This window comes from Janthinobacterium sp. Ant5-2-1, from assembly GCF_001445815.1.
GTDB lineage: Bacteria > Pseudomonadota > Gammaproteobacteria > Burkholderiales > Burkholderiaceae_D > Janthinobacterium > Janthinobacterium lividum_E.
Genome location: NZ_LNCE01000047.1, coordinates 57,407 through 115,077, shown reverse-complemented (window position 1 = coordinate 115,077; position 57,671 = coordinate 57,407). Strand labels below are relative to the sequence as shown.

The 57,671-nt window shown below is 64.1% G+C and carries 50 protein-coding genes (2 of these 50 running past the window's edge); 32 read left to right on the top strand and 18 right to left on the bottom strand.

From position 1 onward, the window contains the following. Together ASN89_RS15765 and hepB are read left to right on the top strand one after the other, a co-directional pair. Positions 1-2,251, top strand: the 3' portion of a protein-coding gene (locus tag ASN89_RS15765) for an OPT family oligopeptide transporter (RefSeq protein ID WP_058049920.1). It extends 17 nt beyond the left edge of the window; only the last 2,251 of its 2,268 coding nucleotides appear in the window; the start codon falls outside the window, past its left edge; the stop codon is at positions 2,249-2,251. A 165-nt stretch (positions 2,252-2,416) separates the two neighbouring features. Further along, positions 2,417-5,230 carry a heparin/heparin-sulfate lyase HepB gene (hepB, locus tag ASN89_RS15760; RefSeq protein ID WP_058049919.1) on the top strand — a complete coding sequence of 938 codons (2,814 nt, stop codon included), beginning with the start codon at positions 2,417-2,419 and terminating at the stop codon, positions 5,228-5,230. 11 nt (positions 5,231-5,241) lie between these two features. On the opposite strand, the gene ASN89_RS15755 is transcribed toward hepB, so the two are convergent. Next, the gene (locus tag ASN89_RS15755) at positions 5,242-6,168 is read right to left on the bottom strand and encodes an AAC(3) family N-acetyltransferase (protein WP_058049918.1); all 927 of its coding nucleotides are present in this window, start codon (positions 6,166-6,168) and stop codon (positions 5,242-5,244) included. Beyond that, entirely contained in the window at positions 6,161-7,342 is a 1,182-nt protein-coding gene (locus ASN89_RS28695) for a hypothetical protein (RefSeq protein ID WP_058049917.1), read from the bottom strand. The genes ASN89_RS15755 and ASN89_RS28695 overlap by 8 nt, the downstream gene beginning before the upstream one ends. A 146-nt stretch (positions 7,343-7,488) precedes the next feature. On the opposite strand from ASN89_RS28695, the gene ASN89_RS15745 reads away from it, so the two are divergent. After that, the gene (locus ASN89_RS15745) at positions 7,489-7,716 is read left to right on the top strand and encodes a hypothetical protein (protein ID WP_046683010.1); all 228 of its coding nucleotides are present in this window, start codon (positions 7,489-7,491) and stop codon (positions 7,714-7,716) included. A 9-nt stretch (positions 7,717-7,725) separates the two neighbouring features. Here ASN89_RS15745 and ASN89_RS15740 read toward each other — a convergent pair whose 3' ends face one another. The 4 genes from ASN89_RS15740 to ASN89_RS15725 form a co-directional block, all read right to left on the bottom strand. Next, positions 7,726-8,106 carry a hypothetical protein gene (locus ASN89_RS15740; protein WP_058049916.1) on the bottom strand — a complete coding sequence of 127 codons (381 nt, stop codon included), beginning with the start codon at positions 8,104-8,106 and terminating at the stop codon, positions 7,726-7,728. A 12-nt stretch (positions 8,107-8,118) separates the two neighbouring features. Then, positions 8,119-9,819, bottom strand: coding sequence for a hypothetical protein (locus ASN89_RS15735; RefSeq protein WP_058049915.1), 1,701 nt, complete (start codon positions 9,817-9,819; stop codon positions 8,119-8,121). Positions 9,820-9,831: 12 nt separating this feature from the next. Continuing rightward, a complete protein-coding gene (locus ASN89_RS15730) occupies positions 9,832-10,509 on the bottom strand; it encodes a UPF0149 family protein (RefSeq protein WP_058049914.1) in 678 nt (225 codons plus the stop codon). Positions 10,510-10,640: 131 nt separating this feature from the next. Then, positions 10,641-12,146: a peptide MFS transporter gene (locus ASN89_RS15725; protein WP_046683006.1), complete on the bottom strand. Its 1,506-nt coding sequence runs from the start codon at positions 12,144-12,146 to the stop codon at positions 10,641-10,643. A 311-nt stretch (positions 12,147-12,457) separates the two neighbouring features. Between ASN89_RS15725 and ppnN the strand changes: the two genes are divergently transcribed. The 12 genes from ppnN to ASN89_RS15665 all read left to right on the top strand — a co-directional run bounded on the left by ppnN (position 12,458) and on the right by ASN89_RS15665 (position 23,869). Continuing rightward, positions 12,458-13,828, top strand: a complete 1,371-nt coding sequence (gene ppnN / locus ASN89_RS15720; protein WP_046683005.1) for a nucleotide 5'-monophosphate nucleosidase PpnN — start codon at positions 12,458-12,460, stop codon at positions 13,826-13,828. A 195-nt stretch (positions 13,829-14,023) separates the two neighbouring features. Further along, positions 14,024-15,091, top strand: a complete 1,068-nt coding sequence (locus ASN89_RS15715; protein WP_058049913.1) for a LacI family DNA-binding transcriptional regulator — start codon at positions 14,024-14,026, stop codon at positions 15,089-15,091. A 222-nt stretch (positions 15,092-15,313) separates the two neighbouring features. Beyond that, on the top strand, positions 15,314-16,120 hold the full coding sequence (locus ASN89_RS15710) for a transporter substrate-binding domain-containing protein (RefSeq protein WP_046683003.1): 807 nt from the start codon (positions 15,314-15,316) through the stop codon (positions 16,118-16,120). A gap of 90 nt (positions 16,121-16,210) precedes the next feature. Then, positions 16,211-16,903 carry an amino acid ABC transporter permease gene (locus ASN89_RS15705; RefSeq protein WP_046683002.1) on the top strand — a complete coding sequence of 231 codons (693 nt, stop codon included), beginning with the start codon at positions 16,211-16,213 and terminating at the stop codon, positions 16,901-16,903. A gap of 1 nt (position 16,904) precedes the next feature. After that, positions 16,905-17,732 (top strand): amino acid ABC transporter permease, encoded by an 828-nt coding sequence (locus ASN89_RS15700; RefSeq protein ID WP_082654599.1) that lies wholly within the window; start codon positions 16,905-16,907, stop codon positions 17,730-17,732. Between the two features lies 1 nt (position 17,733). Continuing rightward, positions 17,734-18,384, top strand: coding sequence for an amino acid ABC transporter permease (locus ASN89_RS15695; protein WP_058049912.1), 651 nt, complete (start codon positions 17,734-17,736; stop codon positions 18,382-18,384). Then, positions 18,371-19,105: an amino acid ABC transporter ATP-binding protein gene (locus ASN89_RS15690; RefSeq protein WP_058049911.1), complete on the top strand. Its 735-nt coding sequence runs from the start codon at positions 18,371-18,373 to the stop codon at positions 19,103-19,105. Before ASN89_RS15695 ends, ASN89_RS15690 begins: the two co-directional genes overlap by 14 nt. Next, positions 19,102-19,848 (top strand): sugar phosphate isomerase/epimerase family protein, encoded by a 747-nt coding sequence (locus tag ASN89_RS15685; RefSeq protein WP_058049910.1) that lies wholly within the window; start codon positions 19,102-19,104, stop codon positions 19,846-19,848. Before ASN89_RS15690 ends, ASN89_RS15685 begins: the two co-directional genes overlap by 4 nt. Further along, positions 19,845-20,819, top strand: a complete 975-nt coding sequence (locus tag ASN89_RS15680; RefSeq protein WP_235501984.1) for a sugar kinase — start codon at positions 19,845-19,847, stop codon at positions 20,817-20,819. The genes ASN89_RS15685 and ASN89_RS15680 overlap by 4 nt, the downstream gene beginning before the upstream one ends. A gap of 20 nt (positions 20,820-20,839) precedes the next feature. Then, entirely contained in the window at positions 20,840-21,799 is a 960-nt protein-coding gene (locus ASN89_RS15675; RefSeq protein ID WP_058049909.1) for a 2-hydroxyacid dehydrogenase, read from the top strand. Between the two features lie 57 nt (positions 21,800-21,856). Further along, positions 21,857-22,855, top strand: a complete 999-nt coding sequence (locus ASN89_RS15670; protein WP_058049908.1) for a porin — start codon at positions 21,857-21,859, stop codon at positions 22,853-22,855. A gap of 12 nt (positions 22,856-22,867) precedes the next feature. Then, entirely contained in the window at positions 22,868-23,869 is a 1,002-nt protein-coding gene (locus ASN89_RS15665; RefSeq protein WP_058049907.1) for a Gfo/Idh/MocA family protein, read from the top strand. Positions 23,870-23,939: 70 nt separating this feature from the next. Here ASN89_RS15665 and lysS read toward each other — a convergent pair whose 3' ends face one another. The 4 genes from lysS to ASN89_RS29310 form a co-directional block, all read right to left on the bottom strand. Next, complete coding sequence (gene lysS, locus ASN89_RS15660; RefSeq protein WP_058049906.1) at positions 23,940-25,469, bottom strand: lysine--tRNA ligase; 1,530 nt, start codon at positions 25,467-25,469, stop codon at positions 23,940-23,942. 18 nt (positions 25,470-25,487) lie between these two features. Beyond that, positions 25,488-26,189, bottom strand: a complete 702-nt coding sequence (locus ASN89_RS15655; protein WP_046682995.1) for an HAD family hydrolase — start codon at positions 26,187-26,189, stop codon at positions 25,488-25,490. A 2-nt stretch (positions 26,190-26,191) separates the two neighbouring features. Beyond that, positions 26,192-27,296, bottom strand: a protein-coding gene (prfB, locus tag ASN89_RS15650) for a peptide chain release factor 2 (RefSeq protein WP_138829122.1) whose coding sequence is annotated in 2 segments (ribosomal slippage) — positions 26,192-27,214 and positions 27,216-27,296 — 1,104 coding nt in all. Because the reading frame shifts where the segments join, the coding sequence is not laid out codon by codon here. Further along, entirely contained in the window at positions 27,213-27,407 is a 195-nt protein-coding gene (locus tag ASN89_RS29310; RefSeq protein WP_058049905.1) for a hypothetical protein, read from the bottom strand. The genes prfB and ASN89_RS29310 overlap by 84 nt, the downstream gene beginning before the upstream one ends. 91 nt (positions 27,408-27,498) lie before the next feature. Here ASN89_RS29310 and ASN89_RS15640 point away from each other — a divergent pair, with 91 nt between their 5' ends. Together ASN89_RS15640 and ASN89_RS15635 are read left to right on the top strand one after the other, a co-directional pair. Beyond that, a complete protein-coding gene (locus ASN89_RS15640; protein ID WP_058049904.1) occupies positions 27,499-29,529 on the top strand; it encodes a bifunctional 2',3'-cyclic-nucleotide 2'-phosphodiesterase/3'-nucleotidase in 2,031 nt (676 codons plus the stop codon). After that, the gene (locus tag ASN89_RS15635; protein WP_058049903.1) at positions 29,526-30,014 is read left to right on the top strand and encodes a tetratricopeptide repeat protein; all 489 of its coding nucleotides are present in this window, start codon (positions 29,526-29,528) and stop codon (positions 30,012-30,014) included. Before ASN89_RS15640 ends, ASN89_RS15635 begins: the two co-directional genes overlap by 4 nt. A 12-nt stretch (positions 30,015-30,026) precedes the next feature. Here ASN89_RS15635 and ASN89_RS15630 read toward each other — a convergent pair whose 3' ends face one another. Continuing rightward, entirely contained in the window at positions 30,027-30,425 is a 399-nt protein-coding gene (locus tag ASN89_RS15630; protein WP_046682992.1) for a hypothetical protein, read from the bottom strand. Between the two features lie 9 nt (positions 30,426-30,434). Continuing rightward, positions 30,435-31,310: a hypothetical protein gene (locus tag ASN89_RS15625; RefSeq protein WP_152988585.1), complete on the bottom strand. Its 876-nt coding sequence runs from the start codon at positions 31,308-31,310 to the stop codon at positions 30,435-30,437. Positions 31,311-31,654: 344 nt separating this feature from the next. Here ASN89_RS15625 and ASN89_RS15620 point away from each other — a divergent pair, with 344 nt between their 5' ends. From ASN89_RS15620 to ASN89_RS15600, 5 genes are all read left to right on the top strand, one after another. Then, positions 31,655-32,812, top strand: coding sequence for an ABC transporter substrate-binding protein (locus tag ASN89_RS15620; protein ID WP_046682990.1), 1,158 nt, complete (start codon positions 31,655-31,657; stop codon positions 32,810-32,812). Positions 32,813-32,897: 85 nt separating this feature from the next. Further along, positions 32,898-33,788 (top strand): branched-chain amino acid ABC transporter permease, encoded by an 891-nt coding sequence (locus ASN89_RS15615; RefSeq protein ID WP_010398938.1) that lies wholly within the window; start codon positions 32,898-32,900, stop codon positions 33,786-33,788. A 7-nt stretch (positions 33,789-33,795) separates the two neighbouring features. After that, on the top strand, positions 33,796-35,739 hold the full coding sequence (locus ASN89_RS15610; protein WP_058049901.1) for an ABC transporter permease subunit: 1,944 nt from the start codon (positions 33,796-33,798) through the stop codon (positions 35,737-35,739). Positions 35,740-35,749: 10 nt separating this feature from the next. Continuing rightward, entirely contained in the window at positions 35,750-36,472 is a 723-nt protein-coding gene (locus tag ASN89_RS15605; protein WP_046682988.1) for an ABC transporter ATP-binding protein, read from the top strand. An 83-nt stretch (positions 36,473-36,555) separates the two neighbouring features. After that, positions 36,556-38,697, top strand: a complete 2,142-nt coding sequence (locus tag ASN89_RS15600; RefSeq protein WP_152988584.1) for a TonB-dependent receptor plug domain-containing protein — start codon at positions 36,556-36,558, stop codon at positions 38,695-38,697. A gap of 3 nt (positions 38,698-38,700) precedes the next feature. On the opposite strand, the gene ASN89_RS15595 is transcribed toward ASN89_RS15600, so the two are convergent. The 6 genes from ASN89_RS15595 to ASN89_RS15570 all read right to left on the bottom strand — a co-directional run bounded on the left by ASN89_RS15595 (position 38,701) and on the right by ASN89_RS15570 (position 43,511). Further along, positions 38,701-39,021, bottom strand: coding sequence for a DUF2288 domain-containing protein (locus ASN89_RS15595; RefSeq protein ID WP_058049900.1), 321 nt, complete (start codon positions 39,019-39,021; stop codon positions 38,701-38,703). A 42-nt stretch (positions 39,022-39,063) separates the two neighbouring features. Next, the gene (locus ASN89_RS15590; protein WP_046682985.1) at positions 39,064-39,771 is read right to left on the bottom strand and encodes an RES family NAD+ phosphorylase; all 708 of its coding nucleotides are present in this window, start codon (positions 39,769-39,771) and stop codon (positions 39,064-39,066) included. 2 nt (positions 39,772-39,773) lie between these two features. Further along, positions 39,774-40,211: an MbcA/ParS/Xre antitoxin family protein gene (locus ASN89_RS15585; RefSeq protein WP_046682984.1), complete on the bottom strand. Its 438-nt coding sequence runs from the start codon at positions 40,209-40,211 to the stop codon at positions 39,774-39,776. 79 nt (positions 40,212-40,290) lie between these two features. Further along, positions 40,291-40,707 (bottom strand): fosfomycin resistance glutathione transferase, encoded by a 417-nt coding sequence (fos, locus tag ASN89_RS15580; protein WP_046682983.1) that lies wholly within the window; start codon positions 40,705-40,707, stop codon positions 40,291-40,293. 48 nt (positions 40,708-40,755) lie between these two features. Continuing rightward, the gene (gene recJ / locus ASN89_RS15575) at positions 40,756-42,456 is read right to left on the bottom strand and encodes a single-stranded-DNA-specific exonuclease RecJ (protein ID WP_046682982.1); all 1,701 of its coding nucleotides are present in this window, start codon (positions 42,454-42,456) and stop codon (positions 40,756-40,758) included. Next, a complete protein-coding gene (locus tag ASN89_RS15570) occupies positions 42,453-43,511 on the bottom strand; it encodes a hypothetical protein (protein WP_046682981.1) in 1,059 nt (352 codons plus the stop codon). The genes recJ and ASN89_RS15570 overlap by 4 nt, the downstream gene beginning before the upstream one ends. 392 nt (positions 43,512-43,903) lie before the next feature. On the opposite strand from ASN89_RS15570, the gene ASN89_RS15565 reads away from it, so the two are divergent. The 10 genes from ASN89_RS15565 to ASN89_RS15520 form a co-directional block, all read left to right on the top strand. Further along, positions 43,904-47,416, top strand: coding sequence for an SdrD B-like domain-containing protein (locus ASN89_RS15565; protein ID WP_058049899.1), 3,513 nt, complete (start codon positions 43,904-43,906; stop codon positions 47,414-47,416). Positions 47,417-47,533: 117 nt separating this feature from the next. After that, positions 47,534-48,205: a PEP-CTERM sorting domain-containing protein gene (locus tag ASN89_RS15560; RefSeq protein WP_058049898.1), complete on the top strand. Its 672-nt coding sequence runs from the start codon at positions 47,534-47,536 to the stop codon at positions 48,203-48,205. 82 nt (positions 48,206-48,287) lie between these two features. After that, entirely contained in the window at positions 48,288-50,441 is a 2,154-nt protein-coding gene (locus tag ASN89_RS15555; RefSeq protein ID WP_058049897.1) for a type I secretion system permease/ATPase, read from the top strand. Next, positions 50,438-51,751, top strand: a complete 1,314-nt coding sequence (locus ASN89_RS15550) for an HlyD family type I secretion periplasmic adaptor subunit (protein ID WP_058049896.1) — start codon at positions 50,438-50,440, stop codon at positions 51,749-51,751. Before ASN89_RS15555 ends, ASN89_RS15550 begins: the two co-directional genes overlap by 4 nt. Further along, on the top strand, positions 51,751-53,052 hold the full coding sequence (locus ASN89_RS15545; RefSeq protein ID WP_235501982.1) for a TolC family protein: 1,302 nt from the start codon (positions 51,751-51,753) through the stop codon (positions 53,050-53,052). The genes ASN89_RS15550 and ASN89_RS15545 overlap by 1 nt, the downstream gene beginning before the upstream one ends. Positions 53,053-53,157: 105 nt before the next feature. Next, on the top strand, positions 53,158-54,435 hold the full coding sequence (locus ASN89_RS15540; protein WP_058049894.1) for a lipoprotein-releasing ABC transporter permease subunit: 1,278 nt from the start codon (positions 53,158-53,160) through the stop codon (positions 54,433-54,435). A gap of 65 nt (positions 54,436-54,500) precedes the next feature. Next, a complete protein-coding gene (locus tag ASN89_RS15535) occupies positions 54,501-55,766 on the top strand; it encodes a lipoprotein-releasing ABC transporter permease subunit (protein WP_046682975.1) in 1,266 nt (421 codons plus the stop codon). 16 nt (positions 55,767-55,782) lie between these two features. Beyond that, positions 55,783-56,508 (top strand): lipoprotein-releasing ABC transporter ATP-binding protein LolD, encoded by a 726-nt coding sequence (gene lolD / locus ASN89_RS15530; RefSeq protein ID WP_034788536.1) that lies wholly within the window; start codon positions 55,783-55,785, stop codon positions 56,506-56,508. Between the two features lie 22 nt (positions 56,509-56,530). Next, positions 56,531-57,328: a TatD family hydrolase gene (locus ASN89_RS15525; RefSeq protein WP_058049997.1), complete on the top strand. Its 798-nt coding sequence runs from the start codon at positions 56,531-56,533 to the stop codon at positions 57,326-57,328. A gap of 7 nt (positions 57,329-57,335) precedes the next feature. Then, a protein-coding gene (locus tag ASN89_RS15520; RefSeq protein WP_058049893.1) for a PQQ-dependent sugar dehydrogenase crosses the window boundary here: on the top strand, positions 57,336-57,671 show its 5' portion. It continues 894 nt past the right edge of the window; 336 of the gene's 1,230 nt are visible here — the first part of the coding sequence; the start codon lies at positions 57,336-57,338; its stop codon lies beyond the right edge, outside the window.

The window sequence follows — 57,671 nt, the reverse complement described above, 5'->3', positions numbered from 1 at the left end:
ACCGAGCGTCGTGAAGCCGTACATTCCGGCCGATGCGAAGCTGCCCGAGATGACCTTCCGCGCGCTATTCATGGGCGTCATCCTGGGGATGGTCTTTGGCGCCTCCTCGCTGTACCTGGTGCTGAAAGTGGGGCTGACCGTCAGCGCCTCGATTCCCGTCGCCGTGATCGCCATCACCCTGTTCGGCCTGGCCAAGAAGGTGGGCGGCAAGGATTCGTCGATCCTGGAAAACAGCATCACGCAAACGGCCGGTTCGGCCGGCGAATCGCTGGCCTTCGGCCTGGGCGTGACCATGCCCGCCATTTTGATCCTCGGCTTCGACCTGGAAATCTCGCGGGTCATGCTGGTCGGTATCCTCGGCGGCCTGCTGGGCATCCTGATGATGATCCCGATGCGCCGCACCATGATCGTCGACCAGCACAAGGAACTCAAATTCCCCGAAGGCACGGCGTGTGCCGAAGTGCTCAAGGCGGCCGCCACGGAAGAGTCGCGCATCGCCGCTGGTGAAAGCATCGAGAAGGATTCGGCTGCCGCGCTGGACGCCAAGCGCCGCGCGAAGATCATCTTCGGCGGTTTTGCCGTCGGCTTGCTGTACAAGGTATTCAATATCTCGTTCAAGGGCTGGAAAGACACGCCGGGCGTGGAATTTGCCGCACCGCTCAAGGGCGGCTCCATCGGCGCCGAGATTTCGCCTGAGTTGCTGGGCGTGGGCTACATCATCGGCCCGCGCATCGCCGCCACCATGGCGGCTGGCGGCGTGCTGTCGTACCTGCTTTTGATCCCGATGATCAAGTTCTTCGGCGACAGCCTGACCACCGTGCTGTCTCCTGGTACCAAGTTGATCAGCGAAATGGGCGCGGACGACGTGCGCAGCGCCTACGTGCTGTACATCGGCGCGGGCGCCGTGGCCGCCGGCGGCCTGATTTCCCTCGTGCGCGCCATGCCCATGATCTGGCGCAGCCTGTCGGCCGGCCTGAAAGGCATCGGCAAGGGCGTCAAGAGCAATTCCACCTTGCGCACGGACCAGGATATCCCCCTGAAATGGGTCGTCATTGGCTGCCTGTCCATCATCGCCGTGATCACCTTCGCCACGCCGCTGCACATGAATTTCCTCGGTGCGCTGCTGATCCTCGTCTTCGGCTTCCTGTTCGCCACCGTGTCGTCGCGCCTGACGGGCGAAATCGGCTCGTCGTCGAACCCGATCTCCGGCATGGCCGTGGCCACCTTGCTGTTTACCTGCCTGATCTTCCTGATCATGGGCTGGACGGGCGGGCGTTACTATGTGACGGCCCTGTCGGTGGGCGCCATCGTGTGTATCGCCGCCAGCAATGCGGGCACCACGTCGCAGGACTTGAAAACCGGCTACCTGGTGGGCGCCACGCCGCGCCTGCAGCAGTACGCGATTTTGGCGGGCGCGCTGTCGTCGGCCCTGATCCTCGGCCCGATTCTGCTGAAACTGAATGAAGCGAGCACCGTCTACGTGCCGGCCGCCCAAGTGGCGCCCGGCCTGACGGTCGACGCGTCGAAGCTGACGGTGACGGGCGAGCTGCATGGCCCGCAAGCCGATACCGACCATAATACGTATAAAGTCTGGCAAAAGACAGATACCGTGGGCGGCCCGGCCGGCAAGTATTTTGTGAAGGAAGACGGCCAGCTGGCCTACCTGGTCGACCCAGGCATCAATGGCCATTACAGCAAGCGTCCGGACGGTTCGGAAGTGAAAAAATACGATGCGCCGAAGGCCGTGCTGATGTCCTACATCATCAAGGGCATCCTCGACCAGCAGCTGCCGTGGACCCTGGTGCTGTTCGGCGTGATGATCGCCGTGGTGCTGGAAATGGCCGGCATCCCGTCGCTGGCGTTTTCCGTGGGCGTGTACCTGCCGCTGTCGTCGACCTTGCCGATCTTCGTCGGCGGCCTGGTGCGCTGGCTGGCGGACCGCCGCAACAACAAGCTGGAACACAACGCAAAGCTGAACGAGGAAGAGCGCCAGCTGGCGGGCGACCGCAGCTCGGGCGTGCTGCTGGCCTCCGGCTACATCGCCGGCGGCGCGCTGGCCGGCATCATCATCGCGATCACGGCCGGCGTGCTCACGCATTTCGACCAGATGATGGCCGACTGGGCCGAGCACGGCAACCCGTTCTACGCGGGCCTGCACTCGGATGCGCTGTCCCTGCTGCCGTATGCCGTCATCATCGTGCTGCTGTATATCGTCGCAAGAGAGAAGAAGGCGGATCGCCCGCAGGCTTGATGTTACAAAGCCCCATGAAAATCGCCCGGTGTCATGATGATCCGGGCGGTTTTTTTTGCCCGTCGCCGGCCGGCTCAGGTATTTTTGTTATAAAAATGAAATTAAATATCGTCAGGTGGTGTATTGTTCTTGCTGTTTAAAATACAACACACTGGAGTTTTCCTCATGTCCCCACTGCAACGCGGTTTTATCTCTTTTGCCTTGCTGGCAGCCAGTCCGGCCCTGCATGCCACGCCTTTCCCCGTCGAGGCCATGTTTGAGGCAGAAAGTACGGCGCCTGGCGCACCGTGGATGCTGGAAAGCCAGGGCAGCAACGTGGTGTCCGGCGGCGCTTACCTGAGTACGCCGGCCGACCTGGTGCGCGCCGAGCCGCCAGGCGCGGCGGCGCAATTGTCGTACAGCGTGGCCGTGCCCCGCGACGGCAACTATACGATCTGGCTGCGCGTGCTGGCGCCGGCGGCGAACGCCGCGTCCTTGTACCTGGCGGTCGACAATGGCGCCTACGCCAGCGCATCCGTGCCGTTCACCGTCGGCCAGCCGCCGAAGTGGACCTGGTTGCCCGTCACGCGCTGGCTCGCCGCGGGCGAGCGCGAACTGAAGCTCCAGTACCGCGAGGGCGGCCTGGGCATCGATTGTCTCTTGGTCACGGCGCTGGCCGACTTTGTCCCGCAAGGCTATGGCGTGTATCCGCTGCCCACCGTGCTGCCGCCCGCCGGCGAGCATCCGCGCGTGTTTGCCAGGGTGGGGGACCTGGCCGCGATACGCAGCCGTTTCGAGTCGAGCGCGCAGGAGATGGTGCAGCATCGCGCTGTCCTGAACGGGTTTGTCGCGGCACCGGCGATCGTGGCGTTGCCCGTGTTCGTGCCTGGCGGCCCGGCCAGGAGCAATCACCAGGTCGATGTCGTGAGCACGATCAAGGCGAAGGCGCTGTACTCCCTGCTGTACGAACGCGACGGTTCGGCGGCGCAGGCGCAGCGGGGCCGGGAAGCCGTGCAAATGCTGCTCGACTACCTGGCGGCCGTGCAGTTTGTGCCTGGCTACAATCACCCGAACGAAAAAGGCGACATCATCCTGGCCAGCGCCATGGTGTATGACTGGTGCTTCCAGCTGATGAATGCGCAGCAGCGCGCCTATGTCGTCACGCGTTTTACGCAGCTGGCGGCCACGATGGAAATCGGCTTTCCGCCATCGCGGCAAGGCCCCGTCGTCGGCCATGGCAGCGACAACCAGCTGCTGCGCGACCAGCTGTCGGCCGCCATCGCCTTTTATGACGAGGCGCCGCTCGTCTACAACATCGTTGCCGGGCGCTTCTTTGCCGACTATATCGCGCCGCGTAACTATGCCTATGCGGCGCAAGCCTATCACCAGGGTGCGTCGTACGGCACGGTGCGTTTCCTGGCGGATATGTACGCCGCATGGATATTCCGGCGCATGGGCGCCGCGCCCGTGTTTGATCCCGTGCAGCAGATGACGCCGTATCACTGGCTGTACACGCGCCGCCCCGACGGACAATGGATGCGTGATGGCGACGTCTATCACTCCTCCTACACCAACAGCAGGGAGTACTGGAGCGAACCGCTGGCCTTCATGCTGCCCGCCACCTACTACAACAATTCCACCTTGAAGCATGAGTATTTGAAGCAGTCGCTGCAGCCGTCGACCAGCTTTATCCACCCCAAGGACAGCATCTGGCCTGTCCTGCTGGGCAATACCGCCATGGGCAGCACGCCCAGCCCGGCGGCGTTGCCCTTGACCAAATATTTTCCGGATCCCGCCGGCCTGATGATCGCCCGCACGGGCTGGACCGACGGCATACATGTGGAGTCAGGCAATGTCGTGGCGACGATGAAGCTCGGCGGCGACTGGTTCGGCAATCACGAACATTATGACGCCGGGCATTTCCAGATTTACTACAAGGGCGGCCTGGCCATCGATTCGGGTATTTATAGCGGCAGGGATGTGACCGATCCCAGCATCCCCCTGGAATACGGCAGTGCGCACGACATGAATTATCACAAGCGCAGCATCGCGCACAACACCATGCTGGTGCATGACCCGGACGAGAATTTCGACGGCTATGCCAATGATGGCGGGCAGCGCTTCCCGGGCGACGAGCCGTCATCCCTGGCGGAACTGGCCAACGGCTACAAGGTGGCCACTGTCCTGCGCCAGCAGCAGGTCGGCGGCGCGGCAGGGGCGCCCGACTTCAGCTACATCAAGGGCGACCTCACGGCCGCGTACAGCAGCAAGGTGCGCCAGTTCCAGAGGTCATTCGTGTTCTTGAACCTCAAGGATGCGAACCACCCGGCGGCCCTGATCGTGTTCGACAAGGTCAGCGCCAGCGATGCGGGGTTCAAGAAGACCTGGCTGCTGCACAGCCAGTTTGAGCCGGAAATCAGCGGCGACACGGTGATCATCCAGCGCATGGAATGGGACTACAACAGCACCTTGCAGTACAACGGCAAGCTGATCAACCGCACCTTGCTGCCGGCGAGTGCCGTGCTGGCCAAAGTCGGCGGCAGCGGCAATGAATTCAGCGTCGGCGGGACGAATTATCCGATCCAGGCTGAAGCCGATTATTCGACCGAGGAAGCGGGCGCGTGGCGGCTGGAAGTGTCGCCGCCGAGCGGAAACGAAACGGATGTGTTCCTGAACGTGATGCAGGTGATGGATGCCAGCAGCACGCTGTCTGCGTTACCGACGACGCCCATCGATTCGGCCCTGCTGGCCGGCGTGAAAATCCAGGACCGCGTGGTGCTGTTTTCCAAAAGCGGCTTGCCGCTGGGCGGGACCGTCACCGTCGAGTTGCCGGCGCAAAGCGCGTCCATGCAGGTGCTGGTGACGGATTTGCAGGCGGGAAGCTGGACGGTGATCAAGCGCGGCACGGATGGCCCCATCGAAGATGAAGTGAGTGACGGCGGCGGCACCCTGTATTTTGTCGCCAATGGGGGCGGTGTGTATGACCTGCAGCGCAAGTAGTCGCTGGCGTGTCACAGCCTCACCGGCCGCGCCGCCAGCTGCGCCGCTGTGGCGTAGATCGTCACGTTATCGGACGCCAGCTGGCGCAGGTGGTCATAAAACGCCTGCGCCGGAATGCACCACGACGCCGCATCGCCCACTTGCCCGTTGACGCGCAAGCCGGCGGCGTCGAATTCCCGGTGAAAGTAGTCGCGCAGGTCGTCGCGGCCGGGATGGTCGATGCGGCGCTGGGCGACCGCCGGATCGAAAGGGCGCACGGGCACGTTCCAGCGCCGGCCGTCGTGGTCCAGGCATGGCAGCAGCTTTGTATCGTCATCCCATACGGGCACGGGAAAGGCGTCGCCCATGGCGTCTTCCAGCGCGTGATAGAACGTCACGGGCCCCATGGAAATGCCGAGGCCCAGCACCTTCGCATGGCCGCTGCCGATGAAGCGCTGCCACGGCGAGTCCATGCCGAAGATCGAGGGCGCGTGGTGGTGCGCTTCGATAAGGTGAACGGCATGGCGGCCCCACGCTGACACGGAGTGGGTGGGGTGGATGCTGCGCCGGACACCTGCGCTGGCAAGGAACACTTCGGGCAGGCGGCCCATGTGCGTGCCATGGTGGCGCGGGTCGAACACATAGTCCGGCATGGCGCAGGTGGCGCGCACCGTGCCGCCGGGCAGATAGTAGGTGGGCAGCAGCAGGGTGCCTTGCGGTCCGACGGCGTCTTGCAAGGCATGTATGACGGCCAGCGCGCCGCCTTCCACGTAGCCGAGGCTTTTCAGCGAAGAATGCACGAACAGCGTATCGCCTGGCGCGATGCCCAGCCGCGCCAGATCGGCGGTCAAGCCGGCGCGCGTCACATGGGGCGCGTTCTGGCGCATCTGTCGGGCGCTGACGGTGCGGCGCCATGCTTCCAGCGCGACGTGGATGGGACTTTTTGCCTTTTCAATCATCGCCAATTTCCAGTTCCTGCAGGTTGGCATCGATGCAGAACTTGGCAGCCCAGTTCAGGTAAGCCCATGTCCCGTAGTCGCCATCGACGGGAAACGAGCCCTTGACGCCGCCGCGCGCATGCGCGGGACCGTCGATGCTGATGGCGCGCCGCACGTAACGGTTCAGCCGGCGCCCCGCGTCGAGGTAGCGCCGTTCGCCCGTGAGCTGGTACAGCAGGAACAAACAATGCGCGTTTTGCGCGGAACCCGTGAGACAGGCGTAGCTGGCGCCCGGCTGGAAGTCCGGACCCAGGCGGCCCGCCAGGTAGCCGTCGGCCGTCACGGCCCTGGCGACGCTCGTGCCGGTGCGCGCGGCGGCGTCCAGCAGGTCGGCGCGCGCCGAAAAGCGGTGTGCTTCGAGCAGGCCGCGCAAGGCGTAGCCGATGGTATGGGTCAGAGGCAGCAGCGGGTTATCCAGGCAGTTCGAGGTGAACCAGCCGTTGGGACGCTGCTTGGTCAGCGCCCAGTCAACCTGGCGCAGGCCGGCCGCGCCATAGCCGTGGCCCGGCGCGACGCGGTCCGCTTCGAACAGTCCCCACGCCACGTGCGTTTCATAGGCCTTGTCGCCGGCGCTGGCGAACGGCGTCGGATGGCGGCGCCAGCAGCCGTCGCCATCCTGGCTGTCGCGCAGCCAGCTCGCCGCGCGGTGCATGGCGTCCTGCCAGGCCTCGCCGTACGCCGCCACGCCGGCGGCCAGGCCAAGCAGGATTTGCCCCGTATTGAAGGTGACGGGCACGCGCGGCGTGGAATCGATTTTCCCACCCTGGAAACCGCCTTCCGCGAACTGGATGGCCGCGCACCAATCGAGCATGCGCCGCGCGCGCCCGTGCAGACCGTCATCGCCCGTGCGCTGCGCCAGGGTGATGATTGTGGGGATGATGTAGCCGGTGGTCTCCGGGTAGGAACTCGACCAGCCTGTCAGCAGGCTGTAGTCGCGCGCGACGCCGCCGTCGTTTGAGCTGGAATGATCCTGCGCCGCGCACAGCCAGGCCGTGCAGGCCTTGACGACGGCTTGCGGCCCGGGGTCAGGGGCGGGCAGGCCGCGCCGGTCCGACAGCCGTTCCATGCGCGCGGCCGCTGGCAGGCTGGCCTGCGGCGCCAGTGTGTTCCGGATTTTCGTGAGCAAGGTGCGCATGGCAGCGATGGGGTGGTGGTGGACTCAGGCTACTGTAGCGCCGGTGGTCGGCACGGCTATTGACTTGCCGCAAGGATCAGCCGCGGCATCGCCGTCGCGGGAATTGACGCATAATGGATGCCTCACCACCGTTGACGAGGCCCGCCATGAACAATGTCACGCTTGAGTACTCGGTCGTCACCAATCCCGACTCCTTTGTCGGCTTCAAGTATTACGTCAAGGCGGGGCAGGCATTCGATGCCGATGATTTCGCCTATTCCTACAAGCTGAAACGCTCCGACCTGGATCCCGACAGCGTGCTGGCCACCCGCGAGGCGGCGGAAAATCTGCAGCCGGGAGAGTGGCTGACGGTGTCGCATTCGATTGCGGCGTAGCTGGCAGCCCTAGGCTGGCACAAACCAGGCCCGCAATTCATCCTCGGCCCGCTGCCCCGTCTCCTGCGTCAAGGTCAGCACGATGATCTTTTCCTGCGCCGGGCGGTGGCCATCGCCGACGGCCAGTTCGATGGCTTGCTCGAAGCTCGTGTAGCCGTGGCCGAATTCACGCGGGCATTGCTGCACGATGCGGGCCGCCTTGCCCGCGTTCCGGTCCGCCAGGTTGACGATGGGGTTGCCGTCGTAAAAAGGCTGGCCGTTGGCGAATGCGGTGCGCAGATACGGCGTGCATTGGCCGTCGAGGAAGGCCAGGCGTGCCTGCCAGTAGGCCTGCACCTGTGCATACACGGCATGGTCCTCGAGAAAATCGGCAAACAGGATGTCGTTCATGGTTTCCTTCGGCTAGATGCCGAACACTTTCAAGATCGCGTCCGTGAAACCCTCGAACCAGCTGCCCACCTTGCCCGGCTGCTTGCCGTGGCGCGGGGTTTCCTCGTACAGGTAGACGCCGTTGCCGCCGTCGAAGCGGTCGTTGAGCAGCGCCTGCTGGCCGCGCAGGTAGGGGATGAAGGTTTCGCTGCGCAGGGTCGAGTACAGCACGTCGGTGCTAAAGCCCAGGGTGGCGGACTGGCTGATCGAGCGTCCCTGGCCGGCCCGCTCCAGGCGCACGCCGCGGCAGCCGCGTACGATCAGGGTGACGGGGCCGCGGAAGACGATGAAGCGCAGCTGCAGGGTGAGCCAGGCGTGCAGGCTGCCCAGGCGCCAGTGGCTGCTGATCGCCAAAGGCTGGCCCGCCTCGCAGATCAATCCCACCAGCCCCCGCGGCTGGAATACCAATGCGCTGCCGGCCGGCAGGTGGACGATGGCCACTTCCTGCAGCGGATCGTCGCTGGCGGAAAGCGTCACGGATGCCGGTTCGCCGCTTTCCAGCCGGGTCAGCGCCACCATGCCGGCGGCCAGGCTGGTGAAGGGGAAACGCCAGTCCAGCAGCCACTGCGTGCGCTTGGTGCTGCTGACGGGCGACGATTGCAGGTATTCGGGGTGGATCAGCATCCGCTGGCCGGGCTGCAGTTGTAGCGCCTGCGAGACGGCGGAAATACGCGATTCTCCATGTGGCGGCAGGGACAGGGAGCTGCCCGGCAACTGCAGCTCTCGTGCGATCGACAGCGGCGGCAAACGGGCAGCGACAGGCGCCAGCACGAAGTAAAAGAAGGCCTTGATGGCGGCGGGCAGCAAAATGGCCGACAGCACCAGCAGGGCGGCCGTGGGCGCCACGTCCAGCACGGGGGCGCGCCAGCGGGCGATCCAGTTGCTCGCCAGCTGCGTTTCGCCGGCCGCGATGGCCTTTTGCACGGGCGCCAGCGCGCCGGCTAAGGCTTGCTCGTCGATGGAAAACGGGGCGGGGCGGGCAGCGTTCGTGGCGCTGCTGCGCGCGCGCTGCGCTGTCCAGGCTTGGTACGCTTGCAGGTTGATGTCGCGCAGGCGCTGGCCCTGCGCTTCAAGCTGCGACAGCTGCGCGTAAGCGTCACTGCCGGGCAGGCGGGCCGCCAGCGGGTGCTGCGCTTCCAGCCACTGGCGCTGACGGACGTTCTCTTGCAGCGCTGCATACGCGCGTACGTGTTCCCCGTGCAGGCGCGCCAGGGTCTGGCGCGCATCTTCGCCTTGGATCGCCGCTTGCAGGGCCGTCAGATAGCGGGCTTCCTGCGCCAGCACTTCGATTTCCACGCGCCGCGCCGCTTCCTCCTGCGCATGCAGGGTCAGGGTGGTCGTGTCGGGCAAGGGAAGGGTAAACAGCGATGGTTGCTGCCGCGCGCGCAAGGCGGTCAATTGCATCTGGATTTGCTCCAGCCTCGTGGCGATGGCCGTGTGCGAGGAGTGCCGCAGGGCGTTGACCCGCGCCGTGGCGGCACCTGCCAGGCCAGCGCCCTGACTGTCGGCGCCATCGGCGGCCAGCCTCAGCACGGCGACGGCTTCGCTGCCGGCGCTGTAGGCGCGCCATTCGGCCAGCAGCAAGCGTCCGGCCAGCAGGATGATGATGAACAGGGCGAACTGCAGCGCGTGGCGCAGCAGGAAGCGCAGGATGGCCGTCAGCAGCTGGCGCAAGGAGCTACCGTCTTAGGCGGCCGCGCTATCGGCGTCGGCACAGCATTTTTTATACTTCTTGCCGCTGCCGCAGTGGCACGGGTCGTTGCGGCCCGTCTTTGGCAGTTCGCGCAGGACGGTGGCGCCAGGCTGGCTTTGTTTCAGGTGGCGCTGGCGCGCCCAGGCCGCGTTGATGGCGATGACGGCGGGAATCACGCCATCCATGGCCGTTTCGGCCGCATCGTCATCGAGTTCGCTCGCCGTGGCCAGGTGCTGGAACGGCGCCAGGTACTGCGGATGGCTGACGGCCAGGGCCGCCCATTGGGGTTTGTCCAGGCTCGTACCCAGCACAAAACCTGCGCACCAGGCGGACACGCTCCATTCCGGGCCGCATACGTAGATGGGCTCGAAGCTGTCCGGGTCTTTCGCCAGCCATTCGACCATGTAGGCATGGTGGCGCTGCGCCAGGCTGGCCGCCCGTTCGCTGGCCTCGCCCTGTGCCGGCAAGGCGCTGCCGGCCGCCTTGTCCCACATCCATGGCAGCCATTGCTCGGTAGCAATCTGCTTCGGGCTCAGGGCGACGGCCGTGAGAAAACCTTCCAGCATCGACACGTCCATGGCGCGGCTTTCCAGCGCAGGCGCGGCCAGCAGGGTGTCGAGTTCGGCGTATTCGTCGTCGGAGAGGGGCGTGGTGGTGGAGATGCTGGACATAATATTCTTTGGTGATGTGGATGGAGTGGCCGGTGGCCCTGGTCGTATTGTACCGCCCGGCAAGGAGAAAACCGGCGCCGCAATGAAAAACGGCGGCCCGCAGGCCGCCGTTGTCCAGCTAAGGCGGAAGCTTACTTCACGCCGTGCATCAGTTTGTTGATCAGCGGTGCGATCAGGAACAGGATCACGCCGGCGCCCAGCAGGGACCAGAAGCCGAAGGTGTAGCCGGACAGGGCCGATTGCACCGACATGCCGCTTTCGCCGCTGACGTAGCTGGCGAAGATACCCGACAGGTTGTTGCCGATACCGGTCGACAGGAACCAGCCGCCCATGCCCATGCCGACCAGGCGTACCGGGGCCAGCTTGGTGACCATCGACAGGCCGATAGGCGACAGGCACAGCTCGCCGATCGATTGCAGCACGTAGACGGTGGTCAGGGTCCAGAACGGGATCTTGTTATCGGCGCCAACCAGGCTCGACAGAGCGAAGATCAGCAAACCGAAGGCCAGCGCATTGCCCAGCAAGCCCAGGCCGAATTTGCGCGGGATCGATGGATTGACGTTGTGGCGCGCCAGGAAGACCCAGACGGCGGCGATGATCGGCGCGAAGACGATGATGGCGACCGAATTGACGGTCTGGAAGTAGGCGGTCGGGAAGATCCAGAAGCCCAGGTCGCGGTTGACGATCTTGTCGGCCAGGAAGGTGAACGAGCTGCCTGCCTGTTCGAAGAACATCCAGAACAGGATGTTGAAGACGAAGATCAGCAGCATGGCGATGACGCGGTCGCGCGCCACTTTGCCGTTGCGTATGCCTTCGAACATCAGCATCACGGCCAGGCCGACAAACAGCACGGTCAGGACGATTTGCAGCTTTTCAGCGCCGACGGTCAGCAGGAAGTACATCAGCGGAATCACGCACAGCGAGCCGACGGCCACCCAGACGACGCGCATCGGGTTGCCGGAACCGGCTTCCGGCGCGCCGATGCCCTTCAGGGCGCGGCGGCCGATGAAGAACCATACCAGGCTGATCAGCATGCCGAAACCGGAGGCCATGAAGACCATCTTGTACGAAGGCATGGCGCTGGTGCCGAAGATCGACTCGGCCAGCCACTGGGTGAAGACGGGCGCGACCATGGCGCCCATGTTGATGCCCATGTAGAAGATCGTGAAGCCACTGTCGCGGCGCGGATCGGCGGTCGTGTACAGCTTGCCGACCATGGTCGAGATGTTCGGCTTGAACATGCCGTTACCGACGATCATGGTGGCCAGGCCCAGGTTGAAAATGTCCTGGTTCGGTACCGAGATGCAGAACAGGCCGGCGGCCATGAAGACGGCGCCCAGCAGGATGGAGCGCTGGTAACCGATGACGCGGTCGGCGATGTAGCCGCCGAACAGGGCGCCGGCGTACACCAGCGCGAGGAAGGAACCGTAGGTCAGGTTGGCCGCTGCCTGTCCCGAAGCGTCACCAGCGTGGAACTGGGCAACGATGTACAGTACCAGCGCCCAGCGAACTCCGTAGAACGCGAAGCGTTCCCAGAATTCAGTCATGAACAACATCCACAATGGGCTTGGATGGCCCATAATCTGCTTGAACTCGGGAATAACGGCTTCCTTGTTGGGCGTAGTCGCACCGCTCATGCGGTTCCTCCTGAAAAATTATTATAGTCAATCGATAAAACAAACTTATGGAAGCCTGCGGGCGGCGGGGACTCTCATGAAGAACCTCACGCACGGGAATTCCAATAGGCTGGCATTCTAATCTACAAATTGCGCTGAGCGAAGATTTCGATTCGCATTAGCAAGAATGACTGTTTCATATTGGTCAAACCGGTTTGCATGCAAGGATGGCCCCGGCGATTTTGCGGCGGCACAGCACAACTTGCCTGACTTGTCGTATATTAAGGCTGCAAGACCTTCGAGCATCGATTTTTAAAGGGATTTTTCGCATTATGGAACACGACGTTATCGATACTCTGGTTTCACCGGAAGGCCGCCTGGACGTGCTCTCCAAGACTGAAGTCAACAAGCTGCTCGACACCAGCCAGGGCGGCCTGTACAACACCTTCCGCCGCTGCGCGCTGGCGGTCTTGAATTGCGGCAGCACCATCGACGATGGCCGCGCCCTGCTGGAGCGCTACCAATCGTTTGAAATCTCCATCATCCAGCGCGAGCGCGGCATCAAACTCGACATCAAGGGCGCGCCGGCCATCGCCTTTGTCGACGGCAAGATGATCAAGGGCATCCACGAGCACCTGTTTGCCGTGCTGCGCGACATCATCTTCGTCAGCGATGAAGTCACGGGCAACCCGAAATTCGACTTGCAGAGCACGGAAGGCGTGACGGACGCCGTCTTCCACATCCTGCGCAACGCCAATGTGCTGCAAACCCAGCTCAACCCGAACCTGGTCGTCTGCTGGGGCGGCCACTCGATCAACCGCGCCGAATACAATTATTCGAAGGAAGTGGGCTACCAGCTGGGCTTGCGCGGCCTCGACATCTGTACCGGCTGCGGCCCTGGCGCCATGAAAGGTCCCATGAAGGGCGCCACCATCGGCCACGCCAAGCAGCGTTTGCACAATGGCCGCTATCTGGGCATCACGGAGCCGGGCATCATCGCGGCCGAGTCGCCGAACCCCATCGTCAATGACCTCGTCATCATGCCGGACATCGAAAAGCGCCTGGAAGCGTTCGTGCGCGCCGGCCACGGCATCGTCGTCTTCCCCGGCGGTGCCGGCACGGCCGAAGAGATTCTGTACATCCTGGGCATCCTGCTGCACCCGGACAACGCCGAGATTCCTTTCCCGCTGATCTTCACGGGTCCGGAAACGTCGCGTGAGTACTTCGTGCAGATCAACCAGTTCATCCACGACACGCTGGGCCCGGAAGCGCAGCAGCGCTACAAGATCATCATCGACGACCCGGAACTGGTGGCGCGCGAAATGCTTGAAGGCATCCGCCAGGTGCGCGAATTCCGCAAGGCGCACAGCGACGCGTATTACTTCAATTGGCTGTTGAAGATCGATCACGAGTTCCAGAAGCCGTTCCAGCCCACGCATGAAAACATGCGCAACCTGAGCCTGCACAAGAACCAGCCCACGCACTTGCTGGCGGCCCAGCTGCGCCGCGCGTTCTCGGGCGTGGTGGCGGGCAACGTCAAGGATGACGGCATCCGTTCGATTGAAAAGTACGGCAACTTCGAGATCCATGGCGACAAATCCATCGCCGGCCCCATGGATGCGCTGCTCGCTTCCTTCGTGGCGCAGCACCGCATGAAACTGGCGGGCACGGCATACGTGCCGTGCTACACAGTGGTCCAGTAAACCGTCTTGAAACCACCGCGCCGCCCGTTTCCTGCGTTTGCCGGGGGGCGGGCGGCGCCTTTCCATTGATGCCCCCATCTTGTTCCTTTGCCGCCACAGGAAATCAAATCGCTTGCGTCATCGATTCGTGGGTGCTATCTTTGGAACCGGTTCCAAAATAAAAATATGCAGGTCAACAGGTAGTGGAGAACAAGCTTGGATTCAGTACGCGGCAGTAAAAAAACAGTTTCCGGCGAGCTGGCGCGGCCCGTGACCATCGCCCAGGTGGCGCGCGAGGCTGGCGTGTCGAAGACGAGCGTGTCGCGCTTTCTCGGCGGCGAACTCGACGCCCTGTCCGAGAACATCCGCCAGCAGATCACCAGCACCATCGCGCGCCTCGGCTACCAGCCGAACCAGATGGCGCGCGGCCTCAAACGGGGACGCACGCGCCTGATCGGCATGGTCGTGGCGGACATGCTCAATCCCTACACGGTGGCCGTGCTGCAAGGCGTGGAAGCGGCTTGCCAGCAGCATGGCTATACCCTGATTTTATGTAATACCGGCAATGACGAACAGCGCGAACGCCAGTCGCTTGCCGCGCTGCGCTCGTACAGCGTGGAAGGGCTGATCGTCAACACGCAGGGACGCAACATCCAGTCGTCCGATTTGCAGCAGGCGGACATGCCCATCGTGCTGGTCGACCGCCGCATCGAGGGCGCCGATTTCGACCTGGTGGGGCTGGACAATGTGCAGGCGGGTCGGCTGGCCACGGCGCACCTGATCGAGCAGGGGTTCGACGCCATCGCCTTTGTCGCGCCGCCCTTGACGGGCGTCAGTTCGCGCCTGATGCGCGCCGACGGTTTCCAGGCCGTGATGGCCGAGCATCCGGGCTGCGTGGGCGAAGTGCTGGCCGTGGATCTGGACGACCGGCCCGCCATCGACGCGCAGGTGCGTCTATGCCTGGCGCAGTGGCGCGGCCGCCGCGTGGCGCTGCTGGCCTCGAACGGCATGGTGGCGCTGGAACTGGCGCTGATGCTGCAGCGCCTCGCATTGCGCATGCCGCAGGACGTGGGCTTGCTGGGCTTTGACGAATTGCCGTGGTCGCCGCTGGCGGGCCTGAGCACGATCGAGCAGCAGACGTACGAGATCGGCTTTTCGGCGATGACGTGCATGCTGTCGCGCCTGCAGGGCGACCAGTGCCCGCCGCGCGAGGTGTTGTTGCCAGGCAAGCTGATAGTGCGTCATTCCACCCGGGGTAACGAAGGGCGCACGGGCGCCGATTGATGGGAAGAGGGCCTTGCCCTTTTTTTTGGGAAGGTTATGGAACCGGTTTCATAAATTGTATTCAGCCAGGAAAGGGGCGTGGATAGGCAGGCAGGGCAATGGTTGGCAGGAGCTTGAACATAAGTTGAAACGACAAGGCAAGAGACGATCCGAATCGTCCATTTGACAATATTCCCGGAAGCGCCTCGACGAGGCCGGTACCGGGATCACAGGAGACTGAGCATGAAGATGACTACACTGTTTTACGCGAAAATCGTGGCTTGCGCGCTCGCAGCAACATGCGCCTTCGGTGCGGCGGCCGATGCCGGCGCCCAGACGCTTGGCGACTTGATCAAGAAAGGCAAGCTGACCATCGGCGTCGTCAGCGGCACGCCGCCGTTTGGCAGCATCGACGCCAAGGGCGTGCCCGTCGGTTATGACGTCGATGTCGCCAACCTGATCGGCAAATACCTGAACCTGCCCGTGGAAATCGTGCCACTGACGGCGCCGTCGCGCGTGCCGTCGCTGGAATCGGGCAAGGTCGACTTCCTCGTGGCCACCCTGGCGCCCACGCCGGAACGGGCCAAGACCCTGATGTTCACCATGCCCTACAGCGCGTTCGAGCTGGCCATCGTCGCGCCGGTCGGCGGCAAATTCAAGGCGCTGGCCGACTTGAAGGGCAAGAAGGTGGGCGTGACGCGCGGCACCACGAATGACACGGCGCTGAGCCGCATGGCGCCGGCCGGCACCAGCATCGTGCGTTTCGAGGATGACGCCACCGTCACCCAGGCCTTGCTCAGCAAGCAGGTCGACGCCGTCTCGATTCCCAGCACGATGGCGCTCGACATCATCAAGACGCGCGGCGCGGGCAAGATCGAGGTCCGCTTCTCCTACTCGCTGCAACCGAACTCGATGGCCGTGCGCCGCGGCGACTTCGAGCTGCACCAGTGGCTCAACAACTTCATCTACTACGTCAAGCTGAACGGCGAACTCGATGCCATCGCGCGCAAGTGGAGCGGCGCGCCGCTGCCGGCGCTGCCGACCTTCTGATACCGCCACCCGCACAGCGATAGTGCTCGTCCGCACGGCGCGCCGCCATGGTGGCGCGGCCGGGGATGCGCACGTAGAAAGGAGTTGAGTATGCCGTATGAATTTCATTTCGAACTCGTCATGCAGTCGCTGGACCGCCTGTTGTGGGGCGCGGCGCTGACGATACGCCTGAGCGCCTTGTCGATGGTGCTGGGGCTGGCGGTGGGCGTGTGCGCCGCCGTCATCCTGAAGAACGGTCCCGCCTATGCCCGCGCCATGGTGCGCGCCTATGTCGAGATCATCCGCAGCACGCCGTTCCTGGTGCAGCTGTTCATCATCTACTTCGGCTTGCCGTCGCTGGGCCTGCAGCTCGACGCGAACGGCGCCGCGCTCGTCGCCATGACGGTCAACCTCGGCGCTTATGCTGCCGAGATCGTGCGCGCCGGCATCGGCGCCGTGCATCCGTCGCAACTGGAAGCGGCGCAGGCGCTGGGCATGACGCGCTGGCAGGTGATGCGCCACGTGGTGCTGCTGCCGGCGCTGGAAAAAGTCTATCCGGCGCTGGCCAGCCAGTTCACCTTGATGATGCTCGCCTCGAGCGTCGTGTCGGCCATTTCCGCAGAAGAGCTGACTGCCGCCGCGCACCTGCTCGACTCGGAAACCTTCCGCAGCTTCGAGATCTACATCGTCGTGATGGTGCTGTACATCCTGCTGGCCCTGCTGTTCCGCTTCAGTTTCTGGGTGCTGGGCCAGATCGTCTTCAAACGCCGCCGCCGTCTGGGCGCGGCGCGCATGGGAGCATGACATGATCAGTGACTTTTCCTGGGATAACCTGCAGTTCCTGCTCGAGGCCACGCGCTGGACCATCGGCCTGTCGCTGATCGTCTTCGTCACGGGCGGCATCGCCGGCTTCGCCGTGGCGCTGCTGCGCACGGCACGCAGCCCCTTCCTGCGTTTCATCAGCGCCCTGTACATCCAGCTGGTCCAGGGCACGCCCGTGCTGATCGTGCTGTTCCTCACCTATTACGGCCTGGCGCTGTTCGGCTACAAGCTGTCGCCGGGCGCCGCCGTCATCCTGAAGAATGGTCCCGCCTATGCCCGCGTGGCGGTGCGCGCGTATGTCGAGGTGATCCGCAGCACGCCGTTCCTGGTGCAGCTGTTCATCATCTACTTTGGCTTGCCGTCGCTGGGCCTGCAGCTCGACGCGAACGGCGCCGCGCTCGTCGCCATGACGGTCAACCTCGGTGCTTATGCTGCCGAGATCGTGCGCGCCGGCATCGGCGCCGTGCATCCCTCGCAACTGGAGGCGGCCCAAGCCTTGGGCATGACGCGCTGGCAGGTGATGCGCCACGTGGTGCTGCTGCCGGCGCTGGAAAAAGTGTATCCGGCGCTGGCCAGCCAGTTCACCTTGATGATGCTCGCCTCGAGCGTGGTGTCGGCCATTTCCGCCGAAGAGCTGACCGCTGCCGCGCACCTGCTCGACTCGGAAACCTTCCGCAGCTTCGAGATCTACATCGTCGTGATGGTGCTGTACATCCTGCTGGCCCTGCTGTTCCGCTTCAGCTTCTGGGTACTGGGCCAGATCGTCTTCAAACGCCGCCGCCGTCTGGGCGCGGTGCGCATGGGAGCATGACATGATCAGTGATTTTTCCTGGGATAACCTGCAATTTCTGCTCGAGGCCACGCGCTGGACCATCGGCCTGTCGCTGATCGTCTTCATCACGGGCGGCATCGCCGGCTTCGCGGTGGCGCTGCTGCGCACGGCGCGCAGCCCATTCCTGCGTTGCATCAGTGCCCTGTACATCCAGCTGGTGCAGGGCACGCCCGTGCTGATCGTGCTGTTCCTCACCTACTACGGCCTGGCCCTGTTCGGCTACAAGCTGTCGCCGATCATCGCGGCCGGCGCGGCGATGACGATCTTTGCCAGCGCCTACCTGGGCGAGATCTGGCGCGGCTGCATCGAAGGCGTGCAGCGGCAGCAGTGGGAAGCATCGGCCGCGCTGGCGCTGAACCGCTACCAGCAGCTGCGCTACGTCATCCTGCCGCAGGCGCTGCGCCATTCGCTGCCGCCGACGGTGGGTTTCATGGTGCAGATCATCAAGAACACTTCGATCACCTCGATCATCGGCGTGGTGGAACTGACGCGGGCAGGGCAACTGGTCAGCAATGCGACCTTCCTGCCGTTCATCGTCTTCCCCATCGTCGCCCTGATCTACTTCGCGATGTGCTATCCGCTGTCGCGCTACAGCCATTCACTGGAAAGGAAATTCCATGCCCATCGTTGAAATCGACAATATCAGCAAGAGCTTCGGCGCCAACCACGTGCTCAAGGGCGTGTCGTTCGCCGTCGAGCGGGGGCAGGTGATCGCCGTGATCGGCCGCAGCGGCTCCGGCAAGAGCACCATGCTGCGCTGTATCAACGGCCTGGAAACCATCGACAGCGGCAGCATCGTCGTGGCCGGCCATACGCTGACGGCGCGCCAGGAACACCTGCTCGACTTGCGCAAGGACGTCGGCATGGTCTTCCAGAGCTACAACCTGTTCCCCCACCTGACCGTGGAAGAAAACGTCATGCTGGCGCCGCGCATCGTCAAGAAGGTGCCCGACGCGCAAGGTCGCACCACGGCGCTGCGCGTGCTCAAGCAGGTGGGCCTGGACCACAAGCGCGAAGCCTATCCCGAGCAGCTGTCGGGCGGCCAGCAGCAGCGCGTGGCGATTGCCCGTTCGCTGGCGATGGAGCCGCAAGTGATGCTGTTCGACGAAGTGACGTCGGCGCTCGACCCGGAGCTGACGCAGGAAGTGCTGAAGGTGATGGAGGAGCTGGCGCAGGCGGGCATGACCATGCTCTTGGTGACGCACGAGATGGAGTTCGCGCGGCGCATGGCCGACGTCACCGTCTTCATGCACCAGGGATTGGTGTGGGAAAGCGGGCCGTCGGAAGCCTTCTTCAGCAACCCGCAAACGCCCGAAGCGCGCCAGTTCGTCGGCGCGGGAGCGATCAAGTGAGCCCCGTCCTGGTGGCGGCGTCGGCCTATGGCGCAAGCAGGGTAAGGCAGCTGGGGCAAAGCCATTTCATCGACGTGGTGGCCGATGCGGGCGGCGCCGGCATCGAGATCCGCCGCGAACTGTTCACCTCCGACGTGCCGGACCTGGCGCTTATGGGCGCGGTGGTGGCCGCGCGCGGCCTGTATTGCGTGTATTCCACGCCCATCGAATTGTGGGACGCCGACGGGCAGCTGCAGCAAGAACTGCTGCGGCAAATGCTGGACGAGGCTGCGCGTCTGGGCGCGCGCTACCTGAAGGTGTCGCTGGGCCATTACCCGGCCGCGCCGGACTTGCCGGCCTTGAAGGCGCAGCTGGAGGCCGCACCCGTGGCGCTGCTGGTGGAAAACGACCAGACGGCCCACGGCGGAAAACTGGCGACGATGGCGCGCTTCCTGGCGGCGGCGCGCGACATCGGGCTGCCCTTGGGACTGACCTTCGACATCGGCAACTGGCGCTGGGTGGGCGAGGATGCGCAGCAGGCGGCGCGCCTGCTGGCGCCGTACGTACGCTATGTGCATTGCAAGGCGGTTCTTGACGACGGGGGCCGGCTGTCCGCCTGCGCCGTTTCCGACGCCGATCCCGCCTGGCGCGCCGTCTTCGCGCACTTTGCGCCGGGCGTGCAGCGGGCCATCGAATTCCCGCTCGAGGGCGCCGACCTGGTGGCCGAAACGGGCCGCTACATTCAGATACTGGAGGCCGCATGATCAAACACGAAATGGCGCAAGGAGCGCACGCGCTCGACGTCGTTACCTATGGCGAGGCGATGGCGATGTTCGTTGCCGAGCAAACGGGCGATCTGGCGGCCGTGGCGCACTTTACGCGCCGCCTGGCCGGCGCCGAGACGAATGTCGCCATCGGCCTGGCGCGCCTGGGCTTGAAAGTCGGCTGGCTGAGCCGCGTGGGCGACGACTCGTTCGGCCGTTTCATCCGCGCCAGCGTGCAGGCAGAGGGTGTCGATTGCAGCCGGGTCGTCGCCGTCGCCGGCCAGTCCAGCGGCTTCCTGCTCAAGGAGAAGGCCGAGAACGGCGCCGACCCGCTGGTCGAGTACTTCCGCAAGGGTTCCGCCGCCAGCCGGCTGGCGCCCGAGCATTTCGACCCCGCCTATTTCCTGTCCGCGCGCCATTTGCACGCCACGGGCGTGGCCGCGGCGCTGTCCGAGACCAGCCTGGCGTTCGCCGGCCAGGCGCTCGATTTCATGCGCGCGAATGGCCGCAGCGTATCGTTCGATCCGAACCTGCGGCCGTCGCTGTGGCCGTCCAAAGCCGTCATGGTCGAACAGATCAACCGCCTCGCCGCCAAGGCGGACTGGGTGCTGCCCGGCCTGGGGGAAGGAAAAATCCTCACCGGCCACGACCTACCGCACGACGTCGCCGGCTTTTATCTGCAGCAGGGCGCGCGCCTGGTGGTCATCAAGCTGGGCGCCGAGGGCGCCTATTACCGCACGGCCGATGGCGACAGTGGCATGGTGGCGGGCGAGTGCGTGGCCAACGTGGTCGACACGGTGGGCGCCGGCGACGGTTTCGCGGCCGGCTTGGTCAGCGCCTTGCTGGAAGGCTTGCCGCTGGCGCAGGCGGTAGGGCGCGGCAACCGGGTCGGCGCCTTCGCCATCCAGGTGGCCGGCGACATGGAAGGCTTGCCGACCCGCGCCCAGCTCGACGCGCTGGTCCCATCTTGAACCGTACAGGGGAAACACTCGTGAAAAAACATGTGGTTGTCTATAAAAAGCTGGCCGAGCCGCTGCTGGCGCGCCTGCGCGCCGAATGCGAGGTGACGTACTTCGAAGCGATCGACGCGGGCAACCGCGCCGCATTTGCTGCCGCCATCCGCGGCGCGCACGGCTTGCTGGGCGCCAGCGTGCGCCTGGACCGCGAACTGCTGGACCCGGCCTTGGACCTGCGCATCATTTCCACCATTTCCGTGGGCGTCGACCAGTTCGACGTCGATTACCTGCGCGAACGGGGCATCTTGCTGGCCAATACGCCGGACGTGCTGACGGAAACGACGGCCGACACGATCTTTGCGCTGATCCTTGCCAGCGCGCGGCGCGTCGTCGAACTGGCCGAATTCGTCAAGGCCGGACGCTGGACGCGCAGCGTGGGCGAGAGCCAGTACGGCGTCAACGTGCACGGCAAGACCATCGGCATGCTGGGCATGGGCCGCATCGGCCGCGCCGTCGCCCGCCGGGCCGCGCTGGGTTTCGGCATGCAAGTGCTGTACGTGAATGGCGAAGCGGTGCCCGAGGTGGAGGCGGCACTGGGCGCGCGCCAGGTGGCGCTTGACGACTTGCTGGCCGGTTCCGATTTCGTCTGCGTGGTGCTGCCGCTGACGGCGCAGACGGAACGCATGATGGGCCGGCGCGAGTTCGCGCTGATGCGCCCCGGCGCCATCTTCATCAACGGCTCGCGCGGGCGCATCGTCGACGAGGCGGCGCTGATCGAGGCGCTGCAGCAGGGCACCATCCACGGCGCCGGCCTGGACGTGTTCGAGCGCGAACCGCTGGCGCCGGACAATCCGCTGCCGGGCATGGCCAACGTGGTGGCGCTGCCGCATATCGGTTCGGCCACGCATGAAACGCGCTACGCCATGGCGCAGCAAGCCGTGGACAACCTGCTGGCCGGCCTGCGCGGCGAGCGTCCGCGCTACCTGGTCGGCTAAGAGCAGTATCAATAAAAATAGACAGGGAAAGAAATGAAGAACAAGGTAGCAAGGGCAATGATCATCGGCGCAGGCGCTTGCGGCGGCCTGTGTAGCGCGCAGTCGAACGTGACCATGTATGGCATCGCGGACCTGGGCGTGGTGTCCGAGAACGGTGGCCCCGGCGGCAGGGTACTCAAGGTGACCAGCGGCATCGCCAACGGTTCGCGGCTCGGTTTCAAGGGCAGTGAAGATCTGGGCTGCGGCACGACGGCGATATTTACCTTCGATGCGGGCATCCTGGCCGACACGGGCGCATCTGCCCAGGGTGGCCTGCTGTTCGGACGCCAGGCTTTCGTCGGCCTGGCCGGCGCGGCGGGCACGCTGCGGCTGGGCCGCCAGTACACCTTCATCGATAGCAGCCTGGGGGCGCTGGACCCATTTTACCTGGGTTTTGCGGGCAGGATAAGCAACGTCTTCACGGCCGGCTACATCAGCCGGGTCGACAACAGCATCACCTACAGCTCGCCCGTGCGCGGGGGACTCTCCGGCGAACTGGCGTACGGCTTCGGCGAAGTGCCGGGCGACGCGTCGGCCAAACGCTACGCGGGCGCGGCGGCTACTTATGCCAGCGGGCCGCTGTATGTGCGCATGGCGCACCAGGACTCCAATACGATATCAAGCGCGCTGGTGGCGGGCAGGGCGCGCAACACGGTACTGGGCGCCACCTGGGACTTCGGCGTGGTCAAGGCGCATGGCGCCGTCGCAGTCAGCAAGAACACGGCGGGCGCCGCCACCACGGTTGACAGCGCGGACCTGATGCTGGGCGCCACCGTACCTGTCGGCCCGCACCGCATCCTGTTCTCGTACGTGCGGCGCGACGACCGGCGCGCCGCCAACGGTGACGCTTCCCAGATCGGCATCGGCTACACCTACGCGCTGTCGAAGCGCAGTACCTTGTATGCGGCCTACGCGCATATCGATAACCGCAACGGCGCCGCCTATGTGGTGGGCAACGCCACCGACAACGGCACCGGCAACCAGGCCTGGAACCTGGGCCTGCGCCACACTTTTTAACGGGAGAATCGAATGAAGAAAACCGGATGGATTTTGGTCGGCGCCAGCACCGTGGCGCGCGAATGGATGGTCGATGCGATCCGCCAGCAGGGCGATGCCGAAGTGCTGGCCGTGGTCAGCCGCGATGCCGCGCGCGGCGCCGCCTTTGCCGAGCAGTTCGGCATCGCCGCCAGTTACACGGACCTCGATGCGGCGCTGGCGCATCCGGGAACGGACGCCGTGTACATCAGCACCACCAACGAGTTGCACATGGCGCAGACCTTGCAGGCGGCGCGCGCCGGCAAGCACGTGCTGTGCGAAAAGCCGCTGGCGCTGAACCTGGAAGACGCGCGCCGCATGGTCGACGGCTGCGCCGAGGCGGGCGTGGTGCTGGGGATTAACCACCACCTGCGCAACGCGGCCAGCCATGGCAAGGTGCGCGAGCTGATACGCGCCGGCGAGATCGGCCAACCCCTGTATGGCCGCGTGCTGCACGCGAACAACCTGCCGCAGCACCTGCGCGGCTGGCGCCTGGACGCGCCGGAGTCGGGCGGGGTCACGCTCGACATGTTCGTGCACGATGTCGATACCCTGCGCTTCCTGCTCGACGCGGAACCGCGCCACGTCACGGCCTGCGCCACCAGCGGCGGCATGACGGTGGCCGGACTGGAAGAGGGCCTGATGGCCGTCATCGAGTTCGACAACGGCACTTTGGTGCAGGTGCACGACGCGTTCAACGCGCCGTATTCGCTGTCCGGCGTGGAAATCATCGGCAGCAAGGGCACCATCTTCGCCACCGGCGTGATGACGCAGCGCCCCGTCGGCACCATCAGTCTGACGCGCGACGGCGGCAGCATCGATATCCCCGTCGAGCATGAAAACCTGTACGTGCGCTCGGTGCGCGCCTTCCAGCGCGCCATGCGCGGCGAAGGCCAGCCGGCCGCCACGGGCGACGACGGCATGCGTGCGCTGGCCACGGCATTGGCGGCGCAGCAGGCCAGTCGCAGCCACCAGCGCGTGACCCTGGCCGGCTGACACGGCCGCAGACGTAAAAAAGCCGCCTGATCGCAAAATCAGGCGGCTTTTTATCGGCTTGCGTCCGTGATTACTCTTCGCGGCGCAGATGAGGGAACAGAAGGACGTCGCGGATGTTCGGCGAATCCGTGATGATCATCATCAGGCGGTCGATGCCGATGCCGCAGCCGCCGGCTGGCGGCATGCCGTATTCCAGCGCGCGGATGTAGTCGGCGTCGTAGAACATCGCCTCTTCATCGCCGGCGTCCTTGGCGGCCACTTGTGCCAGGAAGCGGGCCGACTGGTCTTCCGCGTCGTTCAACTCGGAGAAGCCGTTGGCGATTTCGCGGCCCACCATGAACAATTCAAAACGTTCAGTGATGCCGGCCACCGTGTCGGAAGCGCGCGCCAGTGGCGACACTTCGACCGGGTAGTCGATGATGTAGGTCGGTTCCCACAGCTGCGCTTCAGCCGTTTCTTCGAACAGCGCCAGTTGCAGCGCGCCCAGGCCGGCCGTGGCGAACGGCTTGACGCCGAATTTCTTCAGTTCTTCCTTGATGAAGTCCGCATCGTTCAGCTGCTCCGGCGTGTAGCCCGGCGCGTACTTGTTGATCGCTTCGACGATGGTCAGGCGGTGGAACGGTTTTGCCAGGTCCAGCTCGCGGCCGCCGTAGGTCAGGGTGGCGGTGCCGTGCGCGTCGATGGCGGCCTGGCGGATGACGGCTTCCGTGAAGTCCATCAGCCATTTGTAGTCGGTGTAGGCCGCGTAGAATTCCATCATCGTGAATTCAGGGTTGTGACGGATCGACACGCCTTCGTTGCGGAAGTTGCGGTTGATCTCGAACACGCGGTCGAAGCCGCCGACGACCAGGCGCTTCAGGTACAGCTCGGGCGCGATGCGCAGGAACATCTGCATGTCCAGCGCATTGTGGTGCGTGATGAACGGTTTTGCTGCCGCGCCGCCAGGGATCGTGTGCAGCATCGGCGTTTCCACTTCCATGAACTCGTTCTTTTCCATGAAGCGGCGGATCGACGAGATGGCGGCGGTGCGCGCCTTGAAGGTGCGGCGCGTCTCTTCGTTCATGATCAGGTCGACGTAGCGCTGGCGGTACTTCGTTTCCTGGTCGGCCAGGCCGTGGAATTTGTCCGGCAGCGGGCGCAGCGACTTGGTGATCAAGCGCAGTTCCGTGACCTTGATGGTCAGTTCGTCCGTCTTCGTCTTGAACAAGGTGCCTTGCACGCCCAGGATATCGCCCAGGTCATAGTGGTGCAGGGCGGCCATGGCCGCTTCGCCGGTCAGGTCGAGGGTGGCGTAGATCTGGATGCGGCCGTCGGCTTTCGGGCCGGAAGCGTCTTGCAGGGTGGCGAAAGCGGCCTTCTTGCCGGCTTCGCGCTTGAGCATCATGCGGCCGGCCAGCACCACGGTGACAGGTTCGGCTTCCAGCTCTTCGCGCGTCTTGCTGCCGTATTGCGCGTGCAGGTCGGCCGCCTTGTGCTCGGGGCGGAAATCGTTCGGGAAGGCGACGCCTTGTTCGCGCAGTGCTGCCAGCTTGACGCGGCGCTCGGCGATGATCTTGTTTTCATCGGGTGCGGCGGCTTGTTCTTGGATATCCGTAGTCATGGTGTTCTTCGTTGGTGATTATTGATGATGTGGCGCCAGCGCAGGCGCCACGCTGGCAAACAGTGCGTCGACGTCGAGCGCGGAGAAATCCGGCACGATGGCAATGACGTTGTCGAAGGCGGCAAATGCTTCGGCGGGCAGGGTGGTGGTGAGCACCACGACGCGCATGCCGGCACGGCGCGCCGCTTCCACACCCAGGGGTGCGTCTTCAAAGACGATGCAGTTGTGCGGCTGCGCGCCGGCCAGCAGCGCGCCTTTCAGGAAAACGTCCGGGTGCGGCTTGCCCCGTTCCACGTCGGCGGCGCCGACGATGGCGTCGAAGCGGTGGCGCAGGTCCAGGCCGTCGAGCGTGAATGCGATGTTCTCGGCCGGCGCGGCCGTCCCGACCACCAGCCCGACGCCGGCCTGGCGCGCGCTGGCGATCAGCCGGTCGAAACCGGCGACCGTGGCCAGGTGCGGGCCATACAGTTCGCGGTAGACGACTTCCTTTTCAGCCAGCAGGGTGACGTGGTCGGCTCCCTCGCCCAGGTACTTGGCGATGATTTCGTGTCCCTGCCGTCCTGCCGTGTCGCGGAAAAAGGCGTCCGCATCCAGCGCATGGCCGTGGCGTTCAAAGAACGCCAGCCACGATGTCGTGTGGAAGGCCATGTTGTCGACGATCGTACCATCCATGTCGAACAGGAAGGCGCGCTTTGCCAATGCCGGAGCGGATGCATTCATCCTTATACGCCTTGCTTGAGCGAGGCGGAAATGAACTCGTCGATGTCGCCATCGAGCACGCCCTTGGTATTGCCCGTCTCGAAACCGGTGCGCAAGTCCTTGATGCGGGACTGGTCCAGCACGTAGGAGCGGATCTGGTGACCCCAGCCCACGTCCGTCTTCGAGTCTTCCAGCTTTTGCTGTTCGCTCATGCGCTTGCGCAGTTCATGCTCGTACAGCTTCGCTTTCAGCATTTCCATCGCTTCGGCGCGGTTGCGGTGCTGCGAACGGTCGTTCTGGCACTGCACCACGATGCCGGTCGGCGCGTGGGTCATGCGGACGGCGGAGTCGGTCTTGTTGATGTGCTGACCGCCGGCGCCCGACGCGCGGTAGGTATCGACGCGGATGTCGGCCGGGTTGACGTCGATTTCGATCGAATCGTCGACTTCCGGATACACGAACAGCGACGTAAACGAGGTGTGGCGGCCGTTGGCCGAGTCGAACGGCGACTTGCGCACGAGGCGGTGCACGCCCGTTTCCGTGCGCAGGAAGCCGTAGGCGTGATCGCCCTCGACCTTCAAGGTGGCCGTCTTGATGCCGGCGACCTCGCCGTCGGACTGTTCGAGGATTTCGACCTTGAAGCCCTTGCGTTCGCAATAGCGCAGGTACTGGCGCAGCAGCATCGAGGCCCAGTCCTGGGCTTCCGTGCCGCCGGCGCCGGCCTGGATGTCGATGAAGCAGTTGTTCGGGTCCATCGGATTGTTGAACATCCGGCGGAATTCCATGCTTTCGATGACCTTGCGGATTTCCTGCACGTCCTGCTCGATCGCTTCGAGCGTATCGTCGTCGCCCTCTTCGCGGGCCATGTCGAACAGGTCGCGGGTGTCGCGCAGGTCGGCATCGGCCTTGGCCAGGGTGAAGACGATGGCTTCCAGCGCCTTCTTCTCTTTACCGAGGTCCTGGGCGCGCTTGGGATCGTTCCAGACGGTTGGATCTTCCAGTTCTTCGTTGACTTGCTCTAGTTTCTCCGACTTGACAGTGAAGTCAAAGATACCTCCGAAGTTCGGCTTCGCGGACCGTCAGGTCGTTGAGCAGGGCGGAGATGATATTGATGCGTTCGGCTTCCATAATGTTCTGGTCTTCTATGGTGAAATCAAACCCTGAATTATACGCGAGCGCGGCGCGTTTCCACTGCCGCCGCCGCGCAATTGCTGCCGCACGGGTCAATAAAATCGTCATTTCGCTGTATTTGCGACAATATTTTTGCCTTGATAGGGGCTGCCGTGCTGCGTATGATGCTGGCGATATTGTCTTTCCACAGGAATACATCATGCTTCAATCTCCCCGTCTTGCCCTGTTGCCGTTGCTGCTGGCCGGCTGCGGCGCCTTGCCGCCCGCCGCCACCGGGCCGGTCCAGCCATCGGCCGCGCCGGCCGGCAGCAGCGCCACCCTGGCCCTGCTGGAGACGACGGACTTGCACGCGAATGTGCTCAGTTATGATTATTACAAGCTGCAGGCGGAACCGTCGATCGGCCTGGAACGCACGGCGGCCCTGATCGCCCAGGCACGTGCGCAATTCCCGAACAACCTGTTGCTCGACAACGGCGACACCATCCAGGGCACGGCGTTGGCCGACTACCAGGCATTGGTAAAACCGCTGGCCTGCGACCAGACCCTGGCCATCTACAAGGCGATGAATTTGCTGAAAGTGGACGGCGGCGGCATCGGCAACCACGAATTCAACTACGGCCTGGCGTTCCTGAGCCAGGTGACGGGCAACCAGTTTGACGTCGACAGCGTGGACTCTGCCAAACCGCGCTGCGCCGGCCCCGCGTTCCCGCAAGTGCTGGCCAACGTCTACAGCGTCAAGACGGGCAAGCCCCTGTTTGCGCCATACCACATCATCGCCAAGCAAATCACGGCCACCGGCCCCGATGGCAAGGCCATCACCGCTACCGTGAAGGTCGGCATCATCAGCTTCGCGCCGCCCACCATCATGGCCTGGGACAAGCGCTGGCTGGAAGGGCGCGTCTACACGCAGGGCGTGCGCGAGACGGCGGAAAAATTCATCCCCGAGATGCGCGCCAAGGGTGCCGAACTGGTGGTGGCCATCTCGCACGGCGGCCTCGATGACAGTCCGTATTCGCCGACCATGGAAAACGGCAATTACTACCTGTCGCAAGTGCCGGGCGTGGACGCCATGCTGATCGGCCACTCGCACCAGCGGTTCCCTAACGCGAGCAGCACGGTGCCGCAATTTAATTTGCCCGGCGTCGACAAGGTCAAAGGGCTGGTGAACGGCGTGCCGACCGTGATGGCCAATTTGTGGGGCAAGCACCTGGGCGTGATCGGCCTGCGCCTGCGCCACGACGGCAAGCAGTGGGTCGTCGACAAGAGCGCCACGACGGTGGAAGCGCGCGGCATCCAGAACGCGGACAAGAGTTATGTGGCGCCTGATCCCGCCATCGCCAAACTGGTGGCCGAGGAGCACGCGGCGACGATTGCCTACGTGCAGACGCCCGTGGGCAAGACGGACTTCCGCATGTCGACGTACTTCGCCGACGTGGGCGACGTGAGCGCCATCGAGGTGGTGAACCAGGCGCAAGCGGGCTATCTGGCTGCCTACGTCAAAGCGAACCTGCCGCAGTACGCGCACCTGCCCGTGCTGTCGATGTCGTCCCCGTTCAAGAGCGGCTCGGCCGGCGTGTCCGACTACACGGACGTCAAGGCGGGCAATGTGGCGCTGAATAACGCGGCTGATTTGTACCTGTACCCGAACGCGCTGTACGGCGTGAAGATGAATGGCGCGGACCTGAAGGCCTGGCTGGAACAGTCGGCGCAGCGTTTCAATACCATCGACCCGAACAAGCTGGAAGCGCAGGAACTGGTCAACACGGCCCATCCGAGCTACAACTTCGACGCGATCACGAGCGCCGACGTGCGCTACCAGATCGACGTCACGCAACAGCCCGGCCAGCGTATCAAGGCGCTGACGTACAAGGGCAAGCCGGTGGACGCCAACCAGGAATTTTTGATCGCCACCAATAACTACCGCGCCAGCGGCGGCGGCAATTTCCCTGGCCTGGACGGCAGCAAGACGGTGGTGGCCTCGCCCGACAACAACCGCGAACTCCTGATCGCTTACGTGACCAAGGAAAAAAACCTGACGCGCGCGAAAAACGGTTCGGCGCGCAGCTGGCGCTTCGCCAAAGCCGCCACGAAAGGCCCCGTGGTCTTCCATTCCGCGCCGAACGTGATCGACCTGGCGCAAGGGGCCGGTATCGACAACGTCACGCAGCTGAAGCCTGATGATGGCGCAGGCAAGGGCTTTGCGCTGTACCAGCTCGACCTGTCGAAATGATGCTGGCAAACTTGCTGCTGGCCGCTGCGCTGGCGTCGCCCGTGGTGGCCGCGCCCGATGTCACGGCCCGGGCCAAGGTCCTGATGCGTGCGGAAGAAGCGTCCCAGCCGCAGGCGCGCGCCCTGTTCGAGCAGGCGGCGGGGCAGGGCAGCGGTCCTGCCGCGTACTACCTGGGCCTGATGCACAAGAACGGCATGGGCGGACCGCAGGACAGCGCCGCCGCGCTGCGCTGGCTGGAACTGGCCGCGCAACGCGGCGTGGCGCCGGCCATGTTCATCGTGGCGAACATGCTGCTGGACAGCGATGAAGCACGGGCGCGCTACTGGCTAGACGCCGCCTGCGACCTCGACTACCCGGAAGCGCTGCAGCAGAAATCCGTCGCGCTGAGCGAAGGACAGATGGGCTATGCGCACAATGAGGAGCTGTCCTTCCTGTACCTGAAGATGGCGACGCATGCGATGGGGCACCGGGCTGGCGAGCCGTAATTGTCCCCCAGCTCAGGTCCGCAGGCTGTTCGCCGCCTCGGCAATCGCCAGTGGGTTGCGCGACAGCAGGGCGGCAGCCAGGTCCAGCAGGCCTGCCGCTGCCTTGATGGCCGCGTGCGTGTGCTGGATGTCGGCCACGGTTTTCCTGCCCTGCTCGATTGCCGAGTTTACATTGGCCAATGCCTGCTGCGCGCCCTGGTTGATCAGGTAGATGCCATGGGCGCGGAAAAAGGACACCATCTGGTCCAGGTGGCTTTCATATTGCTTGAGATCCTGCAGCACGGTTGACGGCGTTGGCGGCGTACGGTCGGTCAGCGCGATGCGCAGCTCCAGTACCTGGTTCGAGGCCTGGGCCAGCTTGTCGGCGATTTCCGTGGTTTGTTTTTCATCGAGTGCGATAGCGTTGCCCATGTTTTACTCCTACCAGGGTGAGGGGGAATAATTGCTTGCCTGCTTTTGCAGGGTATCGACTTGCTTGGCAAAGGTGTCCAGTTGGCGTTCCAATGCCGGGTCTTTCATGGACTTGGCGCGCAAGGTGCTCAGACTGTTCTGCAATTCGGTCATGGCGGCAATATAGGCGTCGATGACCTTGCCACGCTCTTGCAGTTGCCGCCCATCCTGGTAGAGCTTGGCTTTCAGATAGTTGCTGGCAACAGGCTCCCTGGCCGCGGCATTGTCGAGCGAGCGGTTCAGGGACGCCAGCGTCAGGTTCTCGTCGTGCAAATTGGCCTGGTAATTTTGCTGCGCATATTTTTTCAGCGCATTGCTGATGATATAAATATCGTCTTCGCGCGCCAGCAGTTCGTTGATGCCCGACTGCTGTCTGTGCTGCGTCACGATTTGGCTGATCAGCGCGCTCAGGCGCGTGACTTTGTCCAGTTGGTCGGCGTTGAGCACGGGCGTCATGCCGCTGGACTGCTGCAAGGCGCCCAGCGAACCGCCAAGGGCGCCGATCTCTTCCTTGTAGTTTGCCAGCTTGTCGTTGGCCAGTGCGGCAAGTACTTCCGCGTAGCGTTTCAATACATCGTTCAGTTCGGACGTACCCGCCAACTGGGCCGCATAGTCCTTGCAGCGCCGGAGCAGGTCCTGCTCCGTTTCCTGCGCAACGTAGGGGCGGTCGGTGATGATGCTGTTGCGCCGTACATTATTGGTGCAACTGTTCATGGAGTGCGTCAGCATGGGTTTGAATGCTTCCGTTACCGCCACCGTCTGTCCCGCGAACTTGTCGACCGGCGTGAAGTTCTTGCAGGCGCTACTCATGCCGCCGATCAGCAGACAGGCGCAGATGGTTGTCATGGGCTGGCGCATAGGTTCTCCGTGGTAAGGATGGGATTGCCGCCATGGCCGGTTGACCCTGGTTCAATGACCATATCACCATTGCCTCACCATACTTTGACGCAGATCAGATACCTGTACTGTGTGTCAATGTGCAGCAGCTGTGTCAATTTGCGCCATATTTTCCTTACAAAAGACTGACATCGGGCCAGTAATCTGGTCTTTTTCGCATGTTGCGACGCGTCATATGTAGTTGTTGCTGGTGCATGTTTACTCACCTACAATGATTTATCGATGGGGAGGTTATCCAGCGTACGACTATAAAAATAAGTGGCATTAAAAACGTTGTATCAGAGGAGATGACAATGAATTTGAAACAGAAATTGCTCGTGGCAAGTTTGGTTTTGGGTTTCTCGCAGGCGGCGGTCGCAGCCGACCCCATCAAGATCGGCGTGTCCGGTCCGTTCACGGGCGGTTCCGCGCCGATGGGCGTGTCGATGCGCGACGGCGTCAAGCTGGCCGTGGCTGAAATCAATGCCAAAGGTGGCGTACTGGGCCGTTCGCTGCTGCTGATCGAGCGCGACGACGAAGCGAAGAACGAACGCGGCGTGCAGATCGCCCAAGAACTCATCAACAAGGAAAAGGTCGCCGCCACCGTCGGCTACATCAATACGGGCGTGGCCCTGGCGTCGCAGCGCTTCTACCAGGAAGCGAAAATTCCCGTCATGAACAATGTGGCGACGGGTTCCATCGTCACCAAGCAGTTCGCCGACCAGCCGGAAAACTACATTTTCCGCAATGCGGCCAATGACACCATCCAGTCCGGCATGATCGTGCATGAGGCGATCGAGAACCGCAAGTTCAAGAAAGTGGCGATCCTGGCCGACTCCACCAACTATGGCCAGCTGGGCCGCGAAGACCTGGAAAAGGCGCTCGACAAGAAGGGCATCAAGCCCGTCGTCGTGGAAAAATACAACATCAAGGACGTCGACATGACGGCCCAGCTGCTGAAAGCCAAGCAGGCGGGCGCGGAAGTCGTGCTGACCTACGGTATCGGCCCGGAACTGGCGCAGATCGCCAACGGCATGGAAAAACTGGGCTGGAAAGTGCCGCTGATCGGCAGCTGGACGCTGGCCATGGGTAACTTCATCGACAACGCGGGCAAGAACGGCAATGGCACGCGCATGCCGCAAACCTTCATCCAGGACGCCAGCACGCCGAAGCGCAAGGCTTTCATCGACGCCTACGTGGCCGCCTACAAGCCCTCGGGCGGACGCATGCCGTCGGCCGTCTCGGCCGCGCAAGGCTACGATTCCATCTACCTGCTGGCCGCGGCCATCACACAGGCAGGCGGCACGGACGGCCCGAAAGTGCGCGCCGCGCTGGAAAACCTGAATGAAAAAGTGGAAGGCGCCGTCACCACCTACAACAAGCCGTTCAGCAAGACCAACCATGAGGCGATCACGGCCGACCTGACGGTCTTCGGTGAGGTCAAGGACGGCAAAGTCGTCCTCGCGAAATAAGCCTGGCAGACATTCGCCGCGCAGTGGCCAGCCTTGAGGAATCAGGACTGGCCATTTTTTCATCGTTCGTCTTCCGGGGAATACCATGGAAATCTTCCTGCAGCTCGTCTTCAGCGGCATCGCGCTGGGCATGATCTATGCCGTCATCGCCTTCGGCTACCAGCTGACCTTTGCCACTTCCGGCACCCTCAATTTCGGCCAAGGCGAATCCCTGATGCTGGGCGCGCTCGTGGGCCTTTCCCTGGTGGGCACCATCCACGGCGGCCCGTACATGAGCTATCTCCTGATGATCCCCATCGTCATCGTCTTCGGCGCCTTGCAGGGCGTGTTCGTCGAATGGATAGGCGTGCGGCCCGCCATCAAGATCAAGTCCGAATTCGGCTGGATCATGTCGACCATCGCGCTGGCCATCATTTTCAAGAACGTGGCGGAAAACATCTGGGGCAAGGATGACCTGATGTTCCCGTCGCCGCTGTCGGCCGCGCCGTTCCAGGTGTTCGGCGCCAATGTGCAGCAGATGCAGGTGGCCGTCATCGTCGGCGCGCTGGCCATCATGCTGGCCGTCGAGGTGTTCAACCGCAAATCGATCTATGGCAAGGCCGTCGTGGCGACCGCCAACGACCGCGATGCGGCCGGCCTGATGGGCATCAACACGGGCATGGTGATCACGTTTTCCTACGCGCTGTCGTCGGCCACGGCCGCCTTTGCGGGCGTGCTGGTGGCGCCGCTGACACTGACGGGGGCCACCATGGGCGCCTCGCTGGGTTTGAAAGCGTTTGCCGTGGCCATCATCGGCGGGCTGACCTCGGGCGTGGGCGCCATCGTCGGCGGACTGATCCTGGGCATCGCGGAAACGACCACCGGCTACTACATCTCCACCGGCTACAAGGAAGTGCCTGGCCTGCTGCTGTTGCTGCTGGTGCTGGCCGTCAAGCCGTCCGGCCTGTTCGGCAAAGCCGCGATCAAGAAAGTCTGAGGACGACATGAACAAGCAAATCACCATGCTGGCGCTGAGCGCGGCGGGACTGGCCGCGCTCGCACTGTTCCCCATCGTCATCCCGAACCCGTATTACATCCATCTGGCCGAGACCATCCTGATCTACGCCATCCTGCTGTTCGGCCTCGATATCGTCGTCGGCTACACGGGGCAGGTGTCGCTGGGCCACGCGGGCCTGTTCGGCATCGGCTCCTACGTCACGGGCGTGCTGGTGTTCAAGCTGGGCGTGTCGTTCTGGCTGGCCATCCCCGCCAGCATCCTGGGCGCGGCCGTGTTTGGCGCCATCCTGGCCTTGCCGGCCCTGCGCGTGACGGGGCCCTACCTGGCCATGGTGACCCTGGCCTTCGGCACCATCGTGCAAATCCTGATCAATGAAATGAGCTTCCTGACGGAAGGGCCGATGGGCATCAAGATCCACAAGCCCGTCCTGTTCGGCCACAAACTGACGGAAGTGGAGTACTACTACATGGTCGCCGCGCTGCTGGTGATCTCGCTGGTGGTGGTGCACCGCATCTTGAAGTCGAACCTGGGCCGCGCGTTCGAAGCCTTGCGCGACAGCCCCATCGCGTCGGACTGCATGGGCGTGTCCGTGTATCGCTACAAGGTGTACGCCTTCGTCATCAGCGCCGGTTTCGCGGGCCTGGCCGGCAGCCTGTACGCGTATTCGGAAGAATACATCTCGCCCAATACCTACAACTTCGAGCTGACGATATTGTTCCTGCTGGCCGTCATCATGGGCGGACGCAAGACCCGTTCGGGCGCGCTGATCGGCGCCCTGATCGTCGTCATGCTGCCCAGCCTCCTGTCGGACATCGAGTTGTTCCGCAAGATCGCCGTTGGCGCCGCCGTGCTGGGCGTGATCGGCTCCGCCTTCATGCTGGCGAAAAAGCGTTCCACTCTGCGCGGCGTGATCGTGCCCCTGGTGGCCACCATCGGCCTGGCCGCGTTTTCCTACAAACTGGAAAACATGGTCGACTGGCGTCTGACCATCTTCGGTTTGATGACGCTGTTCGTCGTGTACTACCTGCAGGATGGCATCGTCGGCTTCTTGATGAGCTTTATCGGCAAGGGCCGGCGCCATGTGCAAGCCGTCGCTTCGCACGGCGTGGCGCCGTTCGACCATGCGCAGGGCGGGCAGCAGGGCGCGACCCTGCTGCGCGTGGATCAGGCCCTGATGCAGTTCGGCGGCCTGAAAGCGCTGAACCAGGTGGACCTGAACGTCACGCAAGGCTCCGTGCACGGCTTGATCGGGCCGAACGGCTCGGGCAAGAGTACGATGATGAACGTGCTCACGGGGATCTACAAGCCGACGGCGGGCAAGGTGGAATTTGCCGGCGCCGTGATCTCCGGCCGCACGCCGTCCGAGATCGCGCTGGGCGGCGTGGCGCGCACCTTCCAGAACGTGCAGCTGTTCGGCGAGATGACGGCCACCGAGAACGTGCTGGTGGGCCTGCACAACACCTTCAAGTCGAACGTGCTGGACGTGATGCTGCATACGCCCCGATACAAGCGCGAAGAAACGGCCGCGCGCGAGCGGGCCGCCAGCATCCTCGAATTCGTCGGCCTGGCCGACCTGGCCAACGAAGAGGCACGCAATCTGCCGTATGGCAAGCAGCGGCTGCTGGAAATCGGCCGCGCGCTGGGCCTCAACCCGCGTTTGTTGCTGCTCGATGAACCGGCGGCGGGCCTGACGGCGCCCGACATCAAGGAGCTGATGGCCATCATCCGCAAGATCCGCGAGCACGGCATCACCATCATCCTGATCGAGCACCACATGGACGTGGTGATGGCCCTGTCGGACGTGGTGACGGTGCTGGACTTTGGCCAGAAGATCGCCGAAGGCGTGCCTGCTGCCGTGCAGAGCGATCCGAAAGTGATCGAAGCCTATCTTGGCGGCAGCGCCGAAACCCTGGCGCCAGCGGCGCACTGAGAGGAAGACCATGCTGACCATTAGTAATCTGCACGCCGCCTACGGCAAAGTCGAAGTCCTGCACGGCATTTCGCTCGACGTCCCGAAGGGCAAGCTGGTGACCCTGATCGGCTCGAACGGGGCCGGCAAGACCACTACCATGCGCGCCATCTCCGGCATGCTGAAACCCAAGTCCGGCACCGTCACCCTGGGCGGCAAGGACGTCACGGGCCTCGATTCGCACAAGATCGCGCGTGCCGGCCTGGCCCATTCGCCGGAAGGCCGGCGCGTGTTCGCCTCGATGTCGGTGACGGACAACCTGCTGCTGGGCGCCTTCCCCCGCTTTACGCGGGCGCGTCCGAAAGGCGACATCAAGCGCGACCTGGACAAGGCCCTGGAACTGTTCCCCCGCCTGAAGGAGCGGCGCGACCAGCTGGCCGGCACCTTGTCGGGCGGCGAGCAGCAGATGCTGGCCATGGCCCGCGCCGTGATGCTGAACCCGGAAGTGATACTGCTGGACGAACCGTCGATGGGCCTGGCGCCCATCCTGGTGGAAGAAGTCTTCCGCATCATCACGCGCTTAAAGGCCGAAGGCGTGACCATGCTGCTGGTGGAGCAATTCGCCGCCGCCGCCCTGAACGTGGCCGATTACGGCTACGTGCTGGAAAACGGCAGCATTTCCGTGCATGGGCCGGCGGAGAGCCTGAAAACCGATCCGAAGGTGATCGCGGCGTATCTGGGGGGAGGGCACTGATGATGGCCTGACAATGCGCTTGCTGCGCATTGTCAAATCCTCTACACTGCGCGCTTCCCTACCCGCAGTGTAGAAAAGGCATCATGCGCAGCGCCAGCCCGTATTCCCTGTTTTTATCCCCGCTTTTTTCCCTGCTTTTGCCCGCCGCTGCCAGCGCCGACGATGCGCCGTTGCAGAAGGTTGAAATTTCGGCCGTCAGTGGCACGCAGCAGCGGCGCGACGACACGGCCGCGAAGATCATCGTCAGCCGCGACGACCTGGCACTATATGGCGACAGCAACCTGGCCGCGGCGCTGAAACGCCAGCCCGGCGTTTCCGTCGTCGGCGGCGAGGTGCGCATGCGGGGCCTGGGTGCCGGCTACACGCAAATGCTGATCAATGGCGACCCCGCGCCACCCGGGTTTTCCATCGAGTCGATCGCCCCGGACATGATCGAGCGCATTGAGATTTTGCGCAGCGCGACGGCAGAATACAGCATGCAAGCCGTTGCCGGCAGCATCAACGTGGTCTTGCGCAAGGGGGCCAGCGGCGTGGAGCGCGAATGGAAGCTGGGCGCGGGCCGGCAGGATGGCCGCTGGCAGCCTGCCGCGTCCTTGCGCGTGGCGGACAAATTGCCGGGTTTTGCCTACTCGCTGACGGGCGCCCTGGAACGCACGGCCGATGACGTAGCGGGGCGGACGATTGAAACAACGTCCGGTCCCGCCGGCATGCCGCTGTCGCTGCGCGACACGCGCACGCGCAACGCTTCCTCCGTCAACAAGGCCAGCCTGACGCCTCGTCTGCACTGGAACCTGGACAATGGCGACTCCATCACCTGGCAAAGCCTGCTGGACTGGTACCGCACGGGGTTTGACGGCGTGGCCCGCGAAACGGTATTGACGGGGGCGGCCAGCAGCTATCCGCGCAATGGCGCCACCTCGCAAGCGAGCGTCTTTTCGGCGCGCAGCGACGTGAGCTGGGCGCACTCTCTGGGGGCTGCGGGCAAGCTGACGGCCAAACTTGGCGTCAACCACAACCGGCGTGATACGGATTACGTTTTCCATGGCGAGGCGGCCGGTGGCGCCACCCTGCTGCGGCGCGGCGTGGTCTCCGACGCCATTGACGACAGCGTCAACAGCAGTGGCAAATACCTGGGCCGGTTGGGTGGCGGCCACGCTTTGAGCCTGGGCTGGGACGGCAGCCTGATACGCCGCAGCGAGTCGCGCCGCCAGCGCGATACGTATTTTGACGGTGGCGCGCCGTATGCGCTCGATGAAGACTACACGGCCAACGTGCGGCGTCTGGCCCTGTATGCGCAGGATGAATGGGAAGTGACGCCGCGCCTGCAAATGTATGCGGGCGTGCGCTGGGAAGGCTTGCAGACGGCGACCGAGGGCCGCACTTTGAGCGAAGTGCGCACGCAGGCCAATGTCTTGAGTCCCGTGGCGCAGCTGCTGTGGAAGCTGCCGGAGCAGGAGCGCGACCAGCTGCGGCTGGCGCTGGCGCGCACCTACAAGGCGCCCACCACGCGCAACCTGGTGCCGCGCCGCTACACCGTCAACAATGGCAACAGCGCCAATAATCCCGATTTCCAGGGCAATCCCGACCTGCGCCCGGAACTGGCGTGGGGGCTGGATGCGGCCTGGGAGAGCTATTTCGGCAAGAGCGGCGTGGCCAGCCTGTCGGCATTCACGCGGCGCATCAGCGATGTCACCGTACAGCGCCTGTTCCAGCACGATGGCATCTGGACCGCCAGCCCGTTCAACAATGGCACGGCCACGGTGCGCGGCGTCGAAATGGATGTGAAATTCCCCTTGCGGACCTGGTGGGCACAGGCACCCGATATCGACGTGCGCGCCAATGCGGGGCGCAACTGGTCCAGCGTCGCCGCCGTGCCGGGTCCGGGCAACCGCCTGGCCAGCCAGGTGCCGTCGACGCTCAACCTGGGTCTCGATTACCGGCTCTCGCCGAAAATGAGCATGGGCGGCAATCTGAACGTGCAGACGGGTGGCCTGGCGCGACTCGATGCGCACGCCAGCAGCCATGCGGGCGTACGGCGTGCACTCGACGCGTATGCGCTGTGGCAGCCGGACGTGAAAACGCGCGTGCGCCTGTCAGCGGCCAACTTGCTGCATCAGCAGCGGGTGCAAGGGCAATCCTATGTGGATGAAATGGGCCGCAGCGACAGCATGACTACCCTGGGCAGTAGCGCTGCGCTGCGCCTGATGTTCGAGCGCAGCCTGTAAGCATCAGTGCCTGGTCGGCTTTTCCTGCTGCACCAGAATGAACGGGCTGACGACGACGGCCCATAGCGAGCTATCGGCGGCCTGCCAGTCCAGCGCCTGCTGGTCGGAGACTTTGGCTACCTTGCCATCGACCATCCATTGCGTGATGGTCGCCTTGTCGTCGTGCGAGATGCGCACGGCCACTTCGACCAGGTCCAGTTCATCGGCGACCCAGACGACATTGCCTTGGGCGAAGTGCTTTTCCAGTTCGCTCCAGGCCAGGCGGGCCGTTTCGCTGTTTACTTTGAGGCGCAGTTCGGTGTCTTTTTCAGGATTGGTTTGCATGTGAGATCAGGTTGCGGTGAGTCGGGTGCCGATGCGCGCGGTTTATTTGCCTGGCAAGGCTTCCACGTGCGGTATCGGCGTACCCTGCCATGTTAACCGATAGGCGGCGCCTTTGCGAACATTGCCCACGAGGGCAGGGCGGAAGCAGGCCAGGTTGGTGCCGCCCGCCAGCCGGGTGCTGGGAAAGATGACGCCCATGGAGCCGGCCTCGAGCAGGATGGCGGCCAGGTCTTGCGAGGCGATGTAGCTGGACGGGTCGAGGCAGGCCGCATAGCGCTCTTGGCCGCGCAAGTCGTGGAAGCTGGCGGAAAAATCGGCCAGCAGCGACTGGTAGTTGACGCTGTCGTCGAAATAGTCGATTTCCTGGTATTCCACGGTTTTATGGAAAATGATTTCGGCCAGCGCCGTTTTCATATCGAAGGCGCAATACCAGGCGCCCCGTTCGCCATCGTTGAAGCGCGCCCCTTCCGGCCGGGCATACGTGTAGGCGGCGTTGATGATGCGAAAGTGCGGCACGCCAAAAACCAGTTCGTCCACGCCAATTCCTGGTGCGCCGCCATACTCGGCCACCAGGCGCGCGTTGGTGGCGTTATCGAGCTCGAACAGCTCGCGCAGGTGCGCGTCGTCCTCGGCCAGCGGCGCCAGCACGGAGTCTTCCATGTCGGCAAAGCGCGAGGGAATCAACCGGCAAGTGTCGATCTGACGCAGCGCGGCCAGCGGCGGCAGGTGGGTATTCGGGGCTGCGGGCACGATTACAGTCCTCCGCGGCGCGCGTCGAGCAGCTTGCGCACCGTCTGCATGGCCAGCAAGCCGCCGGCCAGCATCTGCGACAGGGGCGTGCGGCCGCCGAAGATGGGGTTTTTGTTGGGCAAACTCACCCATTCGTCAGCCAGTTTGTCGCCGTACAGGATGTGCAAGGCTTTATAAATGCCCAGCAAATACGAAATGCGCGTGATGCGGTCCACTTCCAGCACGCGGTCCGGGTGCTTCTTCCACTCGTAATAGGCGCTGCTGGACAAGCCGCCCAGCAGTTCGCGCGCATCGTCGTCGCGCAGTTTCCAGGCGGCGGCCAGCTTGAAAAAACCCTTCAGGGCCGCCTGCGACAATCGCTCGCGCTCGGCTTTGGCATTCAGGTCGACGAGCACGGCCGGCTCGAAGCGGCTCTTGGGGTAGGCGTAGGCAAGATTCATGATGGACTCCTTTTATGGATAAATATTACTCCTTTTTTGTAATTTATGCTGTCCTCTTCCAAATGTGCGCGCCAGCACCTTAATCGTCAAAGAATTGCATGCCGGCATAGGGCGCCGCGCGGCAGGCTGCCAGCCGCTGCGCCAGGCTGCCCGCATGGGCTTCCAGCCGGTGGCCGTCCGGATCGAGGAAATACAGGGAATCGCCGGCGCTGCGGTTTTGCTGCCATTCGGGCACGCCGGCGGCGCGCAGGCGGGCGGCAAACGGGGCGAAGTCGGCGGGCGCGATGGAAAACGCGTAATGCGTATAGGCGGAACTGGCCAGCACAGGCGTGTCTTGTCCGTCCAGCGACAGGCATAGCCACAAGTCCCCGGCCGACAGATACGCGCCCCGGTCCCAGCGCGCATGCAGGCGCAGGCCCAGGGTGTCGCGGTAAAAGACGACGCTGCGCGTCAGGTTGTGCACGGACAGGGTGAGGTGGTTCAGGCCGGTCAGCATGGATTGGGAGGTGTCGGGAAGGCGATCAATAGGTTTGGGCCGGTGCCATCACACAGGTTCGGCGTGCTCCACCATGAGTTGTACTTTCGTCGTGCCATTGTATTCATTCGCATCGAGCCGGAATGCCACGCGCGTGCGTTCGCCCAGGGCGTCCGTATGCCCGAACCAGATGGCGTCGAAACGCACGCCGTTCTTTTCCAGCAGCAGTTTCAAATGGCGCTCTTTGAGGATGCGCTGGCTGACGACGCGGAATTCGTCGCAGAAGACGGGCGGGGCGAAGCCCTGGCCCCACACTTGCCCATCCATCAGCTCGATGAAGGCCGTCGTGTAGTAGGCGTCTTCCAGCGGGCCGTCCGTTTCCACCACCCGTTCCAGCTGCTGCTGGCTGAGCCAGGCCTGGCCAACTGCTTCGAAGGCTTTGGAAAAGGCGTCGAAAGCGTCGGCGCGGATGGTCAAGCCCGCCGCCATGGCGTGGCCGCCGAACTTGTCGATCAGGCTCGGCGCCCGTTTCGACACGAGATCGAGCGCGTCGCGCAAGTGGAAGCCGGGAATCGAGCGTCCGGAGCCCTTTATCCAGCCGTCCGCGCCCGGTGCGAACGTGATGGTCGGGCGATAAAACTTTTCCTTCAGGCGCGAGGCCACGATGCCGATCACGCCCTGGTGCCACGATTCATCGAAGACGCTGATGGTGCTGCTGTTGGCTGGCTCGAACGTATCGAGGTGCAGCAGGGCCGTATCCTGCATTTCCGCCTCGATTTCGCGGCGCTTCAAATTGATGTCGTTCAACTGCTGCGCCAGCGCCCAGGCGCGGCCTTCGTCGTCCGTGACCAGGCATTCGATGCCCAGCGACATGTCTTGCAGGCGGCCGGCCGCGTTCAGGCGCGGTCCCAGGGCAAAGCCCAGGTCGAACGGCGTGGCGCTGCGCGCTTCGCGGCCCGCCACGCGGAACAAGGCGGCCACGCCCGCGTGCATATTGCCCTTGCGCATGCGTTTGAGGCCTTGCGCGACGAGGATGCGGTTGTTCGTATCGAGACGCACGACGTCGGCCACCGTGCCCAGCGCCACCAGGTCGAGCAGGTTGTCGAGCTTGGGTTGCGTTTGCGCATCAAAGAGGCCGCGCCGGCGCATTTCCGCGCGCAGGGCCAGCAAGACGTAGAACACGACGCCCACGCCCGCCAGATGTTTACTGGGGAAACCGCAGGCGGGCTGGTTCGGATTGACGATGACGGCCGCGTCGGGCAGGGTGTCGGCCGGCAAATGGTGGTCGGTGACGACCACCTGGATGCCGCGCCGGTTCGCTTCGGCCACGCCGTCGATGCTGGCGATGCCGTTGTCGACGGTGATGATGATGTCGGGCGACTTTTCGCGGGCCGTCAGTTCGACGATTTCCGGCGTCAGGCCATAGCCGTATTCAAAACGGTTGGGCACGATGAAATCGACGTCGGCGCCCATGGCGCGCAAGCCGCGGATGGCGACGGCGCATGCGGTGGCGCCGTCGCAATCGTAGTCGGCCACGATGACCATGCGCTTCTTGGCGGCAATCGCGTCGGCCAGGAAGACACCGGCCGCGCCGATGTGCAGCAAGCCGGATGGCGGTATCAAGTCTTTCGGCTCGATCGAGAGTTCTTTCGCGTCGGACAGGCCGCGCGACGCGTACAAGCGGGCCAGCACGGGATGGATGCCGCCCTGGCGCAGCAATTCGGATTCGCGGTAGGGGCAGGGACGGGTGGCGATGCGGGTACGGGTCATGATGCTTTCAACTTGTTCAGGGTAATCGCGCGCCAGAATTTGCGCTGCGCGTGCTTGCTGGTGGTGCAATCGAGCCAGGCGTCGCGGTGGCTCAGCACCAGGCGCAACTGGCCCAGGCGGCCATCCTTCAATGCCGCCAGCAGCGGCGCGAACCAGTCCGCTTCCAGCGCTTGCAACTGCTGCAGCCACATGCCCCATTCCTGGGCTTGCGCCGCTTCGGTCAGGCCGCCGAGCACGACGATCGCCTCGGATTGGTCCGCCAGCACACTGTTTGGACTGGCATCGCGCTGCGCCGGTTCCGCCAGCGCGGCCAGCCAGCCCGGTGCGTCCTGCGTATGCAGGCTGGCGGCGCAGCGCGCAGGCGCATGTGCCGCCGTGGCCACGCTCCCGCCCCAGATCCAGAATGAATTGATGGCTTTCAAGCCCCGCTCCTCGCGCGCCGCATTGACGGGATGCTCATGCCACAGCATCTGCACTTCATTTTGCAGGCGGCGCGCCGCGCGCGCATGCTCGCCTTCCGGCATCCACACGGACAGGTCTTGCGTGGTGGCTGCGTCCGGCGTGGCGCACTGCAAGTCGGACCAGGCGTCGGCGCGCATGAACCAGGTGCCCGCGTCGCCATACGCCAGGGGCTGGCCGATCTCGTCGAAATACGGGCGCGCCGTGTCGAACAGGGTGCGGCCGTCGGCCTCGCTCAGCTTGAGCTGGCGCAAGTCTTCCAGGCTGATATGGCTGCGGGCGATGGCCAGGTGGGCCGGATGCAGAACGAAGTAGCGCGCGCCCGGTTCCGGCACGAGGCCGTAGCCGCGCATGGCCTGGGCGGCAAAGGCGGCCTGTGCCGCTTCGCCGTTGGGCGCGGGCGACAGGGCCAAGGCGTGCGCCAGCCACGCTTCGTGCGGCAGCAGGCGGTTGGCGTTGTCAAAGGTTTCTAAATTGCAAGTGGAGGTGCGCGACAGCAGTGCCGCCAGCGCGGGCGCCTGCAAGACCTTGAGCAGGTCGGCAGCCAGTTCGGCATTGGGCAAGGCGAAGGGCAAGACAAGGGTAAGTTGATTCATCCCGAGATTGTAGGCGATTGTGGTGCGGGCCGAAAAGGCGCATCTGTTTTCGAGCCTGCGATGGCAACACCGGTGGCGCCGGAAATGCACAAAAATTATAAAAATTTTATCGATATTGATGGAAATTAATTTGCTTTTGAAAAGATAGTGGATATAATTGCGACAACTTAAATATCAGAAATACAATCACCCCCTGCTGCGTGGTTGCGTCGTCTGGCTCCTGTGTCCCTCGAAACTGTATACAAGATCTGCCGGCTTCATTTTTTAAACAAGTCTCTTCTTGGAAGCCCACCTATGTATACATTCGCCGCTTTGCGCGGCCAGGCTGATCGCGCCCTGGCCCCCCGTATTTCCGCTCCTGATGCCGTCGTTGCATGCCGTCAGGAGGCCGCATGACTACCTACAACCTGTCGACCACGGTCCATGTCTGCGAAGACATCAACAAGAATTTCGACATCCGCGACCTGCTGATCCAGGCCGGCTACGCGGTGCAAGGCGAACTGAATATCAAGAATTTCACGGTTTTGTTGCCGGACGATACCGAATCGACCGTCAATACGCCGCTGTTCGGCATGCTCGACGCGGACACCGTGTACGTGCGTCCCGGCGACTGGGCAGCCAACTACAATGGCAGCTTCTCGACCATCCAGGTGACGATCGACAAGGGCAATGGCGATATCGTCCAGCTGAGCCTGCAAGTCATCATCGACCCCGTCAATGACGCGCCCGATGCGGCCGACAAGACCTTCACCCTGGTCGACGGTTCCAGCGTCGTGCTGAGCGAAAGCGATTTCGGCTTCCACGACGACGTCGAGCACGACGGCTTCAAGTCCATCGTCATCACCAATACCACCACGGCGGGCCAGGTCTTGCTCAACGGCGTGGCCGTGGCGGTGGGCACGGAAGTCTCGATCGACGATATCCGCGCGGGCCACCTGGTCTTCGTGCCGAGCCAGACCGTGGCCGGCGACTTCGACCTCGGTTTCAAGGTGCGCGACGATGGCGGCACGGCTGGCTGCAATGCGCAAGACCTGAGCCTGGCGCCCCATTACCTGACCTTCAAGGTGCCGATGGCCCACCTGGGCGATTTCGTGTGGGAAGACAAGAACGCCAACGGCGTGCAGGACGCGGGCGAGGCGGGCATCGCCAATGTCGTCGTGCAACTGAAGGATACGGCCGGCAATGTGGTCGCCTCCACCACGACGGACGCCAGCGGCGGCTACCACTTCGACGTCAATCCCGGTACCTATTCGGTGACCGTGGTGGCACCCGCCGGCTACGTGCCGACGGCAGCGAACCAGGGCGGCGACACGGCCAAGGACAGCAATATCGATGCGGCCGGCAAGATGGCGCCCGTGACCCTGGCGCCGGGCGAGACCAATTTGACCCTCGATGCGGGCCTGTACCGCACGGCCGAGCTGGGCGACCGCGTCTGGTTCGACACGAACAAGAATGGCGTGCAGGACGCGGGTGAAGCAGGCGCCGCAGGCGTGAAAGTGACCTTGCTCGATGCGTCGGGCAATGCCGTCGGCAGCCCGCTCATCACGGACGCAAATGGCAACTATCTGTTCACGAACCTGAAACCAGGCGCTTACAGCGTGCAGTTCGACAAAACCACCTTGCCATCCGGCTACGCCTTCACGGGCCAGGACCAGGGCGGCGACGACCAGCGCGACTCGGACGCCAATGCCGACGGCCGCACGGCGCAAGTGCTGCTGGCATCGGGCGACAGCAATCACAGCGTGGATGCCGGCATCGTGGCCTTGCCAGCGACCCTGGGCGACCGTGTCTGGCATGACAGCAACATGAATGGCGTGCAGGATGCGGGCGAGTCCGGCATCGGCGGCGTCACCGTGCAGCTGAAAAACGCGGCCGGCAGCGTGATCGGTTCGACCGTGACGGACGCCACCGGCTATTACAACTTCAGCGTCGATCCCGGCACGTACTCGATTGCCGTCGTCGCGCCAGCCGGCTATCTGACGACGGTCAAGGATGCGGGCGGCAACGATGCGCTCGACAGCGACATCAATACGCTGGGCAACAGCGGCCAGGTGACGGTCGCCGCCGGACAGAACTACAAGGACCTTGACGCCGGCCTGTACAAGACGGCGTCCATCGGCGACCGCGTGTGGTTCGATGCGAACGGCAACGGTACGCAGGATGCGGGCGAGGCGGGCGTGGGCGGTGTGAAAGTCAACCTGTACAACGAGCAAGGCGCCGTCGTGGCCAGCGCCACCACGGATGCCAGCGGTAATTATCTGTTCAGCAACCTGGTGCCAGGCAATTACTACCTGGGCTTCGTGCCGCCTGCCGGCTATGGCTTCACCAAGGCCGATATCGGCGGTTACGCCACCGATTCGGATGTCAATCCGGCCACCGGTTTTACCACCACGTGGGCTACCTTGAAGTCGGGCGAAACCCAGCTGGACTGGGATGCGGGCCTGGTGAAACTCAACACGGCCTCCATCGGCGACCGCGTGTGGGAAGACAAGAACTACAACGGCGTGCAGGAGGCGGGTGAACTGGGCGTGGCAGGCGTGAAAGTCAACCTGCTCAATACGTACAACCAGGTCATCGCCACGACGACGACGAACGCCAGCGGCAATTACCTGTTCAGCGAACTGGCGGCCGGCAGCTACAAGGTGGAAGTCATCCGTCCATCGGGCTTTTACTACACCAAGGCCAATGTGGGCGTTGACACGGCCGATTCCGACGTCGATGTCAGCACGGGGCGCTCGGGCCTGATCAACCTGGCCGCGGGCCAGAACGACATGAGCTGGGATGCGGGCATTTACCGCAAGGCCAGCCTGGGCGACAAGGTGTGGCGCGACGCCGACCATGACGGCGTGCAGGACTACAACGAGGCGGGCATCGCCAACATCAAGGTGCAACTGTACTCGGGCAGCGGCGTGCTGCTGGCCACCACTTATACGAATGCCTACGGCAACTATCTGTTCAGCAACCTCGATCCGGGCAGCTATTCGCTCAAGTTCGACAAGTCGGGCGTGTATCACGCCGGCTACGCCATGGATACGTGGAAGTGGGGCGCGAAGAACGTGGGGGCCAACGACAACATCGATTCGGACGTCAACAGCAATGGCACGACGGGCAACGTGGTCTACACGGACATCCTGAAACTGGCGTCGGGCCAGAACGACATGAGCTGGGATGCGGCCATCACGCCCATCGTCATCGACCTCAACGGTGACGGCGTGCACACGATTGCCCGTGCCGACTTCCACGGCAGCTTCGACTTGCTGGGCACGGGCAACGCCATCCAGACAGGCTGGGTCTCGGCCCAGGATGGCTTGCTGGCTATCGACAGCAATGGCAATGGCAAGATCGACAATATCTCGGAACTGTTCGGCGGCAACGAAAAGGGCACGGGCTTTGCCAAGCTGTCCAGCTATGACTCGAACGGCGACGGCGTGGTCGATGCGCACGATGACAAGTTTGCGGAATTGCGCATCTGGCGCGACGCCAACAGCAACGGCGTGACGGACGACGGTGAATTGATGTCGCTGCACGACGCCGGCGTGGCCAGCCTGACGGTCAGCTACACGGAACTGCCTTTCCTCGACGCCAACAGCAATTTGCACCTCGAACGCAGCAGCGCCACCTTGGCCGACGGCAAGTCGGTCGACATGACGGACGTGTATTTCAACGTCGACGCCAAGGATGCGGCCGCCGCCGGCGTGGCCTTGCCGAGCATGGCCGACCTGCTGCGCGACGACAGCACGCTCGACGTGGTGCTGGGCCAGGATGGCACGGTCAACACGGTCGCTGCCGCTCAGGCTGCCACCGTCGCCCCGGCTGCCGAAGCCCAGGCCCAGTGCGAGATGGCCGACCTCTTGCGTCGCGCCATGGCCCACGCAAATACCCAGCCCCAGGAAATGGCTGCCTGATGTCCCTTGCCGGCCCGTAATCCTGCCCGGCAATGCCGCACCGGCGCGCCCGTCACGGGGCGCCGGCGCTTTCCATGCTTTTTTTGCACACTTGATAATAGAAATAGGGAAACCACGATGAAACAATCCATGCACCTGTTCGTTCGCGGCGCCATCGCCGCCGCCACGTTCGCCCTTGCCAGCGGCAGCGCCCTGGCCGCCTCCAACCTGCAAGTCGTCGATTCGCACAGCGTCAGCCTGTTTACGGCTGCCGGCGGCGCCTTCGGCTCGGGCAGCGCCATCTCGCCGACCTTGTGGGAAGTCAAGTACGACAGCAACACCTTCCTGGCGTTTTGCCTCGATCCCCATGTCGCACTGAGCAATAGTTCGAACAGCTACAGCAGCGGCGTCTTCGCCGCCAGCGATGCCGTCAAGCGCCTGTATGAAGGCTATTACGCCTCGTCCGTCGCGAATGTGTCGACCAGCGCCAACAGCGCCGCCGCCTTCCAGCTGGCCCTGTGGGAATTGAATAACGACAACACGAACCTGCTGACGGGCGACCTGCGTTTCAAAAGCCTGAGCAATGCCGTCGTCAGCCAGGCCAACACCATGCTGGGCGTGGCAACGGGCAATGGCGCCATCCAGAACCTGTACAGCTACACCAGCTTGAGCAGCGTCAACCCGGCTTCGCAGACTCTGCTTTCCGTGTCGCCGGTGCCGGAAGCGCAAACGTGGGCCATGCTGGTCGCGGGCCTGGGCCTGCTGGGCTTCATGGCGCGCCGCCGCAAGGGCGCTTCCGCGCTGAATTAATCATCGCTCATCGCGCAAGCGATAGCGTTCCCGCTGCGGCGCGCCCGACCGGCGCGCCGCAGCGTTTTATTGTGAATCCATCATGACCCCACCCCCCGACACTTCCACCGCTTCCGCCGGCATGTCTACCCATGCGCTTGCCGAGGCCATCGTCTTCCTCGCGCGCTTTTTCGGCGTGGCCGTGCAGGCCGAACGCCTGCGCGCCAGCGTGGCGGCCCAGGCCAGCCCGGCCGCCGCCGATTTCCTCGACCAGGCGCTGGCGCAAGCCACCTTGGCCGGCACCGCGTTGCCGGCAGGCACGCCGCGTCGCCCGACGGAAATGCCGGCCTTGCTGCTCAACAGGGAGGGGCAGGCGCTGGTGATACTGTCTATTGCTGATGGCAAATATGAATGCCACGTGCCCGGCATCGAAGGCAGTGCCTGGCTGGACGCGGCCGCGCTGGCGCAGGAAGTGCCCGACGCACGCTGGGTGGCCGTGCGGCCCGTACTGTTTTTCGACCAGCGCAGCTTGCTCTACAGCATGCCGGTGGCGGGGCGCTGGTTCTGGGATGTCTTCAACCGCAACCGCTGGGTCTTCCGCTGGGCCCTGCTGGGCACCCTGGTGCTGAACGTCATCGGCGCGCTGGTGCCGTTCTATGCGATGGCCGTGTATGACCGCGTGATTCCGAACAATGCCACTTCCAGCCTGTGGGTGCTGACGATCGCCGTCGTGGTGCTGACGGGCTTCGAGCTGGCCCTGCGCCTGTTGCGCGGTGAACTGGTGGAAACGGCGTCGCGCCGCATGGACGTGGCGCTGTCGTCGAACATCTTTGCCCAGTGCTTGCGCCTGCGCGCGGCCAGCCGGCCCGCTTCCGGCGGCACCCTGGCCAATACCGTGCGCGATTTCGAATCCGTGCGCGAATTCTTTGCCTCGACCACCCTGACGACCCTGGGCGACTTGCCGTTCCTGCTGCTGTTCCTGCTGGTGATCGCCCTGGTCGGCGGCTGGCTCGTGCTCGTGCCGCTGGCTGTCATCCCGATTTTGTTGCTGGTGGCCTTTGCCTCGCGCGCGGCCCTGGCGCGCCACGTGGCCGCCTCGATGCAGGAAAGCGCGCAGCGCACGGCGCACCTGTTTGAAACCATGAATGGCCTCGACACCATCAAGGCGCTGGGCGCCGAAGCGTGGAGCCGGCGCAAGTGGGAAAGCCTGACGGTGGCCATCGCCGCCAACAGCGTCGAGACGCGCGAAATCGTCAGCCGCGTCAATTACATCAACACGGCCGTGCTGGCCCTGTCCGGCGTGGCTGTAGTGGCCACGGGCGCCTTGCTGATGGGCGAGCACCTGCTGACCCTGGGCCAGATCATCGCCGTGAGCATGCTGACGGGCCGCGCCCTCGCGCCCGTGAGCCAGATCGCGGGCCTGATCATGCGCTGGGAGCAGACCAAATTGTCCTACCACGCCCTCAATAAAATCATGGAAGCGCCGACCGATGACGACGCGGCCAGCCTGCAGGCGCCGCCCCTGTCCGGGCGCATCGAATTTCGCGAAGTGGGCTTTGCCTACCCGAATTCGCCGCCGCTGCTCGATAAACTCAATCTGCATATCCGCCCCGGCGAACGGGTCGGCGTGATCGGCAAGCTCGGTTCCGGCAAGAGCACCTTGCTGCGCCTGCTGCTGAACCAGTACGGCCCGCAAAGCGGCAGCGTGCTGTTCGACGACCTGGCGAGCACCCAGTTGGAGCCTTTGAGCCTGCGCCGCCAGATCGGCTACGTGCCGCAGGACGTGACGCTGTTCCACGGCACCCTGCGCGAAAACATCGAACTGGGACGCAGCCAGCCTGACGACGCCAGCCTGCTCGACGCCATCCGCCTGGCCTGCCTCGACGACATCATCACCCAGCTGCCCAACGGCGTGGCGACGGAAGTGGGCGAGCGGGGCGAACGCCTGTCCGGCGGCCAGCGGCAAGCCGTGGCCATGGCCCGCGCCTTGCTCGCGAAACCGAGCATGCTGCTGCTCGATGAGCCGAGCAGCATGTTCGACCCGGCCACCGAGCAGCGCTTGATCTCCCGGCTGCGTACCTTGAAAGACACGACCATCGTGCTGGTCACCCACCGCATGGCCATGCTGGCGCTGGTGGACCGCCTGATCGTCTTCGACAAGGGGCGCATCGTGGCCGATGGCCCGCGCGATGAGGTCATGCGCGTGCTCAATAACCAGGCGGCCAGGCCCGCGGCGGAACAGGGAGTGGCGGCATGAGCGCCCTGAATGCCCGTCCTCTGCCGGCGGCCCACCCGGACCCGGAACGCGAACCGCAGCGCATCGTCCTGCGCATGCTGGCGCTGATCGCCGTATTGCTGGTACTGGTGCTGGCCTGGGCCACCTTCGCCCAGCTCGACGTGTCCGTGAATGGCCGTGGCGCCATCACGCCGCCGTCGCACCTGCAGGAAGTGCAAAGCCTGGAAGGGGGCATCGTACGTGAAATGCTGGTGAAACCGGGCCAGCGCGTGCGCCGCGGCGACTTGCTGCTGCGCCTGGACACGGCCCAGTACGAAGCCAACCTAGGCGCCAGCGTGCAAAACCGCCTGGCCGCGCTGGCGGGCAGGGCGCGCCTCGACGCGCTGCTGTCCGGTGGCACGCCCCAGTTTGCGCCGGAATGGCAGCAGGAAGCGCCCGAGCTGATCGCCAAGGAAACGCAGTTGTGGCGCGACGGCCAGCGCGAATTCGCGTCGGCCACGGCGGCCGCGCGCGAAGGCGTGACGCGCCGGCGCGGTGAGCTGGCCGAGGCGCACAGCCGCATCGCCCAACTCGACACGGGCTTGAGAATCGCCCTGGAAAGCCTGTCGATCGAAGAGCGGCTGTTCAAGGAGGGCGCCGGGTCGCGCGGCGACTACCTGAATGCCCAGCAGCGCGTACAGCAGCAGCGCACGGAACTCGACGGCCTGCGCGCCTCCGTGCCGCGCCTGACGGCCACCCTGGCCGAGGCGCAGGCGCAGGCTGGCGAAGTGGAAGCGCGCATGCGCGGCCAGTGGGGCGCGCAGCGCAGCGAATATGAAACCAAGGCCGGCGCCCTGGCCAGCACGGTCAAGGGCCAGCAGGACCAGGTCAGCCGGCGCGACGTGACGGCGCCCGTCGACGGCGTCGTCAACCGCGTGCTGGTGGCCACCGTCGGCGGCGTGGCGCAGCCAGGCAAACCTATTCTGGAAATCGTGCCCGCCGACTCGGAAATGCTGATCTCCGTGCGCGTCAAGCCGTCGGACATCGGTTTCATCCACGTGGGGCAGCGCGCCTCGGCCAATGTGCTGGCGTATGACGCCACCACCTATGGACGCATGCAGGCGCAGGTGGTGCGCGTGGGTGCCGATGCGATTCCCGATGAACGCAACGAGCCGTATTTCGAGGTGCAGCTGAGTACCGACCGCAGCCAGTTGACGGCGCACGGCAAGGTGCTGCCGATTACGCCCGGCATGCCCGTCGACGTGGGCATCCTGACGGGGCGTCGCTCGGTGCTGCAATATGTGTTCAAGCCCGTGCTGCGCGGCTTGCAGTCTTCCCTGCAGGAGCGGTGATGCGCACTTTTTTACTTTGCATGGCATTCGCCTGCGCCAACGCGGAGGCCCAAACGGCCCAGTCCACGCCACCGGCCGCTTTCCAGGCGCAGTCCGTACGCGGCTTGCCCGCCTTGCTGGCGCGCGCCGTGCCGCGCGATCCGCAGGTGGTGGCGGCGCAGGCGGCGCTGGCCACCACCGAAGCGCGCTACAAGCAGGCCCGCTCGCGCCTGTTCCCGACGGCGGCGCTGCAGGCGACGCGGGGGCGCAGCAATGACCTCGACGGCACCCTGGACGTGGAGCGCCGCACGCACCAGGTGGAAGCGAGCGTGCGCTGGAATGTGTACAACGGCGGGGCCGACCGCGCCGAACTTGATGCGGCCGAGCGCGAGATGGCGGGCGCCGCTTTCGACGTGGAGCGCGCGCGCGCGGACAGCGCGGAAAAGCTGGCCGAAGCATATTTCGACATGCAGCGCCTGGAGCGCAGCCTGCAGCAGTCGCAGGAACGGCTGCGCGACGTGACGCAGCTGGTGCGGCAGGTGACGCGCCAGGCGGAGCTGGGCAAAGCGTCGGAAGTGGACCGCGAACTGGCGCAAAGCTCGCAGCTGGACGCGGAACTGGTGCACGACGGCTTGCTCACGGACCAGCAGGCGGCGCGCATCAAGCTCGAAGCGCTGGCCTTCGAGCCGGTGGCGCAGTTTGCCGATTTCGCCTTCGCGCCGCTGCCGGCGCAGGCTTTGGAAAACGCCGACACGCAGCAGGCGCAATTGCGCGCCGCGCGCGAGCGGGCGGCGGCGGCCCAGCTGCGCGTGCGCAGCGTGGCGGCCACCCTGGCGCCAAAAGTGGACCTGAATGTCAGCCACCTGTTGAATAACAAGACCACGCCGCCGCCGTCGACCATCCAGCAGCGGGGCTGGTCGGTGGGCGTCTCCTGGGAATTCCCGCTGGGCGGGGGCAGCCTGGCGCAGCGCGACGAGAGCATCAGCCGCGCCCAGGCGGCCGAGGCGGACGTGGCGCGCGCCGAGCAGGGCACGCGCGCCGACCTAGCCAGCATGTTGCCGCGCATCGCCAATGCGCAGCGCACCCTGGCCCTGCTCGACGAACAGGAAAAGAAGATGGCCTTCGTCGTGCGCGGCGGGACCATCCAGTACGAAGCGGGCCGGCGCAACCTGCAGCAGGTCATCCAGACGCGCGACAGCTACTTCACGATACAGCAGCGGCGCAGCGACCAGCTGCACCGTCTGACCCTGGCGCAGATGCGGCAATATGCACTGGCGGGGCGGCTGCTGGCCGTGTTTGGCCTGGCGCAGGAGGCAAAATAGGGCAGGCGTGCGCGGTTTCACACATGGATCACGCAGACTTGATGCATGAAATGCCCATTGTGTGGCACACTGCGCGCTCGCATATCATCGTTGTCGCGGGAGCGCATGAGCATCATCAAACAATTTCCCTTCGAGTGGCAGGTCGGCGTGCGCTATACGCGCGCCGGGAAACGCAGTGGCCGCAACAGCTTCATTTCCTTCATCTCCCTCATTTCCGTGGCCGGCATCGGCCTGGGCGTGGCCGCCCTGATCGTCGTGCTGTCCGTCATGAACGGCTTTCAGAAGGAAGTCACCGACCGCCTGATGTCGGTGCTGGCCCACGTCGAGGTGTTCGATACGAGCGGCTCCATGCCGAACTGGCAGGCGCAGGAACGCGCCGCCTACGCCAACCCGCAAGTCAAGGCCGTGTCGCCGTTCGTGGAAACCCAGGGCATGCTGCTCAACGACGAAACCATGCGCCCGTCCGTCGTGCGCGGCGTGCTGCCGCAGCAGGAAGCCACCGTGTCCAGCGTGGCGAGCCAGATGAAGCAGGGCAGTTTCAAGGATCTCACGCCAGGCTCGTACAACATCGTGCTGGGCATCGACCTGGCCAAGGCGCTCGACGTGAAAGTGGGGCAGAACGTCACCCTGATGCTGGAACGCGAGCCGAGGGCGGGCGATCCGGCCAATGGCATCGTCATGCCGCGCATGCGCGCGCTGAAGGTAGCCGGCATCTTCGAGGCGGGCCACAATGAACTCGATGGCAGTCTGGCCTTCGTCAACATGCAGGATGCGGAGCAGTTGCTGCAGCTCGACGGCCCGTCCGGCCTGCGTTTGCGCCTGCACGACATGAACAAGGCGCCGCAGGTGGCGCGCGAACTCAAGGCGTCGATGCCGGGCCAGCTGTGGATGCGCGACTGGTCGCGCGCCAGCGCCAGCTGGTATGCGCTGGTGCAAAGCCAGAAAAACATGATGTTCATCATCCTCAGCATGATCATCGCCGTGGCCGCGTTCAACCTCGTCTCGACCCTGGTGATGTCGGTCACCGACAAGCAGGCCGACATCGCGATTTTGCGCACCCTGGGCGCCTCGCCATTCTCCATCATGAAGATTTTCATGATCCAGGGCGCGCTGGTCGGCTTGCTGGGGAGCGCCCTGGGCGTGATCGGCGGCGTCGTGCTGGCGCTGAACGTGGGCGTCATCGTGCCCTTCATCGAAGGCATCTTCGGCCTGCACTTCATCTCGAAGGAAATCTACCAGATCAGCGCCGTGCCGTCCGACGTGCACTGGCTGGACGTGGCGCAGATCGGCCTGATCGCCTTTGGCCTGGCACTGGTGGCGACTATCTACCCGAGCTGGCGCGCCGCGCGTGTCAAGCCGGCCGAGGCCTTGCGGTATGAATAGTTGGCTGATCAACAAACTGTCGGGGTCAGACCCGGCGGGTCAGATCCCTGAGAAATAACGAATCAATGAGCATGTTAAAAAATCTTCCTTTCGAATGGCTGGTCGGCCTGCGCTACACGCGGGCCGGCAAGCGCAGTGGCCGCAACAGCTTTATCTCCTTTATCTCGCTCATTTCCATGGCCGGCATCGGCCTGGGCGTGGCGGCGCTGATCGTCGTGCTGTCCGTGATGAACGGCTTCCAGAAGGAAGTGACGGACCGCATGCTGTCCGTGCTGGCCCACGTGGAAGTATTCGACAACAGCGGCAGCATGCCGGACTGGCGCGCGGAAGCTGCGCAAGCTTTTAAAAATCCAGCCGTGAAGGGCGCCGCGCCGTTCGTGGAAACACAGGGCATGCTGTTGCGCGACGATGCGCTGCGCCCCGCCATCGTGCGCGGCGTGCTGCCCGAGGAAGAGCCGAACGTGTCCGACGTGGCCGGCCAGACGCGCATGGGCAGCTTCAAGGCGCTGCAGCCGGGCACCTTCAATATCGTGCTGGGCATCGAGCTGGCGCGCGCCTTGCGCGTCAACCTCGGTGAAAAAGTCACCTTGATGCTGGCGCAGGGCCAGGTCACGCCGGCCGGCGTGCTGCCGCGCATGCGCAGCTTTACCGTCAGCGGCATCTTCCAGGCGGGCCACAATGAATTCGACGCGGGCCTGGCCTTCATCAATATCGAGGATGGCCAGCGTTTGCTGCGCCTTGACGGCCCATCGGGCCTGCGTCTGCGTCTGGCCGACATGAACCAGGCGCCGCAAGTGGCGGCGGAACTGAAAAAAACCATGCCGGGCGACCTGTGGCTGCGCGACTGGTCGAAGCTGAACGCCAACTGGTTTGCCGCCGTGCAGACGGAAAAGCGCATGATGTTCATCATCCTGACCCTGATCATCGCGGTGGCCGCCTTCAACCTGGTCTCGACCCTGGTGATGACGGTGACGGACAAGCAGGCCGATATCGCGATTTTGCGCACCCTGGGCGCTTCGCCCCGTTCCATCATGAAGATATTCATGATCCAGGGCGCGCTGGTGGGCATCCTGGGCACGATCCTCGGTGTGGGCGGCGGCGTGCTGGTGGCCATGAACATCGACGTCATCGTGCCGTTCATCGAGCATTTGCTGGGCGTGCAGTTCCTCTCTAAGGACATCTATTTCATCAGCACCGTGCCGTCCGACCTGCGCTGGCCCGACGTCACCAAGATCGGCGTGCTGGCCGTGATCCTCGCCTTTTTGGCGACCCTGTACCCAAGCTGGTGGGCTGCCCGCGTGAAACCTGCGGAAGCCCTGCGCTATGAATAAACCACTGACTACGACCATGACCGATCTGAACAAACCTGCCTCCAACGGCGCTTCCGCCGATTCCGCCGTCCTTTCCTGCCGCGGCCTGGGCAAGACTTTCACGCAGGGCAGCTACAAGGTGCAGGTGCTGGCTGGCATCGACATCGACGTGCACCGCGGCGAGCGCGTCGCCATCGTCGGCGCTTCCGGCTCCGGCAAATCGACCCTGCTGCACCTGCTGGGCGGCCTCGATACGCCCACCAGCGGCAAGGTGACCTTGCTGGGCAAGGATTTCGCCAATCTGAGCGAAAAGGCGCGCGGCGACTTGCGCAATGCCTCGCTGGGCTTCGTCTACCAGTTCCACCACCTGCTGCCCGAGTTTTCCGCACTCGACAACGTCGCCATGCCTTTGATGATACGGCGCATGAAGCGTGCGCCCGCCACCGAGCTGGCGCAGCAGATCCTCACGCGCGTGAATCTGGCCAAGCGGGTCACGCACACTCCGGGTGAATTGTCTGGCGGCGAGCGCCAGCGCGTGGCCCTGGCCCGCGCCCTCGTCACGCAGCCAGCCTGCGTGCTGGCCGATGAACCGACGGGCAATCTCGATCACGCCACGGCCGAACAGATTTTCGACCTGATGCTGGAACTGTCGCGCACCCTGGGCACGGCCTTCGTCATCGTCACGCACGATATCGAGCTGGCCAAGCGTTGCGACCGCGTGCTGCGCCTGACGGACGAAGGGCTGCAACCTTATCAATACTGAGCAATACTAAGGAACCGCCATGCTGTGGATCGACACGCACTGCCACCTCGACGCGCATGAATTCGGCAGCGAATCGCTGCAGGTGGCGGCGCGCGCGCAGCAGCAGGGCGTGGGCATGATCGTCATTCCCGCTATCGAACGGGCCAATTTCGCCATCGTGCGCGACATGGCGGCAGCGGCGCCCAACGCCTGCTATGCGCTGGGCATCCACCCGATCTACGTGCCGCATGCCACGGACGACGATTTGATCGCCCTGCGCGAAGCCGTGGCGCTGGCCATGAATGACCCGCGTTTTGTCGCCATCGGCGAAATCGGCCTCGATTTCTTCATCCCCATGCTGTGCGAACCGGCCATGCGCGTCAAGCAGGAGCATTTTTTGCGCGAGCAGTTGAAAATCGCCCGCGATTTCGATTTGCCCGTGCTGGCCCACGTGCGACGCTCGCAGGATATCGTCCTCAAGCACGCGCGCCAGATCCGCCCGAACGGCGGCATCGCCCATGCCTTCAATGGCAGCTTCCAGCAGGCGCAGGGTTATATCGACCTGGGTTTCAAGCTGGGGTTCGGCGGCGCCATGACGTTTACGCGCGCCCTGCAGATACGCCGCATGGCCACGGAATTGCCCCTGGATGCCATCGTGCTGGAGACGGATGCGCCCGATATTTCCCCCAGCTGGGTCCACCCGGGACGCAACAGCCCCGAAGAATTGCCGCGCATCGGCGCCGTGCTGGCCGAGCTGCGCGGCCTGGCATTGGCCGACGTGGCCGTTGCCACCCGCGCCAACGCGCGCGCCGTACTGCCCCGACTACCCTTGATGGAATGAGACCGCAATGAACAACAAGATCATCCTGGCCGCCTGCCTGTCCGCTGCGTTCGCTCCCGCCATGGCGGCGCAAAGCGCCCAGTGCGACAGCATGCCCCGCCTCGACGTCACCACGCCAGCCGGCTTTTGCGTGGCCGTGCTGGCCGATGGCCTGAAGTTCCCGCGTGGCGTGCTGCCGCTGACGAATGGCGACATCCTCGTCACGGACATGACGGGATGGGCGCCGAAGCAGGGAAAATTGTGGCTGTTGCAGCCGAAGGCGGCCGGCGCCGGCTATGAGCGCAAGCTGCTGCTCGACAAGCTTGATCGCCCGAACGGCATCGTGCAGGGACCGGACGGCATG

Excerpts from the sequence above, each read along its gene's own strand:
- hepB (WP_058049919.1), top strand. The coding sequence starts at position 2,417 with ATGTCCCCACTGCAACGCGGTTTTATCTCTTTTGCCTTGCTGGCAGCC.
- ASN89_RS15755 (WP_058049918.1), bottom strand. The coding sequence starts at position 6,168 with ATGATTGAAAAGGCAAAAAGTCCCATCCACGTCGCGCTGGAAGCATGG.
- ASN89_RS28695 (WP_058049917.1), bottom strand. The coding sequence starts at position 7,342 with ATGCGCACCTTGCTCACGAAAATCCGGAACACACTGGCGCCGCAGGCC.
- ASN89_RS15745 (WP_046683010.1), top strand. The coding sequence starts at position 7,489 with ATGAACAATGTCACGCTTGAGTACTCGGTCGTCACCAATCCCGACTCC.
- ASN89_RS15740 (WP_058049916.1), bottom strand. The coding sequence starts at position 8,106 with ATGAACGACATCCTGTTTGCCGATTTTCTCGAGGACCATGCCGTGTAT.
- ASN89_RS15730 (WP_058049914.1), bottom strand. The coding sequence starts at position 10,509 with ATGTCCAGCATCTCCACCACCACGCCCCTCTCCGACGACGAATACGCC.
- ASN89_RS15725 (WP_046683006.1), bottom strand. The coding sequence starts at position 12,146 with ATGAGCGGTGCGACTACGCCCAACAAGGAAGCCGTTATTCCCGAGTTC.
- ppnN (WP_046683005.1), top strand. The coding sequence starts at position 12,458 with ATGGAACACGACGTTATCGATACTCTGGTTTCACCGGAAGGCCGCCTG.
- ASN89_RS15710 (WP_046683003.1), top strand. The coding sequence starts at position 15,314 with ATGAAGATGACTACACTGTTTTACGCGAAAATCGTGGCTTGCGCGCTC.
- ASN89_RS15705 (WP_046683002.1), top strand. The coding sequence starts at position 16,211 with ATGCCGTATGAATTTCATTTCGAACTCGTCATGCAGTCGCTGGACCGC.
- ASN89_RS15700 (WP_082654599.1), top strand. The coding sequence starts at position 16,905 with ATGATCAGTGACTTTTCCTGGGATAACCTGCAGTTCCTGCTCGAGGCC.
- ASN89_RS15695 (WP_058049912.1), top strand. The coding sequence starts at position 17,734 with ATGATCAGTGATTTTTCCTGGGATAACCTGCAATTTCTGCTCGAGGCC.
- ASN89_RS15690 (WP_058049911.1), top strand. The coding sequence starts at position 18,371 with ATGCCCATCGTTGAAATCGACAATATCAGCAAGAGCTTCGGCGCCAAC.
- ASN89_RS15680 (WP_235501984.1), top strand. The coding sequence starts at position 19,845 with ATGATCAAACACGAAATGGCGCAAGGAGCGCACGCGCTCGACGTCGTT.
- ASN89_RS15670 (WP_058049908.1), top strand. The coding sequence starts at position 21,857 with ATGATCATCGGCGCAGGCGCTTGCGGCGGCCTGTGTAGCGCGCAGTCG.
- ASN89_RS15665 (WP_058049907.1), top strand. The coding sequence starts at position 22,868 with ATGAAGAAAACCGGATGGATTTTGGTCGGCGCCAGCACCGTGGCGCGC.
- lysS (WP_058049906.1), bottom strand. The coding sequence starts at position 25,469 with ATGACTACGGATATCCAAGAACAAGCCGCCGCACCCGATGAAAACAAG.
- ASN89_RS15655 (WP_046682995.1), bottom strand. The coding sequence starts at position 26,189 with ATGAATGCATCCGCTCCGGCATTGGCAAAGCGCGCCTTCCTGTTCGAC.
- ASN89_RS29310 (WP_058049905.1), bottom strand. The coding sequence starts at position 27,407 with ATGACGATTTTATTGACCCGTGCGGCAGCAATTGCGCGGCGGCGGCAG.
- ASN89_RS15640 (WP_058049904.1), top strand. The coding sequence starts at position 27,499 with ATGCTTCAATCTCCCCGTCTTGCCCTGTTGCCGTTGCTGCTGGCCGGC.
- ASN89_RS15635 (WP_058049903.1), top strand. The coding sequence starts at position 29,526 with ATGATGCTGGCAAACTTGCTGCTGGCCGCTGCGCTGGCGTCGCCCGTG.
- ASN89_RS15630 (WP_046682992.1), bottom strand. The coding sequence starts at position 30,425 with ATGGGCAACGCTATCGCACTCGATGAAAAACAAACCACGGAAATCGCC.
- ASN89_RS15625 (WP_152988585.1), bottom strand. The coding sequence starts at position 31,310 with ATGACAACCATCTGCGCCTGTCTGCTGATCGGCGGCATGAGTAGCGCC.
- ASN89_RS15620 (WP_046682990.1), top strand. The coding sequence starts at position 31,655 with ATGAATTTGAAACAGAAATTGCTCGTGGCAAGTTTGGTTTTGGGTTTC.
- ASN89_RS15615 (WP_010398938.1), top strand. The coding sequence starts at position 32,898 with ATGGAAATCTTCCTGCAGCTCGTCTTCAGCGGCATCGCGCTGGGCATG.
- ASN89_RS15610 (WP_058049901.1), top strand. The coding sequence starts at position 33,796 with ATGAACAAGCAAATCACCATGCTGGCGCTGAGCGCGGCGGGACTGGCC.
- ASN89_RS15605 (WP_046682988.1), top strand. The coding sequence starts at position 35,750 with ATGCTGACCATTAGTAATCTGCACGCCGCCTACGGCAAAGTCGAAGTC.
- ASN89_RS15600 (WP_152988584.1), top strand. The coding sequence starts at position 36,556 with ATGCGCAGCGCCAGCCCGTATTCCCTGTTTTTATCCCCGCTTTTTTCC.
- ASN89_RS15595 (WP_058049900.1), bottom strand. The coding sequence starts at position 39,021 with ATGCAAACCAATCCTGAAAAAGACACCGAACTGCGCCTCAAAGTAAAC.
- ASN89_RS15585 (WP_046682984.1), bottom strand. The coding sequence starts at position 40,211 with ATGAATCTTGCCTACGCCTACCCCAAGAGCCGCTTCGAGCCGGCCGTG.
- fos (WP_046682983.1), bottom strand. The coding sequence starts at position 40,707 with ATGCTGACCGGCCTGAACCACCTCACCCTGTCCGTGCACAACCTGACG.
- recJ (WP_046682982.1), bottom strand. The coding sequence starts at position 42,456 with ATGACCCGTACCCGCATCGCCACCCGTCCCTGCCCCTACCGCGAATCC.
- ASN89_RS15570 (WP_046682981.1), bottom strand. The coding sequence starts at position 43,511 with ATGAATCAACTTACCCTTGTCTTGCCCTTCGCCTTGCCCAATGCCGAA.
- ASN89_RS15565 (WP_058049899.1), top strand. The coding sequence starts at position 43,904 with ATGACTACCTACAACCTGTCGACCACGGTCCATGTCTGCGAAGACATC.
- ASN89_RS15560 (WP_058049898.1), top strand. The coding sequence starts at position 47,534 with ATGAAACAATCCATGCACCTGTTCGTTCGCGGCGCCATCGCCGCCGCC.
- ASN89_RS15555 (WP_058049897.1), top strand. The coding sequence starts at position 48,288 with ATGACCCCACCCCCCGACACTTCCACCGCTTCCGCCGGCATGTCTACC.
- ASN89_RS15550 (WP_058049896.1), top strand. The coding sequence starts at position 50,438 with ATGAGCGCCCTGAATGCCCGTCCTCTGCCGGCGGCCCACCCGGACCCG.
- ASN89_RS15545 (WP_235501982.1), top strand. The coding sequence starts at position 51,751 with ATGCGCACTTTTTTACTTTGCATGGCATTCGCCTGCGCCAACGCGGAG.
- ASN89_RS15540 (WP_058049894.1), top strand. The coding sequence starts at position 53,158 with ATGAGCATCATCAAACAATTTCCCTTCGAGTGGCAGGTCGGCGTGCGC.
- ASN89_RS15535 (WP_046682975.1), top strand. The coding sequence starts at position 54,501 with ATGAGCATGTTAAAAAATCTTCCTTTCGAATGGCTGGTCGGCCTGCGC.
- lolD (WP_034788536.1), top strand. The coding sequence starts at position 55,783 with ATGACCGATCTGAACAAACCTGCCTCCAACGGCGCTTCCGCCGATTCC.